This window comes from Nonomuraea sp. NPDC059007, assembly GCF_042740555.1.
In the GTDB taxonomy this organism is placed as follows: Bacteria; Actinomycetota; Actinomycetes; order Streptosporangiales; family Streptosporangiaceae; genus Nonomuraea.
The window spans coordinates 226386-282301 of the sequence record NZ_JBHYJD010000002.1; the positions used below are offsets into that span (position 1 = coordinate 226386).

The window sequence follows — 55916 nt, forward strand, 5'->3', positions numbered from 1 at the left end:
CGCGACGTCATCCGACATGGTCGGATAGCCCGGTAGGGCATGAACCACTTCTTCTCGCTGTTCGTCAGTCAGTCCCGCGGCGCTCACAGCTACGATTATGATGCGCCAGAGGGTGAGCGATGAGTTCATGAGATGGTTCTCCTGAATCTTTGTGACATTAAGGATGGAATGGGGTCGCGCGTCGTCTCGCGACCCCGGGGAAGCAGGACTAGCTATCCATCGCGGAGAGGTCCATACCGCCTCTGCGCAGGGTGTTGATCAAGTTCGACCACTCCCTCGGCGTCTCGGGCGTCCTCGGGAAGGTCATCGTCTGACCGTCCTTCCGGAAGTACCAGCCGCCTTTCAGGCTTTGCCACGCATCGAACTCCTGCTCCTTTGCCACCCGGAGGAGGCGATCCATCCGATCCATCACGTATGTCGCTTCCTGTGCAGACTACCCGTTAGTCCTTGACACTGACAAGGGAGAAGCGTAATCCTTTACACAGACAAGGTCAACTTAGGGGCGTGCCTGCCCCTCGACAGCTTCCGTGGCCAGCTTCGGCCAGGCGAAGGCCATGGGGGATTTCGGAGACTGGGCCACCTTGCTATCCGGACCCGCTCACCCACCGAGCGGCAGGGTGGACCGGTGTCGACCGGCGCGGGACATATGCGGGATGATCTTAAAGGCGGAGCGGGCTACAGTAGCCGTCCGTTCAGCTCACACCCTGCAAACCGGCCCTGTGACTGTCGCTCTCCTAAAGCGGGTGCTCCTTGACTCCCGCGGGCTGGGTTAGGTTGCCGGGCGATCAGCTGCCGCGTGGCTTCCGTTGCTCGCGCCTTGGCTGCCCTGCGGTACGGGACCGCTTGCCATGGAGACATGCAGGGCTCTCGCCCTCTGCCGTACGGCACGCACGTACGGCAACGCCCCAGCCAGTGGCTCATCACCACGAACCGGCGCGGCCACGCCTTAGCCACCCGCCGCTGACTTGTAACAGCGCCTTGGGCGATGCTTGTCGATCGTTCTGATCGGCACGTTGCAGTCTTCGAGTGCAACGGGTATCGAGGTGTCTATCCGCTGGTGCTTCCTCGCCTCAGTATTGGCGCGCGGGCTTACAGCGCCTACTGAAACGTCAACCGTACCAATCACGTCGGCTTTGCCGTCGACGGAGAAAAGGTTTTGTCCTTAACGCTATGTACGCCGAAGAGGCGATGGGCCTGCCGGGCTGGGAACGGCAGCCGCAGGTGCGAGAGGTCCTTCCCTATTTCGATTGGCGGAAGGGGGAGAGTTGCTGGGCTGCCGCTCTTCCGGCTGCAGAGCTGGCTACCGACGTGAGGCTGAGCGAGGAATGGATTGCCGGAGCCTCATCCTTCATCACGGGGGCGGCCGAAGATCTGCATTGCTATCCGCTCTGCGCGCCCGTGCCGCTGTACCGCGGGACCTGTTCCGGAGGGGGCCTCGGGTGAAGTGTGGAACGGCGTGCATTCCGACCGCTGCCCGGGGGTGACGTAGGGGGTCGGCTTCGCTCCAGGAACCGATTTGGGTGGGGTACGTGACGTGGAATCGGTCGTCGTCGCCGGCCGTACGGCTGAGTGGGGACGAGGGTGTGCTTTGGGTTGGGTCTGGTTGGGGGTGGGGTGTGCGCGTACGGTGGCGGCACGCCTGGGGAGTCCTTTTGGTCCGCTGTCGGCGGTTTGGGCTTCTCGTGGTGATGGGGACCCCGGTGGCTTCGGCCCGCGGGCGTGGAAGGGCCCACCCGCGCTTCGGTGATTGGGCGGGTGAGCCCGGCTGTGGTCGGCGTTGCGGATGGTGCGCAGGGGAAATGCCAAGGAAGATGTACGGCGGGCAGACCTTGCACCGGCTCTGACGTGCGAAAATGGTCAAATGGGGGATAGGGAAGAAATCTATCTTCGGGTAGACCCAAACGATTCACTGCGTGACGCGTACGACGACCTTTTCGTCAGGACCCAGCCGGGGGCACTGGAGCATCGGGAGTACCTCGCGGGCCGCTATTGGATCATCTTTCGGGATACCGGGCAGACCCGAGACGGGACCGATGGCAACATCGTTCGCATCTTCGAACTCACGACGAAGGTCGTGCGCACCGCGCACTAGCCGAAAAGTGGCCGCGCCGCGTCTTTCTGGGCAGATGGCACATGTGGCGCATCTTGCCATTCACCTGCGGACTCGTGAGGCGGGTGGGAAAGATGATGGCATCCGCTGACCCGGTCAAGGGCGAAGCGGACACCCCCGGCTCAGGAGATCTTGCAGATTCATACCCTGGGCCGGGGGTGGCGGTGATCAGAGGTCAGTGGCGATGATGGTGTCGATGTTGCGTTCGGCCAGTGCGGTGATGGTGACGAACGGGTTCACGCTGGTGTTGCCTGGGATCAGCGCGCCGTCGATGACGTAGAGGCCGGGGTAGGCGGTCAGGCGGCCGTAGTTGTCGGTGGCTTTGTTGAGTACGGCGCCGCCGAGCGGGTGGTACGTGAGATGATCGCCCCAGATCTTGTAGACGCCGAACAGGTCGGTCCGGTAGATCGTGCCCTCTTTCGCGTTGATCTTGTCGAAGATCGTTTTGGCCATGTCGATGGACGGCTGTTTCCAGGATGTCTGCCAGTTCAAGTCCACCGAGCTCGTCGCGGAATTCCAGGTGAAGGTGGCCCTGTTCGGATTCTTGGTGATCGAGAGATAGAACGAGGCGAACGTTTCGATTCCCGTCGGCAGCGGGGCGACCTCGGCGAAGGCGCCACCGGCCGACCAGTTGTCTATGCCGGAACAGGGGATCGTCGACTGGAGTTTGCCGGTCGGGTCCCAGAGGTGGTTGGCGCGGCCGCACATGACATTGCCGTTGTCGCCCCAGCCCTTGCCGATCTCGTTGTTCAGATGGGGTAACGCGCCGGTTGCCTTCAGCTTCACCAGGAGCTTGCTGGTCCCGACGCTGCCCGCCGCGAAGAAGACGCGGTCGGCGGTGACGGTCTTGGTGGCGGTGGTGGCGCCGCTGGTGTTGAGCTGGTCGATGACGACGGTGTAGCCGCCGCCGGACGCGGGGGTGACAGAGGTGACCTTGTGGAGAGCGGAGATGGTGACCCTGCCGGTCGCCTTGGCGCGGGCCAGGTAGGTCTGTTGCAGGGATTTCTTGCCGTGGTTGTTGCCGTAAAGGATCTCTCCGGCCAGGGCTGACTTGGTGGCAGTTCCGGCGGCCTCCCGCTTCATGTAGTCCCAGTCGTAGACGTCGGGAACGAAGACGAACGGGAATCCTGAGCGCTGCGCGTGCTTACGGCCGACGCGCGAGTACTGGTAGCAGGCGGTGCTGTCGAACCATGCGGGGTCGATGAGGCCGACGCCCAGACCGGCGTTGGCACGGGGGTAATAGGTGGCGTACATCTCGTCGGCGTTCACCGAGGGAAGCACCGTGGCGAAGTTCTCGCGCTTGGGCGTCACTGCCATGCCGCCGTTCACCAGGGAGCCGCCGCCGACGCCGCGGCCCTGGTAGACGGTGATGCCGCTGAACTCCTCCGCGTCGAGGATGCCCGTGTAGCGAGGGATGTCGCGGTCGATGGGGAAGCCGAGGAAGTAGTTGAGGGGGGCCTTGGTACGTGTGCGCAGCCAGTAGGAGCGCTGGTCGGGGGAGAGCGTGTTGCAGAAGATCTTGCCATCGGGGCCTGGCGTGTCCCACGCCATCCCCATTTCCACCATGTGTACGGCCACGCCCGCCTCTGCCAGGCGAAGGGCGGCGACGGCTCCGCCGTACCCGGTGCCGATCACCAGGGCGGGCACGCGCTCGCCCGAGGTGATGACGGCGGCGCGGGCCGCGGGGGCGCGACCGGCCAGGACCGCGGCGCCCAGGAGAGAACCGGTTCCAGCGATGAAGCCACGACGGGAGACACCCGACATGTACCACTCCTCACTCTCGACGGATTCGCGCCTTGACATCACTTGGTGCGGGCGGGTTCGCCATGGGCCGGCTCTGTCGCGGTGGGCGAGGGCTCGCACGGGATTCATTGGGTGGTGGGCTCGGGTTCGTGCTTGGGCGGTTTGTGTGTCTTCGGCTGCGTGGTGGGCGTCGGGCCGGGTGAGGTCGCGGCTTCGGCGCTCATTTCCTGGCGGGCGAGGCTCCGCTGGGCAGCTTGCACACGGTGTCGAGGCCGAGCACCCGGTTGAGGCGGCCGAACGCCAGCCAGGAGCCGATGCTCATGCTCAGTTCGACGATTTCGAGCTGGGTGTAGTGGGCCGTCATCCGGTCCCAGAACTCGTCGTCGAGGGCGTGGTGGTCGAGGGCGTAGCGCTCGGCGTACTCGGCGGCCAGGCGGGTGCGCTCGTCGAAGGCGTCGGTGGTGGGCCAGTCGGTCACGGCGTCGGCGAAGGTGTCCTCGACCTTCTGCCCGTCGCGCTCGGTCCGCCAGTCGAGGCAGAAGACACAGCCGTTGATCTGCGCGATCCGCAGCCGGGCCGCCTCGAACTCGCGCAGCCCGAGCGTGGTGTGGGCGTACACCGACAGCGAGAAGTGCGAGGCGGCGGGGCCGATTCCGGGCACCATCTCGCCCCAGACGTACTCGATGGCGTCCTTGCCTTCGGGAATGTCGATCCTCATGTCAGCCTCTCCGGGCCCGCGAGCGTGGCGGCGACGCGGTGCCGGTCGTCATGTCAGCTTTCCGGGCCTCAGGGGTACGTCGAGGGCGTCGTAGAGGCCGGGTTCCGCGGCCAGGAGCCAGTCGATGGCGCCGATCAGCCTGCCGACGGCGGTGGCGTTGCCGCCCGCGGAGCGGTTGCCGTCCTCGTCGGTGGCCTCGACCGTGACCTCGATCCGCGGGCGGCCCTCGATGACCACCCGGTGCGCGCCGACGCCGTCCGGCGGTGTGGGCCAGTCGGGCGCGCAGGAGGCGTGGATGCGGGTGACGTGCTCGATGACGATGCGGGGCGCGCCGCCGATGACGCCCTGGACCTCGAAGCGGACCGCGCCCTGGGTGCCTGCGTCGAACTTGCCCATCGTCACCGTGCTCACCGTCGCGTCGAGCGCCCGCCGCTCGACGGTCTCGCGGATCTCGTCGAGGTCTACGCCGAGGGCGCGGGCCATGAGCCGTATCTGCCCGCCCCAGACCATGGACGGAATCGTGGGCGCGAGCATGGGCGGCTCGTAGTCCATCGGCTGGCCCATGCCGACCAGGTAGCGGACGGAGTCCTCCTGGTCGTAGGTGGAGTAGTCGAAGATCTCCTGGCAGCGGATGACGTCCACGACGGAGCCGAGGCCGCTGACCAGCAGCGGCAGCACGTCGTTGCCCCAGCCGGGGTCGACGCCGGAGACGAACAGCGAGCCGCCGCCCTCGGCGATGGCCGACAGCACGGGCTCACGGAGTTCGGGCGGGGCGTTGCGCTGGTCGTAGAGGGCGTAGAGAGAGGGGGTGACGACGACGGCGCCGGCCCGGATGGCCTTGACGATGTCGGCGAGCGCCTCGTCTGGGCGGATTTCGCCGGAGGCGGCGTACACGACGGCGTCCGGACGGGCCGACAACGCGGCTTCGGCGTCGGCGCTCGCGGTGACGCCGAGGTCGCGGCCGAGGCCGGCGAGTTCTCCGGCGTCGTGGCCGACCTTGTCGGGATTGTGGACGATCACTGCGGCGAGTTCGAGATCCGGGTTGGCCTCGACGGCGCGGATGGCCGCGCGGCCGACATTGCCGGTACCCCAGACCATCGTGGAGACCATGGGCGGAGCGTAGCAAGCGCTTGGTTCGGTGTACAGGGCCTACCATCGGGGTCGGAGGGGGATGGGGATGAAGATCGGCGAGCTGGCCAGACGGGCCGGTGTGAGCGAGCGGTCGCTGCGTTACTACGAGCAGCAGGGCCTGCTGGTGGCCGGCCGTACGCCCGGCGGGCACCGCGACTACCCCGAGAGCGCGGTCGACCGGGTCATCCGGATTCAGGAGCTGTTCGCCGCGGGGCTGCACAGCAGGAAGATCGCGCGGGTGCTGCCCTGCATGCGCGACTCCGACGGCGGTCCCTCCGCCATCGCCACTCCCGCGCTGGTGGACGAGCTCACGCTGGAACGCGACCGGATCGACCGGATGATCGCCGACCTGGTCCGCTCCCGCGAGGTCCTCAACGACGTGATCGCCACGGCCGCGGGCAACGACTGACGGACTCGCCGCGGCAAGATCCGGTGGGGTAGGCCCGGTGAGGTGCCCGGCAGGGGGGCCGGTCAGGTGAGCGGTGGGGTGTCCGGTCAGGTGGTCCGGGTGGGGTGTCGGGCCGGGTGGTCCGGTGAGGCGTGCGGCGGGGTGTCGGTGTGCGTGGTCCGGTGTGGTGGGTGTCCGGCAAGGTGGTCTGGGTGGGGTGTTTGGGGAGGCGGGTGCTGTGGGGGTTCGGTGAGGTGGCGGCTGGGTGCTGTGGGGGTTTGGTGAGGTGGGCGGTTGGGTGGGGGTGTGGCTGGGTGGGGGTGTGGCCCGGTGGGGAAAGGTGGCTTACCGGGTGGGCGCTTTGCCCTTACTGGGCGAACCCGACGGCCGGACGATCCGTGCCGGGAGTGTCCCGTAGTCGGATGGGAGGAACGTTCCCATGCGCAAGCACCTGGCAGTCGTCGGCCTCACGGCGGCTGCCGCCCTTCTGGGCAGCTCCATCCCGGCGGCCGCCACTACCTCAACGGCAGCCACCACCTCAACGGCCGCCACCTCAACGGCATCCGCCACAACGGCAGTCACCACCTCAACGGCGGCTGATCATCGGCCGAGTGTGGTCAGGCTCAGTGGCAAGCAGGAAGTCCCGGGTCCCGGTGACCGGAACGGCTCCGGCGCCTTCTTCTGGCGGGTCAAGGGGTGGCACCTGTGCTACGCCCTGTCCGTGAGGAAGATCCGCCCGGCCACCGCCGCCCACATCCACCGCGGCGCCAGAGGGGTGGCGGGTGACATCACCGTCACGCTCAGGACGCCGTCCGACGGGTTCTCGAAGGGCTGCGTCAGGGCGGTCAAGCGGCAGAACGCCGCCAACGCCGCCACCACGCTCACCTGGAGGGAACTGCGCGCCATCAAGAGGTGGCCGCACAACTACTACGTCAACGTCCACAACAAGAGGTTCCCGATGGGCGCGGTACGCGGCCAGCTCCGCTGATCCCCCTGCTCCAGCTCCCCGGGGCGGCCGGGGAGCTGGAGCCCGTTCACTCGGCGGCGAGTCGTTCTGCCTCTTCGTGCAGCACCACGATCAGCGTCAACTCCAGGTGCAGGTCGCTGAGCTCCGGTGCCGCGAGGCCGTCAAGCACGCGCATGCGGGCCTCCCTTTGCTGGGAGACGCCTCAGCAGTCACAGAGGTTTACGCGGAAGGCTCTTTGAATCTTTCCCAGGCGGACTGCTTGGTCATGCTGAGGGAGGCGCCGATACGTTCCCAACTGACGTTACGGCCGCGCAGGTGCGCGACCCAGTCACGCATGTTGTCGTTGATCTGGGCCTGGACGGCTGCGATCTTCGGCAGGTGGTCGAGGATCTGGTCGTCGCTCATCGTCTCCCACATCGGCAGCCGCGGCTCGGTGCTGTCGGCCAGCTTCTCCTCTTCGAGGATCTGGTCGCACAGGGCCACGCACGAGTCGCAGATGTGGACCCCGGGGCCGGCGATGAGCTTGGCCACCTCGGTGCTCTTCTTGTGGCAGAAGGAGCAGTGCAGCTTGTCTTTCCAGTCAGGCATGGCCTGACGCTAACCCGTCAGGCTACTCCTGACAAGCCATCGTCGAGGAGGGTTTTCCGCTCCTCGTGGATGCGGCAGCACAGGGTGACGTAGGCGTCGAGCACCTTGTCGTAGGCGGCGCGCGCCTGGTCGACCTGGGCGCTGAGCGCGACGATCCGCTCGGGGTCGCCCTGGCGCTCGGCGTCCGCGAGCATCATGCGCGCCTCCAGCACGATGTCCTCAGCCCTGGTCCTGGTACGGCGGAGCAGTTCCGAACACTCGTAAAGCTCCTTCAGCCGCGCTGAAGTGAGGATGTCCTCGGCCGCGTAAAGCACCTTGGCCTGGGCCACGAGCTGCTTGTAGAGACTGGTTCCCATAACCTGCCACCTCCCGGTCAAGGTTGCCTGAGTGTAGACGCGCGAACCTTGAGCGCGGATCACGGCCGCGGCCAGGGGGTAGGGCACTGTTCCCTTCGGGGTTGTTCTTATCCCCCGGGTGGAAGAAGAGCGTTCCTGAACGGAATTCGATGCTCCGCATAGCCGCTCATTAGGTGCTTTAGCCTGAAATTTCGCCAGGTGCGGCGGAGGAAAACGGCGCACCAAGAGGCCCGATCGCCCACGCGAGAGCCGTTCCTCGTCACATACTGAAACGAAGTGCAAGCAGATTGTGACGGCTGAGGGGCGCGGCTGTGGCTGATACGACGACGGGGTGCGACGAGGATGCGGCGGACGTCAGCGTCATCATCCCGGCCCACAACTGCCGGACCTACCTGGACCGATGTCTGACCTCCGCGCTCATCCAGCGTGTGAAGAAGGAGATCGTCGTCATCGACGACGGCTCCGACGACGGCAGCGCCGAGCTTCTCGACCTCTACGCGACCTACCACCGCAGCATCGTGAAGGTGGTCCACCAGCCCTGCTCGGGCGGCGCCGGCAAGCCGCGCAACGTCGGCCTGGAACACGCCACCGGCCGCTACGTCTTCTTCTGCGACGCCGACGACTACCTCGGCGCCGAGGCGCTGGAGCGCATGGTCGCGATGGCCGACCGCAACGGCTCCGACATCGTCCTGGGCCGCATCGTCGGCCATGGCAGGCGGGCGCCGGTGTCGATGTTCCAGCGCAGCGCCGACCGGGTGGAGCTCGGCGAGAGCGCTGTCTACAACAGCCTGAGCTGCTTCAAGCTGTTCCGCAGGGAGATGCTGGAGCGCCACACGATCCGCTTCGCCGAGGATCAGCTCATCGGCGAGGACATCCAGTTCTCCGTGCACGCCTACTGCCACGCCGAGACGATCTCCGTGGTCGCCGACTACGACTGCTACCACCTCACCGCCCGCCCCGACGGCAGCAGCATCATGCAGCAGCCGGGCAGCCGCGACCCGATTTCCTGGCTCACGATGATCCGGGCTCCGATCGAGCTCATGACCCGGCACATCGAGCCGGGCCCGCTGCGCGACCACCTGCTCAGGCGGCACTTCAGGCTCGACGCCTTCGCCCAGCTCGGCGCGCCGTTCCTGGAGGCCGACGACGTCCGGCGCAAGGACATCGCGGCCGAGGTGGCCGCGCTCTGCGACGAGTACCTGACCCCGGGCGTGGCCGAGCGGCTCAACAGCACCGACCGCCAGCGCCTGGCCGCCCTCGGCGACATCGAGCGCCTGCTGCGCCTGGCCGACATCGAGAGCGCGACCGTGCTGCGGCGGCTGACCGGGCTGCGGTGGGAGGCCGAGCGGCTGCTGGTCACCGGTACGGCCCGGCTCGAAGGCATGCGCGACAACGACGGCGTCTCGGTCGTCCTGCGTGCCAGGCACGACCCGGCCGGCGAGCAGGTGGTGCCGGCCGAGTGCGAGGGCGGCGAGTTCACCGTGCGCATCGACCCGGCCCAGCTCGCCTCGGGCGTGTGGGACGCCTACGTCGCGGTCGAACTGGAGGGCGTGACCCGGCTGGGCAGGCTGGGCGCCAACCGGGAGGGCGGTATGGGCAGGCCGTCGCCCCGGCTGATCGGCAACGTGGTGGCGCTGCCGTACTTCACGAGGGACAACGGGAACCTCAGCCTCGACGTCGGCGGGCACGTGCTGGCGGTGCCGGGCAGCGTCCGCATCACCAGGACGCGCTGGGGGCTGGGGCACCGGCTGCTGCTCGACGGCGAGATCACGGTCGGCGGGTCGGCGGTGGAGGCGGGAGCCGTACGCGGGCTGGTGTGGAAGGAGCGGCGCACGGGCAGCGAGCGGACCGAGCGCGTGACCGCGCTGCCCGGCGGGGCCTTCGCGGCGCGGCCCGCGGTGGGCCGATTCGCGCCCGGCACCTGGGACGCCTACCTGGAACTGGAGCTCGGCGGGCCGCCCGCCCGCTTCCGCATCGAGACCGGCGCGGTGGGGGTGCCCGCGGCGCGGCGCTGGTGGCGGGGCGCGGTGCTGCGGAGCGTGCGGCCGTACGCGACCTCGGGGCGTGGACGGCTGAGCACGGTCGTGCGGAAGCTGACGCCGAGGGCGATTATCCGGAGAATTCTTCGCTAAATGCCATCTATGTGCAGGTGCAAGGCGATGCCTTATCGTAAGGACGTTATCCCCCCAAAAATCCCCCCTTACTGAGAGGCAGGAGTCGTGCACGTTCCCGATGGCTTCTTCAACGCGGCGGTGTCCATCTCCGCCGGGGTCGTCGCGGCAGCGGGGGTCGCGGTCTGCCTGCGCGGCGCCCGGCGCGAGCTCGACGACCGGACGGCGCCCATGGCGGGCCTCGTGGCGGCGTTCATCTTCGCCGTCCAGATGCTCAACTTCCCGGTGGCCGCCGGCACCAGCGGCCACCTGCTCGGCGGCGCGCTGGCCGCGATACTCGTCGGGCCGTACACAGGTGTCCTGTGCGTGGCCGTGGTGCTGCTGGTCCAGGGCTTGTTCTTCGCCGACGGCGGGCTGACCGCGCTGGGCGTCAACATCACCATCATGGGCATCGTGACCGTCCTGGTCGGCTGGGGCGTGTTCCGGCTGATCACCCGTTTCGCCGCGGGCAAGGGCGCGATCACGGTCGCCGCGTTCCTGGCCGCGCTCGTCTCCGTGCCCGCCTCGGCACTGGCGTTCACGGCCCTGTTCGCGATCGGCGGCACCGCGCCGATCGAGGTCGGCGCGGTGGCCGCCGCGATGGGCGGCGTGCACGTTCTGATCGGCATCGGTGAGGGGCTGATCACCGCGGTGACCGTCGGCGCCGTCCTGGCGGTCCGCCCTGATCTCGTGTACGGCGCGGCCGGCCTGGCCAAGCCGCTCGTGCTCCGTGGCGCCGACGGTTCCGTCACCGAGGCTCCCGGAGAGCCGGAGACCATCCAGAAGGCCGGGGTGCGGCCGTTCGTGCTGGGCGGGCTCGGCGTGACGCTGATCCTGGCGGGCGTGGTCTCCTTCTTCGCCTCCTCCTCACCCGACGGCCTGGAGCGGGTGGCCGAGGACAAGGGGTTCATCGACCAGACCACCGACCATCTGTTCGGCACGTGGGCGCTGGCCGACTACGGCGACGTCGGCGGCATCCCGGTGGGCGTCGCCGGCATCATCGGCGTCGGCCTGACGCTGCTGGTGGCGGCCGGCATCGCGTACGCGGTGCGCAGCCGTAAGGTCAAGGCCGGGGCGTAAGCCATGGGCGCGGGCCACCACCACCAGCTCTACCGGCCGGGCGGCTCGCTCGTGCACCGGCTGCCGCCGCAGTGCAAGCTGCTCGCGGTCCTGGCCTTCGCCATCGTGGTGGTGGCCACGCCCCGCGAGGCGTTCTGGGCGTTCGGGTGCTACGCGGTGCTGCTCGTGGCGGTGGCGGCCGTGGCGAGGGTGCCGCTGACGTTCGTCGCGCGGCGCATGGTGATCGAGCTGCCGTTCGTCCTGTTCGCCTTCCTCATCCCGGTCATCGGGATGGGGGAGCGGACCACCGTGCTCGGGCTCTCGCTGAGCGTGCCCGGCCTCTGGGCGGCCTGGAACATCCTGGCCAAGGCCTCCCTCGGGGTGGTCGCCTCGATCCTGCTGGCCGCCACGACCGAGCCGCGGGCGGTCCTCATGGGCGCGCAGCGGCTGCGAGTGCCGTCGCTGCTCGTGCAGATCGCCATGTTCATGCTGCGCTACATGGACGTGATCGTGGACGAGATGCGCAGGATGAAGGTCGCCAGGGAGTCGCGCGGGTTCGAGGCGCGCAACATGCGGCACATCCCGGTCATCGCGCGCTCGGTCGGGGCCCTGTTCATCCGCTCCTACGAGCGGGGTGAGAGAGTGCACCTGGCGATGCTGAGCCGGGGGTACGACGGCCGGATGCCGGTCGTGCAGGAGATCTCGGCCGGTGTGCGGCAATGGGCGATCGCGCTGGCGCTGCCCGGCGGGGCGCTGGCCGTACTGGGGATGATGGCGTTGTGAACTACTCGCTGGAGGTCAAGGACCTCGCCTACGCCTACCCCGACGGGACGCAGGCGTTGTTCGGGGTGGACCTGGCCGTCGGGCGCGGCGAGCGGGTCGCGCTGCTGGGGCCCAACGGCGCCGGCAAGACGACGCTCGTCATGCATCTCAACGGCATCCTCACCGCGGGGCACGGTACTGTCACCGTCGCGGGCACCCCGGTGCGCAAGGACACGGTCAAGGAGATCCGCCAGCGCGTCGGCCTGGTGTTCCAGGACCCCGACGACCAGTTGTTCATGCCGACGGTCCGCGACGACGTCGCCTTCGGCCCCGCCAACGCGGGCCTGCGCGGCGAGGAGCTCGAACGCCGGGTCAAGGACGCGCTCGACCGGGTCGGCATGCTGGAGTTCGCCGACCGGCCGCCGCACCACCTGTCCTTCGGCCAGCGGCGGCGGGTGGCGGTCGCGACCGTGCTGGTCATGGAGCCGGAGATCCTCGTGCTGGACGAGCCGTCGTCCAACCTGGACCCGGCCGCGCGCAGGGAACTGGCCGAGATCCTGCGCTCGCTGGAGGTGACCGTGCTCATGGTGACGCACGACCTGCCGTACGCGCTGGAGCTGTGCGAGCGCTCGCTCATCCTGTCGGGCGGCGTGATCGCCGCCGACGGGCCCACGCGCGCGCTGCTCGCCGACCCCGACCTGCTCGCCGCGCACCGCCTTGAGCTGCCGTACGGCTTCGCTATACCCGCGGAACGTGGATGATGATCAGCCGGTCGCCGGCCTGCAGGGTCTGGGCCTGAGGGTCGGCGTAGGTCAGCAGGTCGCCGCCACGGGCCACGGCGACGACCATGCCGTCGCACTCGGCCGGCTCCTTGCCCACCTCGTCGGCGGTGACGGCGCGTTCGTACAGGTCCAGGCCCTTGCCGAAGACCAGGAAGTCCTCGATGAGCGCGCTGATCGCCGGGCTCTGCGTCGCCACGCCCAGCATCCGGCCGGCGGCCTCGGAGGAGGTGATGACCACGTCGGCGCCGCTCTGCCTGACCAGCGGGTCGTTCTCGGCCTCCCGTACCGCCGCGACGATGGTCGCCGACGGGTTGAGGCTGCGCGCCGTGAGCGTGACCAGGGCCGCGGTGTCGTCGCGCTGGACGGCGATGATGACCTGGGCGGCCGTCCTGATGCCGGCGCGGTTGAGCACCTCGCTGCGGGTGGCGTCGCCCTGCACTCCCACGAACCCGTCCGCGGTCGCCTCCTCGACCAGCGCGCGGACCGGGTCGATCACCACGATCGACTCCTTCGTGCGCTCGTTCTCCAGCAGCGTGCGGATCGCCGAGCGGCCCTTGGTGCCGTAGCCGATGATCAGCGTGTGATCGTGCAACCTGGACCTCCAGCGTCTGATCCGGAAAACGTCGCGGGTGCGTTTGGTGAGCACCTCAAGCGTGGTGCCGACCAGGATGATCAGGAAGGCCACGCGCAGCGGGGTCACCGCCACGATGTTGACGATCCGGGCGGTGTCGGTGACCGGGGTGATGTCGCCGTATCCGGTGGTGGAGAGCGAGACGGTCACGTAGTAGAGGGCATCGAGCAGCGAGACGGCGCCGTCGGCGTTGTCGTGGTAGCCGTCCAGATCGACCGCCACCAGCAGGAACATGGCGGCGAGCACGCCCAGGGCCATCGCCATGCGCCGCAGGACCGCGCGCAGAGGGCTCATCGGCGCGGAGGGCAGCTGAACGCCCGGCTCCGCCTCATCCTCCCGCATAGGGGCTGATCGTAGTTTGTGCATGCCCGCTTATCGGGGATGTCCAAGTACAGTGGCTCATCGAGGAGGGGCCGAACATGAAGCTGCGGCTTGCGCGACACTCGATGGGCGATGCCGTGGTGGTGGCCGTCGAGGGTGAACTCGATCTGTTCACCGCGCCCTTCCTGCGCGACGAGGTGCGCGATGCCATCAAGCAGGACAGTGCGCGGCTGGTGCTCGACCTGCAACAGTTGTCGTTCATGGACTCCAGCGGGCTGTCGGTGCTGATCGAGGCGTGGCGGCTGGCGACCGGCGAGGGCGGCGGCGTGTCCCTGGCCGCCCCGCAGGCGCCCGTGGCCCGCATCCTGCGTACCACCGGCCTTGACCGGCGGATCAAGGTCTACACCGACGTCGACAGCGCCGTCGGCGGCATGTGACCGCGAATTAACCCACCCCGAGTAGAACTTCATTCGGTTGTCGGGTTAGGGTCCGGGATATGGACGTCAACGGATCTGCAGCAATCATCTCCGGCGGTGCCAGCGGCCTCGGTGAGGCCACCGCCCGCGAGCTGGCCGCCCACGGCGCGACCGTGGTCATCGCCGACCTCAACGAGGAGCGCGGCAAGGCCATCGCCGACGAGCTCGGCGGAGTCTTCGTCAAGACCGACGTGTCGGACGAGGAGCAGGTGCAGGCGGCGGTGGACGCCGCCGTGGCGACCGGCAAGCCGGTCCGTGTGATCGTGAACAGCGCCGGCATCGGCTGGGCCGAGCGGACCGTCAACCGCGACGGCGCGCCGCACAGCCTCGGCAGCTACCGCAAGGTCATCGAGGTGAACCTGATCGGCACGTTCAACCTCATGCGCATCGGCGCGGCCGCCATCGCCAAGACCGAGCCCGCCTCCGAGGACGGTCACCGCGGTGTCGTCATCAACACCGCCTCCGTGGCGGCGCTGGAGGGCCAGACGGGTCAGCTCGCCTACTCCGCCTCCAAGGGCGGCATCGTGGGCATGACGGTCCCGGCCGCGCGCGACCTGGCGGCGATCGGCGTACGCGTGAACACGGTCTGCCCCGGCATCATCGACACCCCGATCTACGGCTTCTCGCCGAACTCGGAGGAGTTCAAGGCCAAGCTGGTGGCTCCGGTGGTCTTCCCGAAGCGCATGGGCCGTCCCGACGAGTTCGCCCACCTGGTCCGCTCGCTGATCGAGAACGACTACATGAACGCCGAAGTCGTCCGCTTCGACGGCGGCATCCGCTTCCAGCCCAAGTGAGGTCGCGTGTCTGACTCTGAGGTTCTCGTCGAGGAATCCGGCAACGTCGCCGTCATCACGATCAACCGGCCGCGGGCCCGCAACGCCGTCAACGGCGCGGTGGCCCGCGGCATCGCCGCGGCGCTGGACGAGCTCGACGCCCGCGCCGACATCTCGGCCTACGTCCTGACCGGGGCGGGCGGCACCTTCTGCGCGGGAATGGACCTCAAGGGCTTCCTGTCCGGCGACTTCCCGGTGGTCGAGGGCCGCGGCTTCGGCGGTCTGGCCGAGGCGCCGCCGAAGAAGCCGCTGGTCGCCGCCGTCGAGGGGTACGCGCTGGCCGGCGGGTTCGAGCTTGCGCTGTCCTGCGACGTGATCGTCGCCTCCGAGGAGGCCAAGTTCGGGCTGCCCGAGCCCAAGCGCGGCCTGGTGGCCGGCGCCGGCGGCGTCATGCGGCTGCCCCGCCGCATCCCCTACCACGTGGCCATGGAGATCGCCCTGACCGGCGACCACTACCCGGCCGCCCGCCTGTACGAGCTGGGCCTGGTCAACCGGATCACCCCGGCGGGCGGCGCCCTTGACACGGCGCTGGAGCTGGCCGGGAAGATCGCCGCGAACGCCCCGCTGGCGCTGGCGGCCACCAAGAAGGTGATCATCGAGTCGCAGGACTGGTCGCTGGAGGAGATGTTCACCAGGCAGGGCGCGATCGTCGGGCCGGTGTTCGGCTCGAAGGACGCGATGGAGGGCGCCGCGGCCTTCGCCGAGAAGCGCGCCCCCCACTGGAAGGGCGAGTAGCACAGAGGGCCCTCTCCGTTGAGAAGGGGGCCCTCTACGCATGCGTGGCGATTCCTGCGTACGGTAAAAGAGAAGTCAGTCGACCCCGCAGGAGCGCGCATGAACGGCCAGCCCGAAGGACGGTCCCGCTTCCGTGGCACGCTCGCCGAAGCCGCGGGTGCCGTGATCTTGCTTGTCGTGGCGGTCGCCGCCATGTGGGCCATCGAGGTCGCGGACTACGTCCTGCCGGCCAACCTCGACGACTACGGCATCGCCGGCTGGCAGCCCTCCGGTCTGGTCGGGATCCTGTTCGCGCCGTTCCTGCACGTGGGCTTCGGCCATCTGATGGCCAACTCGCTGCCGTTGCTCATCCTGGGCTTCCTGGCGGCGGTGCGCGGGCTGGGCCGGTTCGTGGCGGCCACCCTGCTGATCATCCTGATCGGCGGGCTCGGCACCTGGCTGACCACCCCGATCGGGACCGTCGCGGTGGGCGCCAGCGGCCTCATCTTCGGCTATTTCGGCTATGTGGTGGCCCGCGGGATCTTCGACCGCAGCATCCTCGACATCGTCATCGCGGTGGGCGTGGCGATCGCCTACTACTCGATGCTGCTCGGCGTGCTGCCGAACCAGCCCGGCATCTCCTGGCAGGGCCACCTGTTCGGCCTCATCGCCGGTGTGGTGTCGGCGTGGGTGCTGCGCCGGCGCCGCAACTCCCTCACCGCCTACTAGTGCACCAGGTCCTTGGTCCGCTCGGCGGGCGAGTGGGACAGCAGCCGGTCGATCCACGCCAGCCCGATCGCGGAGGCCACGAAGGCCAGGTGGATGAACGTCTGCCACATGATCTTGTTGTCGGGGATCCAGCGCGCCTGGATGAACGTCTGCAGCAGGTGCACCGACGAGATGCCGATGATCGCGGTGCCCAGCTTGACCTTGAGCACGTTGGCGTTGACGTGGGAGAGCCACTCGGGCTCGTCGGGGTGCCCGTTGAGGTTGATCCGTGAGACGAACGTCTCATAGCCGCCGACGATGACCATGATGAGCAGGTTGGAGATCATCACGACGTCGATCAGCGCGAGCACGGAGAGCATGACGATGACCTCCATGCTCGGCGGCTCGCCCTCGGTCAGCTTGGAGAAGCTCGCCGCGACCGGCGAATGGCCGGGATCGCCGGTGGCGACCGTCTGGATCAGGTGCCACAACTCGACCAGGAACTGCCACACGTAGACGCCCTGCGCCACGATCAGCCCCAGGTAGAGCGGCAACTGGAGCCAGCGGCTGGCGAACATCAGGTACCCCAGGCCCAACGGCCGTGTGGGATGGGACGTCACTCCGGTCAACCCCCGTCACGTGCGTGCGTTCTCGCACAACTTTACGGAATCTCGACATCACTGGTCGCCGCGGGGGTTTTCCGGCAAGAATGTTTCCTGTGGCAACCCTGGGATCCCTGGAACGCGCGATCATGGACGTGTTGTGGGACGCCCGTAAACCGCTGCTCGTCAGGGAAGTCCTGGCCAGGCTGAACAAGGACAGGGCGCTGGCCTACACCACCGTTCAGACCGTGGCCGAGCGGTTGCTGAAGAAAGGGTTGCTGGTGCGCACGCCGTACCGTAACGCCTTCAGGTACGCGGCCGTGCACAGCAGGGATGAGCACGTCACCAGGCTGATGCTCGAAGCCCTCTCGGCCAGCACCGACAGGCTGCCGGTGCTGGCGCGCTTCGCGCAGAGCGTCGAGGACGCCGACGCGCTCGCCCTGCTGGAGGAACTGGCCAGGCGGACGGGTCAGAGGCGCTCGACCACGTAGTCGACGCAGGTCGTCAGCGCCTCGATGTCGGCCGGGTCGATGGCGGGGAACATCGCCACGCGCAGCTGGTTGCGGCCGAGCTTGCGGTAGGGCTCGGTGTCGACGATGCCGTTGGCGCGCAGCGTCTTGGCGACCGCGGCGGCGTCGACGTCGTCGCTGAAGTCGATGGTGCCGACGACCTGCGAGCGGAACTCGGGCGCGGCGAACGGCGTCGCGAAGGAGGACTTCTCCGCCCACGTGTACAGGCGCTGGGACGAGTCGGCGGTGCGGGCGGTGGTCCAGGCCAGGCCGCCGTTGGCGTTCATCCACTCGATCTGGTCGGCCAGCAGGAACAGCGTGGCCACCGACGGGGTGTTGTAGGTCTGGTCCTTCGCCGAGTTGTCGATGGCGACCGGGAGGCTGAAGAACTCGGGCACGTAGCGGCCGGAGGCGGCGATCTCCTCGACGCGGGCCAGCGCGCGCGGCGACATGATCGCGATCCACAGGCCGCCGTCGGAGGCGAAGCTCTTCTGCGGGGCGAAGTAGTAGACGTCGGTCTCGGCGATGTCGACGGGCAGCCCGCCGGCGCCGGAGGTGGCGTCGACCAGCACCAGCGAGTCGTCGGAGCCGACCCGCCCGATCGGCATCGCGACACCGGTCGAGGTCTCGTTGTGCGTCAGGGCGTAGACGTCGACGCCCTCTTCGAGCACGGCCTCCGGGTGGGTGCCGACCTCGGACTTGATGATCGTCGGGTCGCCGAGCCAGGGCGCCTTGCTGACGACGGCGCCGAACTTGGAGGAGAACTCGCCGAACGACAGGTGCTGCGATCTCTCGCGCACCAGGCCGAAGGCGGCGATGTCCCAGAACGCGGTGGTGCCGCCGTTGCCCAGCACGACCTGATAGCCCTCGGGCAGCGAGAACAGGTCCGCGAGGCCGGAGCGCACGCGGCCGACCAGGCTCTTGACCGGCTTCTGGCGGTGGGAGGTCCCCATGACGCTCGCTCCGGCGGAGGCGAGCGCGGCCAGCTGCTCGGGACGAACCTTCGAGGGCCCGCAGCCGAAACGGCCGTCGGCGGGCTTGATGTCAGCGGGAATCACGATGTCAGCCACCTGCATAAGCGTACTGAGCCGTGACGGATGGCTTGGCCCGGGTCCGGGATTTGAGACGTTCCGAAGGCCTGACGTACGGCTGCCACGGCGGCAGCCGTACGAAGCAGGCTTCAGATGAGGCCGGCGACCTCGGAGGCTCCGGGCACGTCGCTCAGGGGGCGGGTGGCCGGGCCGGTGTAGTTCGCGCTGGGGCGGACGAGCCTGCCCGTGCGCTTCTGCTCCAGGATGTGCGCGGCCCAACCGGCCGTGCGGGCGCAGGTGAACATGGAGGTGAACATGTGCGAGGGCACCTCGGCGAAGTCGAGGACGACAGCGGCCCAGTACTCCACGTTGGTGGCCAGAACCCGGTCGGGCTTGCGGGCGTGCAGCTCTTCGAGCGCCGCCGTCTCCAGCGCCTGCGCGACCTCGTAGCGGGGCGCGTCGAGCTCCTTGGCGGTACGGCGCAGCACGCGCGCACGCGGGTCCTCGGCACGGTAGACGCGGTGACCGAAGCCCATGAGGCGGTTGCCCTTGTCCAGCTCGCTCTGGACGTACTTCTTGGCGTCGCCGAGCTGCTCGACGCCTTCGATCATGTGCAGCACGCGGGCGGGGGCGCCACCGTGCAGGGGACCGGACATGGCGCCCACGGCGCCGGAGAGAGCGGCGGCCACGTCGGCGCCCGTGGAGGCGATGACGCGGGCGGTGAACGTGGAGGCGTTCATGCCGTGCTCGGCGGCGGAGGTCCAGTAGGCGTCGATGGCCTTGACGTGCTTGGGATCAGGTTCGCCGCGCCAGCGGACCATGAACCGTTCGACGATGGTCTTCGCCTCGTCGACGCGGCTCTGCGGCACCATCGGCAGGCCGAGGCCACGCGCCGACTGCGCCACGAAGGAGAGGGCCATGACGGAGGCGCGGGCGAGGTCGTCGCGTGCCTGGTCGTCATCGATGTCGAGCAGCGCCTTGAAGCCATAGGCGGGAGCCAGCATGGCCAGGGCGCTCTGTACGTCTACGCGGATGTCACCGGAGTGAACGGGGATCGGGTACGGCTCCGCCGGGGGTAGACCCGGCTGGAACTTGTTGTCGACCAGCAGGCCCCAAACGTGCCCGAACGGGACACGGCCGACCAGCTCCTCGATGTCGACGCCCCGGTATCGAAGGGCGCCCCCCTCTTTGTCCGGTTCCGCGATCTCGGTCTCGAAAGCTACTACGCCTTCGAGGCCGGGTTTGAAGTCGGACATTCTCGGCCGCCTCCCTTTCTTGATGTCGAGATACCGGCGCGTCAATTTAACCCCCTGCCGTCCAGTGCTTCGTCTTCGGGCACGCCGAAACGCAATCACCGCTGGTGGGGGCGGTTGTGTGGGATCGCCACCAAGCGCGCAAGAATACCGTCTCGTGGATGCCACCTCGCTGTCAGGGCTGCGCCGCTCGTACGAAGGCGAGCCCCTGCTGGAAGCCAACGTCGCCGCCGACCCCATCGCCCAGTTCACCGTCTGGTTCCAGGAGGCGCTCGACGCCGGCCTGCCCGAGCCCAACGCCATGGTCGTCGCCACCGCCTCGGCGGGCGGGCGGCCAAGCGCCCGAACGGTCCTGCTCAAGGGCTACGACGAGGACGGTTTCGTCTTCTTCACCAACTACGAGTCCCGCAAGGGCCGCGACCTGGCCGAGAACCCGCGCGCGTCGCTGCTGTTCCCCTGGCACCCGATCCGCCGCCAGGTGCGCGTCGAGGGCTCCGTCGTACGGCTGTCGCACGAGCGCTCGGCCGAATACTTCAAGTCCCGCCCGTACGGCTCCCGCATAGGCGCCTGGGCCTCCAGGCAGTCGGCCGTGGTCCGATCCAGGGAGGACCTGGACCGGCGCTACGACGAACTGGCCGCCCGCTGGCCGGAGGATCCGCCGGTGCCCGACTTCTGGGGCGGTTATCTGGTGGTGCCCAGCGAGATGGAGTTCTGGCAGGGCCAGCTGGACCGTCTGCACGACCGGCTCCGCTACCGGCGCGCGCACCCCGGCTGGGAGCTGGAGAGACTTGCCCCTTAATGTGCCTTAGGTGGCATTCGGGGATTTGATCAAAAGGTACCTTGTCGACACCCGGCCACTGCAGGTCCCCGCCTACCGGCGGCTTTGGATCGGCCAGACCGTCTCCCACGTCGGTCTGGGCGTGACCGTGGTGGCCGCGAGCCAGCAGGTGTGGGTGCTCACCCACTCCTCCCTCTGGGTCGGCTTCCTCAGCCTCGCCAACCTCGTTCCCCTCGTCGTCTTCGGTCTGTGGGGCGGCGCCGTCGCCGACGCCATGGACCGGCGCAAGCTGCTGCTGATCGGCTCGCTCATCGCCTGGGCGAGCACCCTGCTCATCCTCCTGCAGGCCCTGCTGGACCTGCGCAACGTCTACCTGCTCCTGGGCCTGATGGCGGTCAACGCGACGGGCTTCGCCATCACCTCGCCCACCAGGGGCGCCATCATCCCGAGGATCCTGCCACCGGAGCGCGTACCGGCGGCCAACGCCCTGCAGTCGCTCGTCTTCAGCGTGGGCGCGGTCGCCGGACCGATGCTGGCCGGCGTGGTGATGGCCGCCTCCGGGTTCGCGGCCGCGTACGCGATCGACGCGGTGTTGTTCAGCGCCGGGCTCTACGCCGCGATCAAGCTGCCGCCGCTGCCGCCCGTCGGCGAGGTCACCCGGCCCGGCGCGCGGGCCGTCCTGGACGGGCTGCGCTACATCCTGGTCACGCCGGTGCTGCTCATGTCGTTCGTCGTGGACATCATCGCGATGGTGTTCGCGCTGCCCAGGGCGCTGTTCCCCGAGCTGGCCGCCACCCGGTTCGGCGGCTCGGAGCTGGCGCTCGGCTGGCTCAACGCGGCCATGGCGCTCGGGTCGTTCGCCGGCGCGCTGTTCTCCGGCTGGGTCGGCCGGGTCAGCAGGCAGGGGCTCGCGCTCGTCGTCGTCATCGCCCTCTGGGGCCTGTCGGTCGCGGCCGCCGGGCTGGCGCAGTCGCTCTGGCTGGTGGTGGTGTTCCTGGCGCTGGGCGGGGCGGCCGACGTGGTGTCGTCGGTGTGGCGGCAGTCGATCCTGCAGCTCTACGCGCCCGACGAGATGCGCGGCAGGCTGCAGGGCGTCTTCATGGTGGTGGTCGCCGGCGGGCCGCGGCTGGGTGACGTGCGCGCCGGGGCGACCGCGACGGTGTTCGGGCTGGCCGGGGCCTGGATCGGCGGCGGTCTCGCGTGCGCGGTGGCGGTGTTGCTGGTGGGGCTGGCGGTGCCCGGATTCAGGAACTACCGCTCGCGACGGCGGTGATCGGGAAGGAACCGGGCCGCACTATTGTTCCCGTCCTTTGCCATCGTCGGTCGATCTCCCAATAGGGTTCCCTTTGACCTCTGTGCCCGCCGCGGACGGGCTCAGTCCCCGCCGGACCGGCGTAGCATCAAGATGGGAGGAGCCTTGACCGCACACGGCCTGATCGACACCACGGAGATGTATCTCCGCACGATCTACGAACTCGAAGAGGAGGGCATCGTCCCTCTTCGCGCCCGCATCGCCGAGCGGCTCCAGCAGAGCGGCCCGACAGTGAGCCAGACCGTCGCCCGGATGGAACGTGACGGCCTGGTGAAAGTCGAAGGCGATCGCCACCTCGCCATGACCGACCTCGGCCGGACCCTGGCCACGCGCGTCATGCGCAAGCACCGTCTCGCCGAATGTCTGCTGACCCAGGTCATCGGGCTGCCGTGGGAGGAGGTGCACATCGAGGCCTGCCGCTGGGAACACGTCATGTCGGAGTCGGTGGAGAGCCGCCTGGTCACGCTGCTCGACAACCCCACGGTCTGCCCGCACGGCAACCCCATCCCCGGGCTGGCCGAGCTTGGCGCGCACGAAGCGGATGAAGCAGCAGATAAGCCCCTGGAGGCCATGGCCGATCTTGCCGGACCCCGCGATATGGCGGTTGTCGTGCGGCGAATTAGCGAACAAGTGCAAAGCGATCCCGCTGTGATGCTTAAACTCAAGCAAGTTGGGATACAACCCGGACGCGAGGTGACGCTCGCGGCGAGCGACGACGGTGTGCGGGTGACAGGTGACGGAGACGCGAACGGAACTCCCGCGGAACTCCCGCGTGAGGTTGCCGCGCACGTTTTCGTCTCCAGGCGCTGACGCGCGAGCTTCTGCTTGGTTGAATCCCTCAAGGGAGAACCCTCCACTCCCCCCGGCCATGACTGTTGCAGGAGCGCCCGTGGTTCGCTTTTCGCATAAGCCTCCCCGAGGAGTGGTCTCCGGATGAAGCGATGGGGGGATCTGTCACCAGACGCGGCTGATCATTTGGCAGCCGGGTCGGTGCTGGATCACGCGGAGATGGCCGTCGTCGTGACGGACAGGTTCAGCAACCTGCTCTACTGGAACCCCTTCGCGGAGAAGCTGTTCGGCCGCCCCGGCAAGTCGTCGAGCAGGGAGACGTCCGTCCTGTCCCTCGGGATCATGGAGAAGGACCACCCGCTCGCGATCGAGCTGGCCAAGCACGTGCTCAAGGGTGGCGTGTGGGAGGGCACCTTCGACGTACGGCGCGGCGACGGCACCATCGTCTACGTCCGGGCGCAGGCGGTGCCGCTGCGCCACCCGTCCGGGTCGGTGACCGGCATCGTCATCACCGCCCGCGAGGCCCTGCGCAGCAACGAGCGCGAGAAGGACCGCTTCGGCCTGCTGGAGCGCATCGGCGAACGGCTGGCCGGCTCCCTCTACGTCGAGGAGACGCTGAAGCGGGTCGCCGAGATGCTGGTCCCGCAGTTCGCCGACCACTGCTTCATCGAGCTGATGGAGGGCGAGCGCCTGGTGCGCCGCGTCTCCCAGCACGTGCAGGGCTGGACCCCGCCGCCGGGCACATGGAAGCCGGTGGGCGCGGAGATCCGCTACCCCTCCGGCCACTACGCCGACACCGCGATGCGCCGCCAGGAGACGATCCTGGTCGAGGACTTCGCCACCAGCAGCTTCCCCGCTCCCCACGAGGGCAGCGCCCAGCTGTGCGGCGAGGTCGGCATGACCTCCGCCATCGTCGCCCCGCTGTGCGTGCGCGGGGAGACGCTCGGCCTGATGTACCTGGGGCTGTCCAACCTCACCGACCGCCGCAGCCCCCACTACGACGCCTTCGACCGCGACTTCGTCGGGGCCATCGCCACCCGCGTCGCGCTCGCGATCGACAACGCGCTGCTGTTCGAGGAGGAGCGGCACACCGCCGAGTCCTTCCAGAAGCACCTGCTGCCGCGCGCGCTGCCGCAGCTCGACGGCCTGGAGATCGCCGTCCGCTACTACCCGGCGGCCCCGCTGGCCTCCCACGGCCAGGGCATCCAGACCCAGGTGGGCGGCGACTGGTACGACGTGATCCCGCTGTCGGCGGGCCGGGTCGGCATCGTCATCGGCGACGTCGAGGGCCGGGGCGCCAAGGCCGCGGCCATCATGGGCCAGCTGCGCGCCGCGCTGCGCGCCTTCGCCCAGGACGACAAGTCGCCCGCCGACATCCTGGCCAGGCTCGACGAGTGGACCCGCATCATCGCCACCCCCGAGCAGGACGACAACGGCACCGAGGTGAGCATCCCGCCGATCGTCACCTGCCAGTACCTCGTCTACGACGCGTGGTCGCGCCAGCTGTCCTTCGCCAACGCCGGCCACGCGCCGCCGCTGCTGCTGGTCGACGGCCAGTGCCTGGAGATGGACATCGAGGAGGTCGGCCAGCCGCTCGGAGTGCGGGCCAAGAACCTGCACGCCGACCTGGTCTACAAGGAGGAGACCCGCACGCTGCCGCCCGGCGCCGCGCTGCTGCTCTACACCGACGGGCTCGTCGATCGCCGCCCCACCCGCGACGGCCGCGTCCCGACCGACGAGGAGACGCTGGGAATCCTCTGCGAGAAGCTGGCCAAGGCCACCGGCGACGACGTCGAGCGGGTCGCCGACGCCGCCACGGTCGCGGTGCCCGGCGAGATCGACGACGACATGGCGATCCTGGTGCTGCGCTCCAGCGACATCGACCTGGACGTCGAGGAACGCACGTTCCCCGCGCAGCCGATCATGGTCGGCGAAGCGCGGCGGATGGCCGCCGAGGCCTTCACCGGCTGGAACGTGCCCGAAGAGCGCGCCGAGCTGGCCTGCCTGCTGGTCTCGGAAGTCGTCACGAACGTGGTGCTGCACGCGGCCACCGCGAGCGTCCCGCGCCGGGAACTGGTGGTCGAGGGGCCGCCGCTGCCGTTCGAGGAGTCCTGGGACGTACCGTTCGAGGACGAGGTCATGGGCGACAAGGAGTTCACGCTCCGGCTGCGCAGGGGCGAGGAGTCGGTCTGGGTCGAGGTGTTCGACCAGGACCTGCGCCTGCCGCGCATCCGCAGCGCGGGCGAAAACGACGAGGGCGGGCGCGGCCTCTACCTGGTCGACCAGCTCGCCAAGCGGTGGGGCTCACGCCCGACCAGGGAAGGCAAAGCGGTCTGGTTCGAGATTCCCACGCGCAGCCGCTGAGTGGTTGACTCGTCGGCATGGAGCTGGCCTTCGAACGCCGTGGCGCGGGCGCGCCGCTGATCCTCATCCACGGCATCGGGCACCACTGGCAGGCCTGGTTGCCGGTGCTCGACCGGCTCGCCGCCGCTCACGACGTGATCGCGATCGACCTGCCCGGCTTCGGGGTCTCGCCGGGGTTGCCGGACGGCACGCCGTACACCGCCGAGTCGCTCGCGGACGCCGTGGAGTCCTTCTGCGCGCTGATGGGGGTGTGCGAGCCGCACGTCGCGGGCAACTCGCTCGGGGGCTACATCGCGCTGGAGCTGGCTTCGCGCGGAGTCGTCCGTACGGCTGCCGCCCTCTCGCCGGCCGGCTTCTGGTCGCGCCCGGAGCTGGTGTGGTGCCAGACGGCGCTGCGCGCGCTGCGTTCGACGGCCCGGTCGCTGCCGTACGAGCAGGCGGCCAGGGCGGCGGAGAACCCGCTCGGCCGGGCGATGTCGGCGGGCCTGCTGGTCGCCCACCCGTCGCGGCTGACGCCGACCGCGCTGATGGCGGCCACGCAGGCGCTGGCCGGGGCGGCCGGGTTCGACGAGACGCTGGAGTCGTTCACCAACCTCATGCCGCCCGCTCCGCCGAAGACGCCGATCACGATCGCGTGGGGCGAGCACGACCGGCTGCTCCCGCGCTGGCAGGCGGTGCGCGCGGCCAAGTGGTCGGGGCAGCGGGTGAAGCTGCTCAAGGGCTGCGGGCACCTGCCGATGAGCGACGACCCCGGCCTGGTGGCCCGCGTCATCCTCGAGTCCTGCTGAAACAAGCGCGCATTCCTGACTCGGCTCGTAAACTGAGGGTGATCACTCGGGGACGCACGCCTGACGAGCCGGCAGGACGTGATGGCGCACTTCGTGGACGATTCCTGGCGACACCTGGTCATGGACGACTGCCTGCTGCGCGAAGGCGAGCAGGAGCTGCCGATCGTGGTGCTGCTCGGCCCGCCGGGCACGGGCAAGGGCGCGCTGGCCTCGGACCTCCGTGACAGCGTGGCGGTGGAGCCCGCGTCACCGGGTGTCCGGGTGAGTCTGCGCGATCAGGACGACGAGCATCTGCCGGTGTCGCGGATCGTCGCGCGTGTGGCCCACGGGCTGATGCGGAGTTCCCGCGTGAAGTTGCCCAGGGTCGTGTTCACCCTGCACGTGCTGGCGTTGCGGCCGGGTGAGCGCCCGGACCACGAGGTGGAGGCGGAGCTCGACCGGCTGGTCGACGGCACGGCGCCCAATCCGCCGGAGTTTCTGGGCCCGCTGCGCGAGCTGCTCGGGCTGGTTCCGCGGGTCGGGCCGTTTCTGGCGGTCGGCGTGTCGTTGCTCGGGCTGACGCTGGGGCGCGAGCGGATCGCGGTCAGGCAGCTCAACCGCAAGGGCAGGACGTGGCTGACCGCGCAGCTTCCCGAGGGCAACCTGGTGACCCTGGCCAGACAGCACCAGCGCGGGGGCGCCGACCTGGCGGGTGCGCCCGCGCTGGTCCTGTGCCAGGCGCTCCTCGCCGACCTGCGCGAGGAGTACGCCAGGCCGGGACGGCATCCGCGCAACTGCCTGCTGGTGCTGGAGGGCGCCGAGACCGTGGGCGGCCGGGCGTTCCTCAAGGCGCTCAGGCCGGCCAAGGGCGACGACCCGCTGGTGGTCGTGGCGACCGCGCGATCCTGGGTGCCGGTCGGCGGCGCGTGGGCGCGGCCCGGCCTGGGCACGGCCGGCAGGCCGCAACCGCCCACGCTGCCCGAGGCCGGCCACTCCGGCTGGCTCGCCCACCGGGCCGAAGGCGAGGACCGGTGGTGGTATCCGGTGCTGATGCCGCCGCTGCCCGCGCTGGAGAGCGGGCGGCGCTACGCCGGCGCGATCGACCGGCTCACCGGCGGGCACCGGCAGACCGCCCTGGAACTGCTCGACTGGGCCGGATCGGCGCCCGACGACGACGCGTTCCGCTCGATCCTTCACCAGAAGGAGGCGCTGCGCTGGCCCGGGTGGCTGCACCTGCCGGACCGCGACCACCTGTCCGGCTGGGCGGCGGCGCGGCACGTGGAGGACGCGGAGAACGCGCTCAGCGCCCGGCCGAACCTGCGCGACCGGCTGGCCGACGCCCTCTGGCTGACGCACGACCGCGAGCTGGGCACGGTCATCCACCCCTGGCTGAGGCGGCTGCTGCTGCACCGGCTCAGCCAGGAGCAGTGGGACCAGGCGCACGAACTGCTGGAGTCCTTCTGCCGCGACCGGGAGGCGGAAGGCTTCTACCACGCCCTGGCCCGCGTACGGCCCGGCGACGCCGGAGGGCACCTGGCCCGCGTGACCGCCTGGCTGGACGGGCGGTTCGACGAGCTCGACGGGCGGGGCAAGCTGCCGGAGTGGATCGCCGAGTTCAACCTGGTGACCACGGCTCCGAGCCGGCTGCCGCTTGAGCAGGACCTGGAGGACCTGTACGACTCGCTGGTGACCGGCTCGGCGAAGGGGCCCGGCGACTGGCGGGCGCGGATCAGGACCCTGGTCGTGGACCGCTGGTTCTGGAACGACCCCCTCCTCGACCCCTCGGGACGGCGGCGCGCGGACATCGCGTACGGCCTGATGGAGCTGCGCGATCGCTCGAAGGCGAGCAAGTCCGTGCTGAAGCGGGAGGCGGACCGGTATGTCACGTCCTGATCGGGTCCTGAAGTCCTTCACCCGGGCGCGGCGCCGGCGGCGGATCGTCCTGGTGGCCTCGATCGCGGCGCTGGCGCTGGTGGCGGGCGTGGTGGTGAGCATCGTGCTGCGGACCGCGCCGCTGACCGACGATCCCGGCGCGTTCGGCGAGGACCTGACCGAGGTGATGGAGCGCATCCGGCTGGAGAACGCCGAGGTCGAGAAGAGGCATCCGGCCGCGCACGTCACGATCGTCGCGCTGCTGCCGATGTCGGGGGAGGTGTCGGAGATCTCGATGTCGCGCCAGACCATCCGGCACGGGTTGCAGGGCATCCATCTGGCCCAGCTCTGGCGTAACCGGCTGGAGCAGTCGCCCCCGTACATCAAGGTGCTGGTGGGGAGCAACGGACCGGACGACTGGGCGGCGACCTTCGCCGACCTCGAACGGCGGGCGGCGGGCGAGCGCATCGTGGCCGTGACCGGGCTGGGCGCGAGTACGGAGAGCACGCGCAAGTCGGTCGCCGACCTGAGCGAGCGGTACTACGGGATGTCCGCGGCGGTGATCACCTCCGACGAGTTCGGGCCGTTCAAGGGGCTGGCCAGGGTCGCGCCGCTCAACCGCGACCAGGCTCAGGCGGTGCTGCGGCTGGCCAGGCACACCAACCCGGTTCTGAAGGCGATCGTGGTCAAGGACAGGAACCGGGGCGACAGCTACACCAAGACGCTCGGCGACCACTTCACCCGGGAACTGGAGGACAAGGAGCTGGAGGAGACGCTCACGTTCGACGCGGGGGCCGGCTCGCCGGGCACGGTGCTGGGGCTCAACGCGGAGCGCATCTGCACCTCGGCGGCCAACACGGTCCTGTACGCGGGCCGCGCGGACCACCTGCCGGCGCTGATGGCCGGGCTGAGCCGGCACGCGAAGTGCGCCGACCGCGGCATCACGGTGATCAGCGGCGACGACGTGGCCGAGCTGACCGGGCCGGTCAAGCAGCCGATGTGGGGCGATCAGGCGATCCGGCTCTTCTACACCGCGCTGGCGCACTCCCAGGGGGTCACGCAGCCGGCCGGGCCGGTCATCGACGACATGAAGAAGCGCTTCGGTGATGGGAGCCCGACCGCCTACCGCGCTCTCTATCCCAAGGAGTCGCTGGACGACGGCATGGCCATCGTGCACCACGACGCCATGTACCTGGCGATCAGGGCGGTGGAGAAGTTCGCCGGGGAACTGCCGACCGCGCGGGACATCGCCAGCGTGCTGACCAGCGGCACGCTGACACTGGCCGGCGCCAGCGGGCCGTTCACGATCGGCGACGGCGGCGACCCGGTGGGCAAGAACATCCCGATACTGCAGCTCGGGCCGGACGGCAGCGCGACGTTCTCCCGCTGGGCCGACCCGGCTAGCGCATCGTCTGTCCCCAGACCAGGAGCATGACGATGATGAAGACCAGCATGACGCCGACGTAGCCGACGGGGCCCAGCCGTAAGGAGCGCCGGACACGGTTGAGACCCCAGGCGAACAGCAACGCCAGGAAAACCAGGAGGATCAGGCCGCCGTCCATAGGGCCAGTATGGCCAATTTTCTGCTTAAAAGCCGAAAGAGCGGCCGATGATCTCCTTCATGATTTCGGTGGTCCCGCCGTAGATCGTCTGCACGCGGCTGTCCAGCCACGCCTTGGCCACCGGGTACTCCATCATGTAGCCGTAGCCGCCGTGCAACTGCAGGCAGCGGTCGATGACCTTGTTCTGCAGCTCGGTCGTCCACCACTTGGCCTTGGCCGCGTCGACGACCGAGAGCTCCTTCTTGTTGAGCGCCAGCACGCACTTGTCCACGTAGTGGCGGGCGATCTCGACCTCGGTGGCCAGCTCGGCCAGCACGAACCGGGTGTTCTGGAACTTGCCGATGTTGCGGCCGAACGCCTGGCGGTTCTTGCAGTACTCGATCGTCATCTCCAGTACGGCTTCCGCCGCCCCCACCGCCACCACCGCGATCGACAGGCGTTCCTGCGGCAGGTTGTTCATCAGCTGGAAGAAGCCCTCGCCCTCGTTCGGGCCGAGCCGGTTGGACACCGGCACCCGGACGTTGTCGAAGAACAACTCGGCGGTGTCCTGCGCCTTGAGCCCGACCTTCTCCAGGTTGCGGCCCCGGCTGAAGCCGTCCATGCCGCGTTCGACGACGAGCAGCGTGGTGCCGCGGGCGCCCTCGTCCGGATCGGTCTTGGCGACGATGACGACCAGGTCGGAGTTGATGCCGTTGGTGATGAACGTCTTCTGGCCGTTGACGACGTAGTGGTCGCCGTCGCGGATCGCGGTCGTGCGGATGCCCTGAAGGTCGCTGCCGGCTCCCGGCTCGGTCATGGCGATCGCGGTGATCAGCTCGCCGCTGACGAAGCCGGGCAGCCAGCGCTGCTTCTGCTCCTCGTCGGTCAGCTCCACCAGGTAGGGGGCCACGACGTCGTTGTGCAGGCCCCAGCCGAGGCCGGACGCGCCGGTCCTGATGATCTCCTCGGTGATGATCGCGTTGTAGCGGAAGTCGGTGATGCCGGCGCCGCCGTACTCCTCGGGGACGGCGAAGCCGAACATGCCGATCTCCCCGGCCTTCTTCCAGACCTCCCGGGGGACGATGCCGTCCTTCTCCCACTGGTCGTGGTGGGGGAGGACCTCGCGGGTCATGAACTCGCGGACGGTCTCCTGGAAGAGCAGGTGCTCGTCGTCGAAGAGGTCTCGCTGCATGTGTTCGCCTCCAACTTGGATGGATGGGCAACAGAATACGATTCTGTTACTCGGAGGTATACCCGCTTTCCCACCGTACGGGGCGGCAATGGGGCCCCGGTAGATTCATCCCCATGTTGCATGGCCGGGGGGATGAACAGACGGCCGTCGAGCGGCTGCTGGACTCGGCCCGCGACGGCGACAGCGGAGCCCTGGTGATCCGCGGTGAGCCAGGCGCCGGCAAGTCCGCGCTGCTGCGGCACGCCGCCGAGCGGGCCGGAGACCTGCGGACCCTGCGCGGGGCCGGTGTGGAGTCCGAGGCCGAGCTGCCGTTCGCCGCACTCCACCTGCTGTTGCGCGGCGAACTCGGCCGCCTGGACGCGCTGCCGCAGGCTCAGGCCGAGGCGCTGCGGGGCGCGCTGGGGCTGGGCGCGCTCGCTCCCGAGAACCGCTTCCTCGTCGGGCTGGCCGTGCTCAGCCTGCTCGCCGAGATCGCCGGGGACGGCTCGCTGCTCTGCGTCGTCGACGACGCGCAGTGGGTCGACCAGGCCTCACTCGACGCGCTCGTCTTCGCCGCCCGGCGGCTCGACGCCGAGGGCATCGCGCTGATCTTCGCCACCCGGGACGCCGCCGAGCCCGCCGGGCTGCCCGAACTCGTGCTGCGCGGCGTCGACCGCGCCGCCGCCACGGCGCTCCTGCCCGCCGACCTCGCGCCCGCCGTGCGCGAGCGCATTCTCGACGAGGCCGACGGCAACCCGCTGGCCCTGCTCGAACTGCCCGCCGTCCTCACCCCCGAGCAGCGGGCCGGCCGGCTGGCCCCCTACACCAAGATCCCGGTCACCAGCCGGGTCCGGCAGGCGTTCCTGGGGCAGATCACCGCGCTGCCCGAGGCCGCCCAGCTCGTGCTGGCCGTGCTCGCCGCCGACGACACCGGCTCGCTGGGCGTGGTGTTGCGCGCCTGTGAGGAGTTCGGGGCGGGGATCGAGGACCTGGAGAGCGCGCGGCGGGCCCGGCTCGTCGAGGTCGCCGGGCAGGAGGTGAGCTTCCGCCACCCGCTGATCCGGCCCACGGCCTATCAGAACGTGCCGCTGACGACGGCGCCGGCCGTACACCGGGCGCTGGCGGGTGCGCTCGACGGGCGCGAGCACGCCGACCGCCGGGCGTGGCACCTCGCGGCCGCGACGGCCGCGCCCGACGAGGACGTGGCCGCCGAGCTGGTGCGGGTCGCCGAGCGCGCGCAGACGCGCGCGGGCTATGCCGCCATGGCCGCCGCCTACGAGCGCGCCGCCGAGCTCACTCCCGACCCCGACCTCCGTTCGGTACGGCTGGCCGCCGCGGCAGTGGCCGCCAGCGACGGCGGCCGGTTCGAGCACGCCGACCGGCTGGCCGACCGGGCCAGCGGCATCGGCGACCCGCTCGCGCTCGCCCACCTGCTCCAGGTACGCGCGCACGTGCACGTGCAGCAGGGTGCCTATGCCGAGGCGGCCCGGGTGATCGTCGCGGGTGCCGGGCGGATCGCGCAGCTCGATCCCGAACGGGCCGCCTACCTGTATCTGGAGGCGATCCGCTGCGCGTGGTTCGGTACCGCGGCCGAGCCGGCGCTGCGGGCGGCGGCGCTGATGCCGCCGGTGGACGTGCCGCTGGTGGGCGGGGCGCTCGGAGTGGCGGCGATGATGGGCGGGGAGGTGCCGAAGGCGGTGGCGCTCATGGACCGCCTGCTGGTCGATCCCGATATTTCTGGACTGGGGATTCCGGGGCGGCTCTTCCTCGCGCAGGTGGCGCTGGCGGCCGGACGGCCCTCTCTGGCCGATGAGGTCGCCGCGCGGGCCGTCGCCGACTGCCGGGCGCGGGGGATGGACGGCTGGCTGATCGTCGGGCTGAACGCGCGGATGCAGGCCCTGGCCTGCCTCGGGCGCTACCAGGACATGATCGAGGCGCGGGAGGACGGCACGCCGCTGGTCGGCGACCCCGCGCTGCTGGACGGGCCGCTCGCGTTCGCCCACGCGGAGCTCGGGGACGAGGAACGCGGGCGGAGCGGGGGCGGAGCCGTGGGAGCGTGGGCTCTGGGGCGGCTGGAGCTGGCGCTCGGCCGGCCGGAGGCGGCGCTGAAGGCGATGGAGCCGGTGGCCGGTGCGGCTTATGCGCCGTTCTCCCTCTTCATGCTGCCGGACCGGGTCGAGGCCGCGCTGCGGGTCCGTGACACGGCGACGGCCGAGATGCTGGCGGGGCGGTACACGGAGTGGGCGCAGGCCGTGGGGCTGCCGTCCGCGCTGGCCGTCGCCGCCCGGTGCGCCGCGCTGGTCGCCGATGACGAGGAGCGGTTCGCGCTGGCCGTACAGCTGCATGAGGGGGGTGAGCAGCCGCAGGAGGAGGCGCGCACGCGGCTGCTCTACGGCGAGTGGCTGCGGCGGGCGCGCCGGCGGGCCGAGGCGCGCACGCAGCTGCGGGGGGCTTTGGCGGACTTCGACGGGCTGGGGATGAGCCTGTGGGCCGAGCGGGCGCGGGCCGAACTGCGGCTCACGGGCGACGTCCCCGCGGCGCCGCGCCGCGCCGACGATCCGCTGAGCGTCCTGACCGCCCAAGAGCGCCAGGTGGTACGGCTGGCCGCCACCGGCGCCTCGAACCGGGACATCGCCGCCCAGCTGTACCTGAGCCCCAGAACGGTCGGATACCACCTGTACAAGGCGTATCCGAAGCTGGGAATCGCCGCCAGGTCGGAGCTGGCGGCGCTGGTCGGCTAGGGCCTGAGCAGGCCGTAGAGGGTGTTGATCTTGGCCTGGTCGGCGATGATCGGGAGCTGGTCGAAGCTGAGCTGCCAGTTCGTCGTGACGCCCCACCGGTCGTCGAGCCGCTCGATGATGCCGAAGCTCATCTTCTGGCCGTGCTTGGGGGTGACCGTGCCGTACCACTCCACGTACGTGGAATTGCCCGCTCTTACTGCCTGGCCGGGCTTCAGCTGGAGTTCGCCGATCTGGGCGAAGAACGCGTTCAGGTAGGCCTGCTTGCCCTGGGTCGTCCTGAGCGCGCGGTCTTCCAGGCCCGTGCCCTTGAGCGGCGCGCCGGTGAGCGGGGCGAGGAGGGCGGCGGCGTCCTTGCGGTTCCACGCCTGGCCGCGGGCCACGAGCGCGTCCGGGCTGATGGCGGGCCTGCGGCCCGTCTCGGCGGGGCCGGTGTCGGTCACGCCGGCGAACAGGTTGCGGACGGTGGGGTCGAGCTTGGTGAACCACGTGTACCGGTCGTAGTAGCGGCGGCCCTGGACCACCTTGCCGTCGTCGGCCATCAGGACGCGGTAGACGGCCGGGTAGGAGATCGCGTGACCCTTGATCGTGACCTCGTTGGCCGCCTCGAACATCACCGCGGCGCCGTCCACGCCGATCCGCGTGCCGTGGAAACGGAAGTCGGGGGCGAGGGTGAGCGATCCGGTGATCGCCCTTTCGATCTCCGCCAGCCCCTTGGCCGGGGGAAGTTCGGCGGCGGCCGGCTCCCAGAGGGTGGCGTCCTTATCCCAGATGTCCAGATAAAGCGGGACTCGCGAGAGGGCGTCGGGTGCCTCCTTGCCGAACGCGACCTGCCGCTTGATGAAGCTGCAGGCGTTGGGGGAGACCCAGCCGATCGCGGTGTCGCACTCGTCGGGGGTGACCTGGGCTTGGGCCGGGGCGCTCAGCAGTCCCACCGCCAGCATCGCCCCGGCCAGCATCGCCGTCTTCCTCATCGCCGTCTCCTTCTGTTCCGCCTGGCCAATGCGGCCCTGGCGACGTCGAAATTACGGAGATCGGTGAACGCCTGAATCTGTCATCGTGACGGTAGTGACACGGCTTCATCACAAGTCACGGCCACTGCGACATATGGCCGCTTTCTCGGTCGTTCCAGCCCTAAGATCTACCCTTGGTCTACCTGGGTGATCGGAGTGACCCGTGAGTCGATGGCGCGTACCGGCGGTCGCCTCCTTCGCAGGCTTAGCAGCCATCGGGCTGTTCATCCTGCCCGCTGAGGCCGAGACCGCCAGCATCCCCGTGAACTACCTCTGCACGGGTGGAATCGCCGACCAGCGCGGGCCCGTCAACCTCAAGGTCGATGTCACGGCCCCCACGACGCTGCGGGTGGGCGGCCAGCTCCGGGTCAACTGGTCGCTCGCGTACGACGGGCAGACCGGCAGGTTCTCCTCGCCGGGCTACTTCGGGGCGGGCTCGACCCTTCACGTGAACTCGACGGCCACCCTCGGCGGCTCCTGGGCCGGCGCGCTCGAAGCCGCCGGATCCGAGGAGCAGAAGGAGCTCAAGCCGTGGGACCCGCTGGCGCTGCCCAAGGCCGCCTCCAGCGAGGCGCACCTGACCCAGCCGGGCACGCTCACGATCACCCCGTCGACGATGACCGTCGACTTCCTGCCCGCCGCCGCTGAAGCCGTGACGGTGAACGACGACGACACGCAGGTCAAGTACGCGCCCGCCGGCGCGTGGGCGCACAAGAACTCGACCCCGGTCCGCTACAAGGACCACGACCGGGACGTCCACCGCACCACCGACGCCGACGCGTCCGCGAGCTTCACCTTCACCGGCACCGGCGTCGAGTACTACGGCCGCCGCCACTGGAACAGCGCCAAGGTCAAGGTCTACCTCGACCCCTCCGGACCGGAGCCGGAGAAGCAGGTGGCGACCGTGGACCCGACCCTTGACGACGACGGCACGCCGACCAACCGCATCGAGGGCAACACCCTCCTGTGGGAGAGCGAGAAGCTCCCGTACGGCCAGCACACCGTCCGCATCGCGCACGCCGGGAACACGGCCGCGGCGCCCGAGCTCGAAGGTGAGCCGGAGGATGGCGTGGACGCGAAGGCCGAAGCCCAGGCCGCGGTCAAGCCGATCTTCGTGGACGCCTTCAAGGCCCTCCTGGACCCGGAGGAGATTCCGGCGGGCTTCCACCGCGCCACCTGCCGGGTGACCAATCGGCCGGCGCCGTCGCTGAAGGTCGTGGTCCAGGGCGGCACCACCACCTCACCGACGCCGACACCTACGCCGACGCCGACCGGCACCAACAGGCCCACCAACACCCCGACGACCACGCCGCCGAACAACAACGGCGACAACAACCAGGACCCGTGGCACGTCGGTGTGGTGCCCGGCGCCGTCAAGACCCCGACGACCCGTGCCTCCGCCTCGCCGACCACGACCCGCTTCATCAAGGCCCAGGTGGTCAAGACGCCCAAGGGCGGGGTGGACACGGGTGAGGCGCCCGTGGAGGCGACGGGCGGGCCGTACGGGCTGATCGCGGGTGGTTCGGCCCTGCTGCTGGTCAGCGCGACGGGCGGCTTGCTGGTACGGCGGCGCCGCGCCGCGCACGCCGGAGGAGCGAAGTGATGAGTGAGCGGAAGAAAGCCATGAACCGGGCTCTGCCCGGACTGCTGGTCGCCGGCTCGCTGGCCGGAGTGGTTGCGGTGACCGTGGGCGTGCTGCAGCTGGCCCCGAGGGTGGAAGGCGGCCCTGGCGGCGTCCTGGCCGGAGCCGCCGGCCCCCGTGAGGCTGGGACCGGCGAGCAGCCGACCCCGATCGAGATCCAGAACGCCGGCGCCTTCATGCTGTCCCCGACCGTGGGCCCGGGCGGTAAGGACACCCCGCTGACCCCGGCCAGGCTGGAGGCCCCGCCGCCGCTGGCCGCCGTTCCGACCGTGGCTCCCATCCCGCCGGCGAAAAAGGCGGCGAAGAAGGCCCGGCCGACGCGGATCAAGATCCCCAAGATCAAGGTGAACGCCCCGATCGGCGCCGTGGCCCTCGACTCCAAGGGCGCCCTGGGCGTCCCGTCCCTGGCGAAGCCGAACCTGACCGGCTGGTACCGCGACAGCCCCGTCCCCGGCGGCATCGGCCCGTCGATCATCAACGGCCACGTGAACACCCGCAAGGGCCCCGCGGTCTTCAACCGCCTCGCGGAGCTGACCAAGGGCGACCCCATCTACGTGTACCGCTCCGACGGCAAGGTGACCCGCTTCACGGTGAGTGGCATCGAGCAGGTCAGCAAGTCCACGTTCCCGACGAACCGCGTGTACGGCAACACCTCCGACGCCCAGCTCCGCCTGGTGACGTGCGGCGGCGTCTACAACAAGTCGGCCCACAGCTACGCCGACAACGTCATCGTGTATGCGACCCTGTCCAAGAAGAAGGGTTGACCGGTTCTTGGTTCCGGGTTTCAGGTTTACAGGAGATTTACAGGGTCAGTTCGTACGATCTCAACCTAACCGTGACCAATCGCTGGAATCCTGGTACGCCTGTTGAACCTGCGCTGAAACGGAGATAGACAGTGCTGACGTCCAAGGCGCGGCGCCGCCTCGCCCAGAAGACTTCCGCCTTGGGGCTGGCAAGCACCCTCCTCTTCGTCGCCGGTTCCACCTTCTTCCACTCGGCCGCAGCGGCGCAGTCGAACATGACCTCGACCTGCACGGCCGCGACGACCACTGACGCCTCGCTCAAGGTCCCGATCGGCACGGGCACCGGCGACAAGGGTCCCAAGTCAGTCTCCTTCACCTGCACCGCCGGAACGATCACTAACCAGTCGATCCAGGTCAGTATGAGTACGGTCGCGAGCTCGGTGACGGCCGGCGGCAGCTTCGACGTCACCTTGGAGATCCCGGCGCTCACGCTGGCGACCGCGCCCACGACCGCCTCCACGGTGAACGTCGGCTGGACGCCCACCGTCACCGGGGGCACCGCCGAGACCGGGACCAAGCCGGGCGGGGCCACCACCGCGCAGTCCACCGCGGTCCCGGCCAAGAGCGTGGCCTTCAAGATCACGGCAGCGACGACGGGCACGATGGTGGAGATCAAGCCGGGGTCGCTGAGTTTCACCATCGGCACCGGCACCGGGACGGGCACCGACATCCTCCAGTACGTCTGCGATGCGTCCGGTGACACCGGCTACGCGGGCGATGTGGACATCAAGGTCACCCTCACTCCGCCGACCACCGCCACCGCGAACACCGACGCCTCCATCACCTGGACCAGCGTCGTCCAGACCACGGGCGACCCGCTGAAGGTTCCCGTCGGAGGGTTCACGACCGGCACCAAGGCGTTCGGGACCATCAAGGCGACCGGTGCGGGCGTGCCCGCCAGCGCCACCGGCGAAGGCGCGATCTCCAGCACCACCGCCGGAAGCGACTTCACCATCCAGACGATCACGGTGAAGATCAAGCCGACGACGACCGGTGACGTCACGCTCACGCCCGGCGACCTGGTCTTCGACACCACGGCGACCGGGACGAAGCTGAAGTGCTCGGCGCCGACCGACGGCCTGAAGACCTACAAGTTCACCGTCTCGGCGGGTAACGGCACCACGCCGACCCCTACGCCGACGCCGACGCCGACCCCCACGACCACCACCCCCAAGCCCACCAAGACCACGACGAAGTTCGTCACCGAGACGCCCAAGGACAACAATGGGAAGGTCACCAAGACTCCCAAGGCCGGGGCGGACACCGGTGGTGGTGGGGACATGGGGCCTGATGGGCGGATGTTCATTCTCACCGGCTCTCTGCTCATCCTGGCCGCCGGCGCCGGTGGGCTGATGGTCCGGCGGCGCGGGCTCAACCGGGGCTGAGGGTGACCGGGCAGGGGTCTCAGGGTGGCGGCGGGCTGCGGATCACGCTGATTCTCGCGGCCATCGCCGGAGTGGTGACGGTCGTGGCGGGGCTGCTGATCGTCGCGGGGTCGCCGCAGGAGTATGGGCTGGCTCGGGACAGTCTTGATCTTGGGGCGCAGCCGGACGGCAAGGACACCGGAGCGCCGCAGCAGGCGTTGTTCAAGGCGGAGGCCACGGTGCCGCCGCCCCTTCCGCCGATCAATCCGGCGCCCGCCATGCTGCCGTCCACTCCCAAGAGGATCGTGATCAAGCGGCTCGGGATCAACGCGCCCATCTCCTCGATCGGGCTGGACAAGCGGGGCGCCATCCAGGTCCCGTCGATCGACAATCCGAACCTGGTCGGCTGGTACCGGCACGGGCCGACCGCGGGTGAGGCGGGGCCGTCGGTGATGCTGGGGCACAAGGACACGCGGCGGGGCACCGCGGTGTTCAGCCGCCTGTACGAGATCCGCAACGGCGACACCATCGAGGTCAAGCGGCAGGACGGCGTGACGGCGGTGTTCACCGTGGGCGGCGTGGAGCAGGCGGCGAAGACGACCTTCCCCACCCAGCGCGTCTACGGCGACCAGGGCGACAACGCCCAGCTCCACCTGATCACCTGTGGCGGCTACTACAACCGCAACATCGGTCACTACACCGACAACATCATCGTCTACGCGACAATGACGAGCTCCTACAGAAGCTGAGGACACGCGCATGGGCTGGATGGCGAAGCGGCGACTGCGTACTGGCCCCACGGCGGCGGTGTCCGCCAAGCCGGATCCGGCCGAACTGCTGCGGATCGTGCAACTGGCCGACCCGGACGCCCGCGCGGACGGCGGCGACATCCTGGCCGCCGACACCAGGATCCACGCGGCCGTCGAGGCGGAGCCCGAACTCGTGGGCGGCGAGCTCGAAACGGTCTGGGCCCTTCGGGTGGCGGCCGAGGGGCCGCTGCCTTTCGACTACTTCGACCGTTATCTGGCCGAGGGCATCGCGTTCCGGCTGGGCGGGCTGGCGGTGTGCCGCGGTGAGGTGAGCGATCCGTCCGATGAGGACGTGCAGCGCGGCGCCGCGGTGATCCTCCCGGTACGGCCGGCCGACGACGAACTGGCCGACCTGCTCGAAGCCGAGCCCGGTGAGGACGACGCCTTCGAGGGCACCGGGTTCCGCGCGGTGGTGGTGCCCCTGAAGACGCGGCCGCCGGCCGTACGGGATCTGCTGCCTTTCGCGACGGAGCTGACGGCGGTGGAGCTGCGCGGCGACGACCTGGAGAAGGTCGGCGCGCTGGCGCTGTCGCTGGCGGACGGGCTGCAGGGCATCGCGGTGGACCGGTGGTGCTTCCGTATCGACGCTCCCGGGGACCTCCTGTAGAGCATCGTTCTGTTGTAGTCTGCCCAGTAACCGAATATTGCTCGGTTTCATGGAGGGCACTGTGGCAGAGGCGTACATCGTCGGGGCGGTCCGGACCCCGGTCGGCAAGAAGAAGGGCGGCCTTTCCACCGTCCACCCCACTGACCTGGCCGCGCAGACGCTGAAGGCGCTCATCGACCGCACCGGCGTCGACCCCGTCGCGGTCGAGGACGTCATCATGGGCTGTGTCATGCAGTTCGGCCCGCAGAGCATGGACATCGCGCGCAACGCCTGGCTCAGCGCCGGCCTGCCGGAGACCACGGCCGGTGTCACGATCGACCGGCAGTGCGGCTCCTCGCAGCAGTCGATCCACTTCGCCGCGCAGGGCGTCCTGTCCGGCACACAGGACCTCGTGGTCGCCGCCGGAGTGGAGTCGATGAGCGTCGTGCCGATGGGCTCGTCGATCACGGCGGCCTTGGAGAAGGGCATGCCGTTCCCCTTCGGCGAGATGTGGGTCGAGCGGTACGGCAAGCAGGAGATCTCCCAGTTCCGCGGCGCTGAGCTGATGTGCCAGAAGTGGGGTTTCACCCGCGAGCAGTTGGAGCGGTTCGCCTACGAGTCGCACCAGCGCGCGGCCAAGGCCATCGCGAACGGCCACTTCAAGGACCAGATCGTCCCGGTCAACGGCGTACACGACGACGAGGGCCCCCGCCCGGACTCGACGCTGGAGAAGATGGCGGGCCTGAAGACGCTGAAGGAGGACGGCGTGATCACCGCCGCCACCTCCTCGCAGATCTCCGACGGCTCCGGCGCGCTTCTCATCGCCTCTGAGCAGGCGGTCAAGGACCACGGGCTGACCCCGCGCGCCCGTATCCACCAGCTCGCGCTGACCGGCGACGACCCGGTGTACATGCTGACCGCGCCGATCCCGGCCACCCAGAAGGCGTTGAAGAAGGCGGGCATGTCGATCGACCAGATCGACGTCACCGAGATCAACGAGGCGTTCGCGCCGGTCCCGCTGGCCTGGATCAAGGAGCTGGGCGCCGACCCGGCCACGGTCAACCCGAACGGCGGCGCCATCGCCCTGGGCCACCCGCTGGGCGGCACCGGCGCGATCCTGATGACCAAGCTGCTGCACGAGCTGGAGCGCACCGGCGGCCGGTACGGCCTGCAGACGATGTGCGAAGGCGGCGGCCAGGCCAACGTCACGATCATCGAACGCCTGTAGGACACGGCGGGGCGCCGCCCCGGGGCACAGACCCCGGGGCGGCGAACTCCTGGAATGATCTTGCGCATACTCAGCCCAGTTCTAGAGGGATCTCCGGGTAGCAAGATCGCGAAGGAGGTGCCTCATGTTCGGTGCCAGCAGGCGGCAGGTATTGATGGCGATGGGGGCGGTGCCGTTCCTGGCCGGCCCGCCGCCCATCGACGGGTGTGTCGAGCTCACCCACAAGGGCCGCAAGATCAAGATTTGCCCGCCGGGGCACGAGATGCACGGCCTGCTCAACAGGTCGGTGTTCGTCGACGGCGTCGCGCTGGAGATCATGGAGCAGAACGGCAGGTTCATCAGCGAGCTGAACCTGTACTCCGGCCACCGCACGCTCAAGGGCGTGGCGATCGAGGCGGTCGAGCTGCTGCGCGGAGCCAGGCTGGTCGAGCGGCCACCGGCGCCGAAGGTGAAGCTGGAGCAGCCCGACTCCGGCGGCCGGCGCAGGGCGGGCCGCCTGCGCAAGAACGCCGCCGCGCTGAGCTCCGCCGAGAAGTCCGCGCTGGTGGACGCCTTCCTGCGGCTCAAGCGCAGCGGCGCGTACGACTACTTCGTCGACCTGCACCGCAGGGCCTTCTCCCAGCACGGGTGGAACGCCCACATGCACGCCGGCTTCCTGCCCTGGCACCGGGCGATGCTGGTGCACTTCGAGACGCAGCTCGGGGTGGCGCTGCCGTACTGGGACTGGACGGTGCAGCAGAGCGGCGGCGCGACGCCGTTCACCCCGGACTTCCTCGGCGGCAACGGGCGCCAGGGGGACCAGCAGGTGATGGAGGGGCCGTTCGCCTTCCGCCACGGGCAGTGGCCGCTCAACGTCCGCGAGGACAACAGGGAGTTCCTGCGCAGGGAGTTCGGCGTTGGGGCGGATCGGCCGTCCGGGGCGGGGCTGGTGAGTCAGGCGATGGCCACCTCGCTCTACGACCAGGCGCCGTACGACTCCTCGGCGAGCGCCGGCTTCCGCAACCTCGTCGAGGGCTGGCCGGGCGGCCCGGTCATGCACAACCGGGCCCACGTGTGGATGGGCGGCAGCATGCTGCCCGCCTCGGCGCCGAACGACCCGGCGTTCTTCCTCAACCACTGCTTCGTGGACAAGCTCTGGGCCGACTGGCAGGCCAGGCACGGCTCGGTCGCCCACTTCCTGCCCGGCGAGCTGATCGACGTGCCGGTGGAACCGTTCGGGAGCGAGGTCGGCTGGACGGTCACGCCGCGCCAGCTCCTCGACCACGGTCAGTGGTACACCTACGGCGACGCCCCGGCCCTGTGACAAGCAGGGCCGGGGCGCCGGCGGTGTTCGCGCCCATGGCGTGGAGGCGCTTCAACTACCCATCCAGGTAGTGGCTCTTGGTGCTCCGACAGTAGGGGAGCGATCATTGAGGGCGCAACGGGTTATCGGCCGACGCCTTGAGTCTCTCTCCCAGCGTGCGGATGTGCGCGACGAGCTCGGGCGGCTCGTGCGTCTCGAAGCGGAAGCCGAGCAGCCCCACCCACAGCGCCAGCTCGTCCAGGGAGTCGGAGCCGGTGCTGACCACGCACGTGTGCTCGTCGATCGGCTCGATCGTGCCGGACGTCGCGGTCATGCGCTCGCTCACGGCGGCGGCGGGCCCGTGGACGGTGAAGCGGCCCTGGTAGCGGTAGGGCGCGCTGGCGATCCGCCGCGAGGTGTAGCCGGCCAGGTCGTCGGCGGGCAGCGGGCGGGGTGAGAAGCGCGGGCCGTTCGGGGTGCGCAGGGTGAGCCGGTCGACGCGGTAGGTGCGCCAGTCGCGCCGCTCGACGTCCCATCCGACCAGGTACCAGCGCCGTCCTGAGTGCACCAGCCGGTACGGCTCCGCCGTACGCCGGCTCGGTGTGCCGTCGTGCGCGCGGTAGTCGAACCGCAGGCACTCCCGCGCCCACGCGGCGGCCGCGATCGTGGACAGCACGCCGGGATCCACCGCGGGACCGCCCAGCGGCATCGGCACGGTCACCGCCTTGAGCGCGTCGACCCGATGCCGCAGGCGGGAGGGCAGCACCTGCTCCAGCTTGGCCAGCGCCCGCACGCAGACCTCCTCCAGCCCGGCCACGGTTCCCCCGGCGCCGGTGCGCAGCCCGATGGCCACCGCGACCGCCTCGTCGTCGTCCAGCAGCAGGGGCGGCAGCCGCGACCCCGCGCCCAGCCGGTACCCGGGCGCGCCCGCGGTGGCGTCGACCGGGTAACCGAGCTCGCGCAGCCGGTCCACGTCGCGCCGGACGGTACGCATGGACACGCCGAGCCGTTCGGCCAGCTCGGCCCCCGACCAGTCGCGGTGGGTCTGCAGGAGACCCAGCAGAGAAAGCAGCCTCACAACCTAGGACGTTACCTGACCTAGGCGCTTTCTAGAGTTGCCCCCATGAAGCCCTTCCACATCGACATTCCGGACGCCGACCTCACCGACCTGCGCGAACGCCTGGCCCGCACCCGCTGGCCCGACGAACTACCCGGCGTCGGCTGGTCCTACGGCGTCCCGCTCTCCTACGCCCGCGACCTCGCCGGCTACTGGGCCGACGGCTTCGACTGGCGGGCCCAGGAAGCCGCGCTGAACGCCCTCCCGCAGTTCACCACCGAGATCGACGGGCAGAACATCCACTTCGTCCACGTACGCTGCGCCAAGCCGGACGCCCTGCCGCTGATCATCACCCACGGCTGGCCCGGCTCGTTCGTGGAGTTCATGAAGGTCATCGAACCGCTGGCCCAGGACTTCCACGTCGTCGCGCCGTCGATCCCGGGCTTCGGATTCTCCGGCCCGACCCGCGAGAAGGGCTGGGACCTCAAGCGGGTGGCCAGGGCGTGGGCGGTGCTCATGGAACGCCTCGGCTACGAGCGCTACGGCGCCCACGGCACCGACACCGGCTCGGTCATCGCGCCGGAACTGGGCCGCGTGGCGCCGGACAGGGTGGTCGGCGTGCACGTCAACGGCGGCCTCGGCTTCCCGTCGGGAGACCCGGCCGAGCTGGAGGGCCTGACGGAGGCCGAAAGCGCACGCATGGCGATATATCCGGACACGGAGGCTCTCGGCTACGCCATGATCCAGTCGACCCGGCCCCAGACCCTCGCCTACGGCCTGCACGACTCCCCGGCGGGCCAGCTCACCTGGATCGCCGAGAAGTTCCACGAGTGGGCCGGCGTGGAAGTGGACCGCGACCAGCTTCTCACCAACATCAGCGTCTACTGGTTCACGGGTACGGCAGGCTCGGCGGCCCGCATCTACAAGGAGGGCGCCGCGGCCTGGGGCGGGCAGAGCCCGTACTCCGGAGTGCCCCACGGCGTCGCCGTCTTCCCCGGCGACACCGGCGTGCGGCGCGTCGCCGAACGCGAGCACAAGGTCGTGCACTGGGCGGAGTACGACCGGGGCGGCCACTTCCCCGCCATGGAGGTGCCGGAGGTGCTCGTCGCCGACCTGCGCACGTTCTTTCTCCGAGGAAAGGAAACACTTCGGCCGCCACGGATCGCGCGGCGGCCGAAGGGCGGGCGGGAGGAGGTCGCCCGCTGGGAGTGGCCTACTTGATCGAGCCGGCGGTGAGACCGCCGACCACCTTCCGCTCGATGAGCGCGAACAGGATGATCACCGGGATCGTGGCGATCACCGATCCGGCGAACAGTCCCTGCCAGTCCACGGAGTACTGGCCCATGTAGGAGTGCAGCGCCACGGGCAGCGGCTGGTTCTCCGGGCTCGTGGTCAGGGTCAGCGCGACGACGAACTCGTTCCACGCGGCGATGAACGTGAAGATCAGCGCCGTGATCACGCCGGGCATGGCCAGGGGGAGCGTGATGCGGAACAGCGCGCCCATCCGCCCGTTGCCGTCGATGAAGGCCGCCTCCTCCAGCTCACGGGGGATGCTGGAGAAGTACGCGTTGAGGATCCACACCGCGAACGCCAGGTTGAAACCGCCGTTGACCAGAATCAGCGACCACACCGAGTCCACCAGCCCGAACTGGAAGAACTCCCGGTAGATGCCCACGACCATCGAGGTCGGCTGGAACATCTGCGTGACCAGCACCAGGATCAGGAAGAACGTGCGCCCTCTGAAGTTGTGCCGCGCGGTGTAGTACGCCGCCGGCAGCGCCACGATCAGCACCAGCAACGTCGAGCCGATCGCGACCTGCAACGAGACCAGCAGGTTGTCGGCCAGCCCGCCCCGCCAGAACCCGCCGATCGCCGACAGGTCCCAGGTGTCGGGGAACCACTGCGCCGTGCGCAGCTCGTTCTGCGGCCGCAGCGCGATCAACACCATGACCAGGTACGGGAAGAGGAAGACGAACCCGATCAGGTACGCGAGCCCGGCGATGAGCGTCGTCTTGACCCGCGGCATCGTGTGCGAGCGGCGCGGGCGCTGGTGGTGGTGCCGCCGCCTGTTCAGCGGGGCGGGAGCGGTCTGCGTGCTCACCTACGCCACCTCCTTGTTCCAGCGGGAGACCCGCAAGAAGATGATGGTCAGCACGATGACCATGCCGAAGTTCACCACCGACATCGCCGCGGACGCCCCGATGTCGGAGCCCTTCAGGATGTACATGAAGATCGTGGACGTCGCGGTGTCGTAACCCGGCTGGCCCTTCGTCATCGCCCAGATGATCGGGAAGCTGTTGAAGACGTTCATGACGTTGATCAGCGCCGCGACGGTCAGCGCGGGGCGCAGCAGCGGCAGAGTGATCGACCAGTAAGTGCGGAACTTCGAGGCGCCGTCCATCCTGGCCGCCTCGTAGATGTCGGCCGGGATCGTGGCCAGGCCGGCCAGCAGCGCGTACGTCGTGAACGGCACCGACACGAACACCGCCACGAAGATCAGCCACGGCATCGCGGTGGAGGCCTGGCCGAGCTGGTCGGCCGAGCTGCCGCCCATCGCGCCGAGCAACCCCAGCGAGCTCGGCTCGATGCCGAAGGTGTCTTTCAGAAAGACGCCCAGGTCACGCCGGATCAGGTTGATGACACCGACCTCGGGGTCGAGCATCCACTTGAACACGATCGCGGTCATCAGCACCGACGCCGCCCACGGCGCGATCAGTGCCCAGCGGGCCAGCTTGCGCCCCGGGAACTTCTGGTTGAACAACTGCGCCAGCAGCAGGGAGATCAGCACGGTGAGCGCGACGACCGCGACCACCCAGATCACGCTGCGGACCATGATGTCCGCGAAGTCCTTCGAGTTGAAGACCTTCGTGTAGTTGTCGGGGAAGTTGCCCTCCCGGACCACGCCGAACCGGCTGATCTGCAGGAACGACGACCGGATCATCTCGATCACCGGCCAGATGACCACCGCGGCGATCAGCAAGACCGCGGGCCCGACCCAGGCGAGCGGCTCCAGCTTCTTCATGCGAACCCTTTCTGGAGGTACGGCAGGCGCCCGGCACCGAGCCGCCTGCCGTACACACCTCGACCGATCAGCCGGTCTCGGCGACCTTCTGGAGCTCACCGAGCGTCTTGGCCGGGTCCTTCACGGCGCCGCCCATGGTCTGCTTGATCTGGGTGTTCAGCTCAGACCACTTGGGGTCCTGGAACGGGTAGAAGCTGGCGTTGGGCAGGCCGTCGAGGAACGGCTTGAGCTTCTCGTCGCCCGAGAGCTTCTGGATGCCGCCGTTGGTGACGGGCAGCAGCTTGTAGAGGTCCACGATCTTCTCGGCGGCCGGGCCGGTGTAGAAGAAGTCGAAGAACTTCTTGATCTCCTCGGGGTGCTTGTTCTGGTTGAACGCCATGATCCAGTCCATGACGCCCAGGGTCGTGTCGAGCGGGCCGGACTTGCCGGGGATCGCCACGACGCCGTACTTGTCCTTCACGGCGCCCTTGTCGAAGATCGGGATGGACATGGGGCCGCCGTTGGCCATGCCGACCTTTCCGGCGGCGAAGTCCTCCCAGACCGTCTTGCGGTCCTTGGTGCCGGGGTTCGGGCTGGTCAGGCCGGCGTCGACGAGGCCCTTGACGTAGGTGAACGTCTCGACGTTGGCGGGGGAGTTGATCGCCCACTTGCCGGCGGAGTCCTTGTAGCCGCCGCCGTTGCCCAGCATCCACAGGAACGCCTCGGCCTGCGCCTCCTCCTGGCCCAGCGGGAGGCCGAAGGGCTGGCTGACGCCGGACTTCTTCAGCTTCTCGGCCGCGGCCTTGAGCTCGTCCCAGGTCTTCGGCGGCTCGGCGATGCCGGCCTTGGTGAACAGTTCCTTGTTGTAGAACAGGGCGCGGGCGGAGGAGACGAACGGCAGGCCGTACGCGGCGCCGTCGACCTTGCCGAACTCGGCGAACTTGGCCAGCAGGTCCTGCTGGACGTTCGGGGAGACGATCTCCTCGACCTTGTGCAGCAGGCCGTCCTTGACGAAGCCGGAGTAGTCGCCGGTCTGCAGGATGTCGGGCGCCTGGCCGTTCTGGACCATGGTCGCGACCTGCTTGTCGATGTCATTCCAGTTGATGACGGTGACTTCGACCTTGATGTTCGGGTTGGCCTTGTTGAACTCGGCGACGACCTCCTTCCAGAAGTTGTCGCCGGAGTTCGCCGCGCCGGGGCCGTCGCCGTAGTCGGCCGCGACCATCTTCAGCGTGACCGCGCCACCGGCGGAGGCCGTGTTGCCACCCTCGGCCGGCGTGCCCGAGCCGCCGCCACAGCTGGACAGGACCAGCATGGTGGCCAGGCCGAGAGCGGCGCCGCCCACAAGCTTGATGTTCACCGTAGATACCGCCTTCTCGTCGGACGGGTCACGCTGGTCCGTACCAGCCCCGGACCCAGCCCACAGGGTTTGGGGGTGCGTGAGCCACAGCTCACCGCGTTTGCGTCAGAGTAAGCCTCTGTTCAGCAGCCGGTCTATACCGGTGGGTATCGGTTTGAAAACATCCAAACGCACAAACCGGCATAACCGGTCTAGACCGGGTGTGTCAGGGGATCTTTCTCCGCACGTTCTCCCCGCCCTCGGGCGCGCCGATCCACGGGCCCTCGACCGAGGGGTCGAGGATGCCCTCTTCGAGGAAGGTGTAGCGGCCTTCCAGGACGTAGCCCGCCAGCCGTACCTCCTGGGCGTCGTTGTTGTCCCAGAGTGTCGAGAAGAGCGTCTGGATGCGGCGGCTGGCCTGCAGGCAGAACGTGTCGGCCAGTTCCTGCGGGCGCCGGCCCAGGTCGGCGGCGTCCTCCCTGGCCTTCACGCAGGCGGCCGTCATCGCGAACAGCTCGGCGCCGATGTCCACGATCCGGCCGAGGAAGGCCTGCTTGTGCTCCAGCCGTCCCTGCCAGCGCGACATGCCGTAGAAGAGCGAGCGCGCCAGCTTCCTGCTGGTCCGCTCCACGTAGCGCAGGTGACGGGCGAGCGGGCCGAAGTCGGGGTACGACGCGGGCAGCGAACCGGAGCCCGCCACCAGCGTGGGCAGCCACCTGGCGTAGAAGGCGGTCGCCCGCCGGAGCGCCTGGGCCCGCTCGTGGCGGGAGGCATCCGGGTTGATCAGCTCACCGGCGGCGCTCAGATGGGCGTCGACCGCCTCGCGGGTGATCAGCAGCTTCATGATCTCCGAGGAGCCCTCGAAGATCCGGTTGATCCGGGAGTCGCGCAGCATCTGCTCGGCTGGTACGCCCCGCTCGCCCCTGGCCACCAGGGACTCGGCGGTCTCGTAGCCGCGTCCGCCCCTGATCTGGACCAGTTCGTCGAGGGCGGTGTAGGACAACTCGGTGGCGTACAGCTTGGCCAGCGCCGCCTCGATGCGGATGTCGGTGGCGGCCGAGTCGGCCATGCGCGCGGTCAGGTCGCAGACGGCCTCCAGCGCGTAGGCGGTGGCCGCGATGAACGCGATCTTCGTGGCCACGGCCTCGTGCTCGCCGACGCTGCGTCCCCACTGCACCCGCGCCGAGCTCCACTCGCGGGCGATCTTCACCGCCCACTTGGCGTTGCCCGCGCAGGTGGCGGGCAGGGAGAGCCGCCCGGTGTTGAGCGTGGTCAGCGCGATCTTCAGCCCTTCGCCCTCGCGCCCGATCAGGTTGGCCGCAGGCACCCGCACGCCGGCGAACGTCGTGACCCCGTTCTCGATCCCGCGCAGCCCCATGAAGGTGTTGCGCCGCTGCACCGTGATCCCCGGCGAGTCGCCCTCGACCACGAAGGCGCTGATCTTCTTCCCGGTACGCGCCATCACGACGAGCAGATCGGCGACCACTCCGTTCGTGGTCCAGAGCTTCGTCCCGTCGAGGACGTAGTCGTCCCCGTCCTTGACGGCGGTGGTGGCCAGCCGTGCGGGGTCCGACCCCACATCCGGCTCAGTCAGCAGAAACGCCGATATTTCACCCTTTGCGCAGCGTGGGAGGAATTTCCGCTTCTGCTCCTCGGTGCCGAACAGCTTCAGCGGCTGCGGCACCCCGATCGACTGATGCGCCGACAGCAGCGTGGCCAGCGCCGGGCAGTACGACCCGACCAGCATGAGCGCCCGGCAGTAGTAGAGGTACGGCAGGCCCAGCCCGCCGTACTCCTCGGCGATCGTGATCCCGAAGGCCCCGAGCTCTCTGAACCCGTTGACCACCTCGTCGGGAACGACCCCCGTCCGCTCGATGACCGCCGGATCGACCCGCGTATCCAGGAATCTCCGGACGGCCCGGACGAAGTCCTCCCCCCGCTTGGCCGCGTCGTCGGGGACCGCCTGAACCGGATAGACCAGATCCAGCCGGAAATCCCCGAGGAACAGCTGCTTCGCGAAGCTTGGCCGGTTCCACTCCGTCTCACGGGCCTGCTCGCCGAGCTCTCGTGCCTTGGCATAGTCGCTCATCTGCGCCCTCCCGCCGACGTTACGCCCCTGTCGCGGAAGTCGGAAGGCGCGGCCTAGTACGTGGAGACCTCGATGAGGTTGCCGTCCGGGTCACGGAAGTAGACCGACGTCATCTCGCCCAGCGCGCCCGTACGCGGCGCCGGCCCCACCTCGATCGCGACCCCCGAGGCGCCCAGATGCGCGATGACCTCCTCGATCGGCACCGCGCTCACCAGGCACAGGTCCGCCGACCCGGGTGTGGGCCTGGCGGCCTTGGGATCGATCTCGTTCCCCGCGGCATGCAGGTTGATCTTGTGCGGGCCGAAGCGCAGCGCCCTGCGGCCGGCGCCGAACACGACCGGCTCCATGCCCAGGACCTCGTTGTAGAACGCGATGGTCCGGTCGATGTCGGCGACGGTCAGGACCAGGTGATCGAGACGCTCGATGCGGATCATCCGGCCACTCTATTTTGTCGGGAGTACCGGCTACTGTGTTGGCTTCACCACGGACCCAGGGGGCTTCATGACCACTCTCGCCGACCGGCCCAACACCGCGCTGCTGGTCATCGACGTGCAGAACGGTGTCGTCGCCGGCGCTCACGAGCGCGACACGGTCGTCGCCAACATCGGCGACCTCGTGGACAAGGCCAGGCGCGAGCAGGTGCCCGTCGTGTGGGTGCAGCACTCCGACGAGGAACTGGCCCTGCGCAGCGACGGCTGGCAGATCGTGCCAGAACTGGTTCCCGACCAGGCGGAGCCGCTCGTGCACAAGGTCTACCTCGACTCCTTCGAGGACACCGACCTGGAGAGCGTGCTGTCCGGCCTCGGCGTCGGCCACCTCGTCGTGGTGGGCGCGCAGACCGACGCCTGCATCCGCTCCACGCTCCACGGAGCCATCGTCCGCGGCTACGACGCGACGCTGGTCAGCGACGCGCACACCACCGAAGACCAGTCCGCCTGGGGCGCGCCCGCGCCGGAGCAGGTCATCGCCCACACCAACCTCTACTGGCGCTTCCAGACCGCGCCGGGGCGCAAGGGCGGCACCGTGGAGACCAAGGACGTGGCCTTCGGCTGATCAGGACTGGGGAACCCGGGCCACGCAGAAGACCGTCTGGCCGAACGGGGGCCGGATGAACCGCTCGATGAAGCGGGTCGTCGGCACCACCGTGCGGTCGTAGATCTTGACCAGCCGGGGGTCCGGGTACCCCACGCCGCCTCGGCGGACCGCGGCCCACCAGGCGATGCCGCCCAGGAAGTTGATCGGCTTGCACACGTCGATGTCCAGCCCGGCGCGCATGACCGTCTGGGTCAGTGTCTTGGGCGTGTAGCGCTGGACGTGGCCGACCTTGCGGTCGAAGTCTCCGTAGAGCTGCATGTAGCCGGGCACCCAGATGATGATCCGCCCGCCGGGCGCCGTGACCTTGGCCAGCGAGCGCAGGGCCTCGGAGTCCTCCTCGATGTGCTCCAGGACGTTCATGAGGACGACCGTGTCGACCTGGCCCTCCATCGGGACCGCGTCGGGGAGCGCGAAGTGCAGGACCTCGATGTCGGAGTTGTCGGCGAAGCGCTTGTTGAGCTGGTCGCAGCAGTAGGGGTCGAAGTCGCTGACCACCAGCCGGTCCAGCCGCGGCAGGAACTGCTCGGCGAAGTGCCCCAGCCCGGAGCCGATCTCCAGCATCGAGCGGCCGACGTGCGGTGCGACCATGTCGAACTCGTACTGCCGGTAGTTCTTGGCCTCGTCGCCACCTAGGTGGTTCTCCAGGGCCTCGTCACCGGCCGCCGGTTGTACTACACGGTCATACCCAGAAGACATGAGTCCTTGTTTCCTTCAAGGGGCTACGGATCTGCCAGAGTCTAGTGCCCGCTTAACGATGAGGCTCACCTCTTCCGCTGCGGGGCCGCGATGCGGTGGAATCTGTCTCGTCCATGGACGACGACGAGGCGATCACCCGCGCGCTGTCCGGCGACCTGTCCGCCTACGAGGCGCTGGTCGCCCGCTACAGCGCGCTCGCGCACCGCACCGCGGCCATGCTGGGCGCCGGTGACGAGGCCGAGGACGTCGTGCAGGAGGCGTTCGTCAAGGCCTACCGCCATCTCGCCTCCTTCCGCCGCGACGCGCCCTTCCGGCCGTGGCTGCTGCGGATCGTCGCCAACGAGACGCACAACCTCACCCGCTCGCGCGGCCGCCGCACCGAGCTGACGTTGCGGGCGAGCATGAGCGCCGACGCGGCCGCTCCAGACGACCCAGAGGGTACGGCTGTCGCCGCCGACCGCAGGGCCCGGCTCCTGGAAGCGGTACGGCGGCTGCCTGATCGGGAACGTCAGGCCGTGGTCTGCCGGTACTTCTTACAGCTGTCGGAAGCGGAGACCGCCCAGGTGCTCGACTGGCCGCTGGGCACCGTCAAGTCCAGCACCCATCGCGGGCTGGCCAGGCTGAGGGAGGAGGTGGGCCGTGACCTCGCATGAGCCGTTCGACGACCTGGAAGCCGAACTTCTCGCGCTCGGCGACGCCGTCGACGTGCCCGCGCCGCCTCCCTCCGACGTGGCGGCAGCCGTACGCGCCCGGCTGGAGACCGAGGACGGTGCCGGCCTCGCGGACGGCGAGGACACCACCGCCCCCGAGCAGGCCCCGCCACCCGACGAACCCATCACGCCCATCACGCCCGAGGGTGACGCCGGGTCGGGTTCGCCTGCGACGGACGGGCGGGGTGTTCGGCGGGCCGGTGGGCTCTTCCGGCGGCCGCGTGGGCGGGAGGACGTGTCGCGGCGGCCCGCCAGGCGGCGGTGGGTGGTCACGGCGGTCGTGGTCGCGGTCGTGGTGGCGATCACGGCGGCTACACCGCAGGGCAGGGCGGCGGTCGCGCACATCCTGCGGCTGGCCGGCATCGAGCTGCGCATCAGCGACGCCCCGCCGGTGGCCGTGACGCCGACGCCGCTGCCGGGCGAGCGCACGGTCACGCCGGACCAGCTCTCCGATCTGGTGAAATTTCCGGTCAACCGCCCCAGCGTCCTGGGCGAGCCCGGCGAGGTGAGGATCAGCGACAAGGGCCGCGTGGTGTCGATGTTCTGGGACGGCATCAGGCTGGACCAGTTCGACGGCGGCTTCAGCCCGGTCTTCCTCAAGGAGATGGGCGAGCCCTGGCCCGACAACGTCCCGCTCCGCTACGGCGAGGCGTGGTGGATCACCGGCACCCATCGGCTCAGCTACCTCAAGCGCGGCGACAACACCCCGCTCCCGCTGCGGCTGGCCGAGGAGACCCTGCTGTGGGAGCGCCACGGCGTCGGCTTCCGCCTCGAAGGCGTCAAGGACAAGGACCGGGCAGCGGAGATCGCGAACTCACTCCGCTGACGGCGCCGCCAGCCAGTCGTCCACGCCCTTGAGCATCTCCTTGCCCACCGACTCGGGGGCGGCCGACGACCTGATCGACTGCCTGGCCACCTCGGCGATCTCGGCGTCGCGGAAGCCGTACACCTCGCGAAGAAGCTCGTACTGGCGCAGCAGGCGCGCGCCGAACAGCAGCGGGTCGTCGGCGCCCAGCGCGATCGGCACCCCCGCCTCGAACAACCGCCGCACCGGCACGTCGGCCGCCCGCTCGGCCACCCCGAGGCCGACGTTGGAGGTCGGGCAGACCTCGCAGCAGATCTGCCGGTCGGCCAGCCGTTCCATGAGCCGCTCCGACTCCGCCGCGCGCACGCCGTGGCCGACGCGGTCGGCGTGGAGGTCGTAGACACACTGCTCGATGCTGCGGGGGCCGAGCAGTTCGCCGCCGTGGGGCAGGGACAGCAGGCCCGCGCGCTTGGCGATGCGGAAGGCGCGCTCGAACTCCCTGGCCTCGCCGCGCCGCTCGTCGTTGGACAGGCCGAAGCCGACGACCCCGCGGCCGGCGTACTGCACGGCGAGCCTGGCCAGCGTGTTCGCGTCGAGCGGGTGGCGTGTCCTGTTGGCCGCGACGATCACCGCGACACCGATCCCGGCATGCGCGGCGGCGCGCGCGGCCGCGTCGAGCATCAGCTCCAGCGTCGCGGTCAGCCCGCCGAAGCGCTGCTGGAAGCCCGACGGGTCGACCTGGATCTCCAGCCAGCGCGAACCCTCGGCGGCCTCGTCCTCGGCGGCCTCGCGCAGCAGCCGGTAGACGTGCTCGGGCGTGGACAGCACGGACCTGGCGATGTCGTAGAGCCGCTGGAAGCGGAACCAGCCCCGCTCGTCGGTCGCGCGCAGCCGCGGCGGCCAGTCCTCCTCCAGCGCGTCCGGCAGGTGCAGGCCCTGCGACCTGGCCAGCTCGATCAGTGTCGAGTGGCGCATCGAGCCGGTGAAGTGCAGGTGCAGGTGGGCCTTGGGGAGCATGTGGAGCGGGCGGTGCATCTCCTTATTCTTCCACTCAACTTCCCGGCGGGTTCGCGTGTTGTGGAAGGCGAAAGGGGACCCCGCTGATGACGGATGAAGACGAGGCGGCCTTCGACGAGTTCGTCGCCGCCAGAAGCACCTCGCTGCTGCGGACCGCGGTACTGGTCTGCGGCGCGTCGGCGCACGACGCCGAAGACCTGGTCCAGGGCGCACTGGAGAAGGTCTACCGGCACTGGTCGAGGATCCGCCGCGACAACCCCGAGGCGTACGCGCGCAAGGTCGTCGTGAACGCGGCCATCAACAAGGCCAGGCGCCGCCGGGTGCTGCAGGAGATCACCTTCGCCCGGCCGCCCGAGACCGTGGCCGGCTCGCCCGACGTGGACCTGCGCGACAGCCTCATCGGGGAACTGCGCAGGCTGCCGCCCAGGATGCGGGCCGTCCTGGTCCTCCGCTACTGGGAGGACCAGTCGGAGAGCGCCACCGCGGCGCTGCTGGGCTGCTCGCTCGGCACCGTGAAGAGCCAGGCGGCCAGAGGACTGGCCAAGATGCGCGAGAGCGTCAAGGAAGGAGTGTTTCGATGAACGTCGAGGAAGAGCTCAGGGAGGCGATGGCCAGGCACGTCGCCGACGTCCACGCGCCGCCGACGCTGGGGCGCTCCGTGCGCCGCGCCCGCCGCCGCCACACCATCAGATTTCGTACGGCGGGCGCCGCCCTGGTCACCGCGGCGGTGGCGGTGACGGTGCCCGCGGTCCTCACCTCCAACGAACCCCAGCAGGTCAGGGGCAACGAGACCGCTTCGGCCGTGGTCACGACCAAGGTGACGGTGCCCGACGTGAACGGCCTCAAGCTGGATCAGGCGGTGAAGACGCTGAGAGCCGCCGGGCTACAGGTCGACGACGTTTCCGAGATCCCCGAGTTCGTCACCGAGCAGAAGCCCGCCGCGGGCGAGCAGGTCGAACCCGGCACCAAGGTGACGCTCTTCTCCGCGCTGCAGGACCTCGGCGACCTGGGCGACGGCCGGGAGTTCGGCGGGATCCGGGTGGGATACGTCCCCGAGGGCCTGTCCTGGGGCAACTGGTCGGGCAAGAACGGCTTCGGGAAGACCTCCTACACCACCACCTTCGACGAGCCCAACAAGGACCGCTTCTACTCCATCCAGATCGTCGTCTACGAGGGCGACGCGGCGTCGTTCGTCGAGAACCGGCTGGCGGAGTTCCCCGGCCAGGGCGCCGAAACGGTCGAGATCAAGGGGAAGAAGGCCTACCTGGCCAACGTGTCGGAGGGCGGCGAGGTGGCCAAGGTGGGCGCGTACACCGAGCCGGAGGGCGGCACCCACACCATCGGCTGGAAGCTGCGTGACGGCCTCGCGGTCGAGGTCATGATGAGCCAGTTCCGCGTCAAGAACATCGGCAAGGACAAGATCAAGGACGAGCTCGTCAAAATCGCGGAAGGAATTCATCCGATCTCCGAGTAAAGTCCGCCCGAAACTGGGGATCTACCGGGTATGCATTCGGGGCAATGGTGGCGTGCCGCGTTCTCGGTCCTGGCCCTGGTGTCGTCGGTGGTGGCGCTCTCTCTGGTGTTCTCCGCAGATTTCGGACAACAACCCCGGCCCGCGCCGCCGCCTCCCGCCCCCGCGATGATCAAGCCCACCACGATCGCCGTCGTCTCCGACAACTTCTGGCTCACCTATCTCCCCGCGGGCCTGGAACGGACCGGCGGCGGGGTGATCGCCCAGGACAAGGGCGCCGACGGCGGCTGGGCCCGCTTCGGAACCGGCGAACGCACGGTCGAGGCGCAGGTCGAACACGGTACTGTCGCTGCTGACTGGGAGACCTACCGCAAGCGGGCCGACCTTGAGCGCGCCCGCGAGACCACCGTGCGCGGCAAGCCCGCCGTGGTCGGCGCCCATCCGGAAGGCGGCAAGATGATCGTCTGGCTGGAACGCGTCGGCACCGGCGCGTGGATCCGCGTCAGCGAGCCGCTGGCCAAGGAGCTGCTCGCCATCGCGGCCTCGGTGAAGGCCCCGGTGGGAGACTAGGGACCTCTTCCGGAAGGCGGACGATGCGGCGGTTGGCAACGTTGGCGCTCGTGTTCGCTCTGGGCGGGTGCGGCACCGCCGTACCGGAGAGCCGGGTCGTCCCCAGCCCCAGCCCGGAGCCCGTGCGGGCGACGGTGCTGGGGTGCGGCGAGCAGCGGATCACCTACACCGTTCC

Annotated in this window: 56 protein-coding genes (2 of these 56 cut by a window edge); 34 read left to right on the top strand and 22 right to left on the bottom strand. The window is 69.5% G+C overall.

What is annotated here, in order from left to right; translation table 11 throughout:
• The 5 genes from ACFWY5_RS03830 to ACFWY5_RS03850 form a co-directional block, all read right to left on the bottom strand.
• Positions 1–129, bottom strand: partial view of a hypothetical protein gene (locus ACFWY5_RS03830; RefSeq protein ID WP_379630479.1) — the 5' end (the start) only. The gene continues 381 nt to the left of window position 1, outside the view; only the first 129 of its 510 coding nucleotides appear in the window; its start codon is at positions 127–129; the stop codon falls past the left edge of the window.
• A gap of 79 nt (positions 130–208) precedes the next feature.
• Positions 209–400 carry a hypothetical protein gene (locus ACFWY5_RS03835; protein ID WP_379614699.1) on the bottom strand — a complete coding sequence of 64 codons (192 nt, stop codon included), beginning with the start codon at positions 398–400 and terminating at the stop codon, positions 209–211.
• A gap of 1878 nt (positions 401–2278) precedes the next feature.
• Positions 2279–3874 carry a GMC oxidoreductase gene (locus ACFWY5_RS03840; RefSeq protein WP_379630480.1) on the bottom strand — a complete coding sequence of 532 codons (1596 nt, stop codon included), beginning with the start codon at positions 3872–3874 and terminating at the stop codon, positions 2279–2281.
• A 199-nt stretch (positions 3875–4073) separates the two neighbouring features.
• The gene (locus ACFWY5_RS03845; RefSeq protein WP_379630481.1) at positions 4074–4571 is read right to left on the bottom strand and encodes a carboxymuconolactone decarboxylase family protein; all 498 of its coding nucleotides are present in this window, start codon (positions 4569–4571) and stop codon (positions 4074–4076) included.
• 48 nt (positions 4572–4619) lie between these two features.
• Positions 4620–5681 (bottom strand): dihydrodipicolinate reductase, encoded by a 1062-nt coding sequence (locus tag ACFWY5_RS03850; RefSeq protein ID WP_379630482.1) that lies wholly within the window; start codon positions 5679–5681, stop codon positions 4620–4622.
• 67 nt (positions 5682–5748) lie between these two features.
• On the opposite strand from ACFWY5_RS03850, the gene ACFWY5_RS03855 reads away from it, so the two are divergent.
• The gene (locus tag ACFWY5_RS03855) at positions 5749–6111 is read left to right on the top strand and encodes a MerR family transcriptional regulator (protein ID WP_379630483.1); all 363 of its coding nucleotides are present in this window, start codon (positions 5749–5751) and stop codon (positions 6109–6111) included.
• A gap of 592 nt (positions 6112–6703) precedes the next feature.
• The gene (locus ACFWY5_RS03860) at positions 6704–7078 is read left to right on the top strand and encodes a CHRD domain-containing protein (protein WP_379630484.1); all 375 of its coding nucleotides are present in this window, start codon (positions 6704–6706) and stop codon (positions 7076–7078) included.
• Positions 7079–7276: 198 nt separating this feature from the next.
• Here ACFWY5_RS03860 and ACFWY5_RS03865 read toward each other — a convergent pair whose 3' ends face one another.
• Entirely contained in the window at positions 7277–7645 is a 369-nt protein-coding gene (locus tag ACFWY5_RS03865; RefSeq protein WP_379630485.1) for a ClpX C4-type zinc finger protein, read from the bottom strand.
• Positions 7646–7662: 17 nt separating this feature from the next.
• Entirely contained in the window at positions 7663–8001 is a 339-nt protein-coding gene (locus ACFWY5_RS03870) for a hypothetical protein (RefSeq protein ID WP_379614685.1), read from the bottom strand.
• A 311-nt stretch (positions 8002–8312) separates the two neighbouring features.
• On the opposite strand from ACFWY5_RS03870, the gene ACFWY5_RS03875 reads away from it, so the two are divergent.
• From ACFWY5_RS03875 to ACFWY5_RS03890, 4 genes are all read left to right on the top strand, one after another.
• Positions 8313–10133 carry a glycosyltransferase family 2 protein gene (locus ACFWY5_RS03875; protein ID WP_379630486.1) on the top strand — a complete coding sequence of 607 codons (1821 nt, stop codon included), beginning with the start codon at positions 8313–8315 and terminating at the stop codon, positions 10131–10133.
• Positions 10134–10220: 87 nt separating this feature from the next.
• Positions 10221–11231, top strand: a complete 1011-nt coding sequence (locus ACFWY5_RS03880; protein ID WP_379630487.1) for an energy-coupling factor ABC transporter permease — start codon at positions 10221–10223, stop codon at positions 11229–11231.
• A gap of 3 nt (positions 11232–11234) precedes the next feature.
• Positions 11235–11993, top strand: coding sequence for a cobalt ECF transporter T component CbiQ (cbiQ, locus tag ACFWY5_RS03885; RefSeq protein ID WP_379630488.1), 759 nt, complete (start codon positions 11235–11237; stop codon positions 11991–11993).
• Entirely contained in the window at positions 11990–12733 is a 744-nt protein-coding gene (locus tag ACFWY5_RS03890) for an energy-coupling factor ABC transporter ATP-binding protein (RefSeq protein WP_379614677.1), read from the top strand. The genes cbiQ and ACFWY5_RS03890 overlap by 4 nt, the downstream gene beginning before the upstream one ends.
• Here the strand turns inward: ACFWY5_RS03890 and ACFWY5_RS03895 are convergent.
• On the bottom strand, positions 12711–13727 hold the full coding sequence (locus ACFWY5_RS03895; protein ID WP_379614675.1) for a potassium channel family protein: 1017 nt from the start codon (positions 13725–13727) through the stop codon (positions 12711–12713). The genes ACFWY5_RS03890 and ACFWY5_RS03895 overlap by 23 nt on opposite strands.
• A 77-nt stretch (positions 13728–13804) precedes the next feature.
• Here ACFWY5_RS03895 and ACFWY5_RS03900 point away from each other — a divergent pair, with 77 nt between their 5' ends.
• The 4 genes from ACFWY5_RS03900 (at position 13805) to ACFWY5_RS03915 (ending at position 16458) form a co-directional block, all read left to right on the top strand.
• On the top strand, positions 13805–14143 hold the full coding sequence (locus ACFWY5_RS03900; RefSeq protein ID WP_379614673.1) for an STAS domain-containing protein: 339 nt from the start codon (positions 13805–13807) through the stop codon (positions 14141–14143).
• Positions 14144–14202: 59 nt separating this feature from the next.
• A complete protein-coding gene (locus tag ACFWY5_RS03905) occupies positions 14203–14976 on the top strand; it encodes an SDR family NAD(P)-dependent oxidoreductase (protein ID WP_379614671.1) in 774 nt (257 codons plus the stop codon).
• Positions 14977–14982: 6 nt separating this feature from the next.
• Entirely contained in the window at positions 14983–15750 is a 768-nt protein-coding gene (locus tag ACFWY5_RS03910) for a crotonase/enoyl-CoA hydratase family protein (RefSeq protein WP_379614669.1), read from the top strand.
• Positions 15751–15849: 99 nt separating this feature from the next.
• Positions 15850–16458: a rhomboid family intramembrane serine protease gene (locus ACFWY5_RS03915; protein ID WP_379614667.1), complete on the top strand. Its 609-nt coding sequence runs from the start codon at positions 15850–15852 to the stop codon at positions 16456–16458.
• Here the strand turns inward: ACFWY5_RS03915 and ACFWY5_RS03920 are convergent.
• Positions 16455–17015 (bottom strand): TIGR00645 family protein, encoded by a 561-nt coding sequence (locus ACFWY5_RS03920; RefSeq protein WP_379614665.1) that lies wholly within the window; start codon positions 17013–17015, stop codon positions 16455–16457. The genes ACFWY5_RS03915 and ACFWY5_RS03920 overlap by 4 nt on opposite strands.
• Positions 17016–17155: 140 nt before the next feature.
• Between ACFWY5_RS03920 and ACFWY5_RS03925 the strand changes: the two genes are divergently transcribed.
• The gene (locus tag ACFWY5_RS03925; RefSeq protein ID WP_379614663.1) at positions 17156–17530 is read left to right on the top strand and encodes a BlaI/MecI/CopY family transcriptional regulator; all 375 of its coding nucleotides are present in this window, start codon (positions 17156–17158) and stop codon (positions 17528–17530) included.
• Here ACFWY5_RS03925 and serC read toward each other — a convergent pair.
• Positions 17509–18624, bottom strand: coding sequence for a phosphoserine transaminase (gene serC / locus ACFWY5_RS03930; protein WP_379614661.1), 1116 nt, complete (start codon positions 18622–18624; stop codon positions 17509–17511). The two genes, ACFWY5_RS03925 and serC, sit on opposite strands and share 22 nt — an antisense overlap.
• Positions 18625–18728: 104 nt before the next feature.
• Complete coding sequence (locus tag ACFWY5_RS03935) at positions 18729–19835, bottom strand: citrate synthase 2 (protein WP_379614659.1); 1107 nt, start codon at positions 19833–19835, stop codon at positions 18729–18731.
• Positions 19836–19989: 154 nt separating this feature from the next.
• Here ACFWY5_RS03935 and pdxH point away from each other — a divergent pair, with 154 nt between their 5' ends.
• The 7 genes from pdxH to ACFWY5_RS03970 all read left to right on the top strand — a co-directional run bounded on the left by pdxH (position 19990) and on the right by ACFWY5_RS03970 (position 29149).
• On the top strand, positions 19990–20631 hold the full coding sequence (gene pdxH / locus ACFWY5_RS03940) for a pyridoxamine 5'-phosphate oxidase (RefSeq protein ID WP_379614657.1): 642 nt from the start codon (positions 19990–19992) through the stop codon (positions 20629–20631).
• Positions 20632–20641: 10 nt separating this feature from the next.
• Positions 20642–21883 carry an MFS transporter gene (locus ACFWY5_RS03945; RefSeq protein WP_379630489.1) on the top strand — a complete coding sequence of 414 codons (1242 nt, stop codon included), beginning with the start codon at positions 20642–20644 and terminating at the stop codon, positions 21881–21883.
• 144 nt (positions 21884–22027) lie between these two features.
• On the top strand, positions 22028–22732 hold the full coding sequence (locus ACFWY5_RS03950; protein WP_184958140.1) for a metal-dependent transcriptional regulator: 705 nt from the start codon (positions 22028–22030) through the stop codon (positions 22730–22732).
• Positions 22733–22855: 123 nt separating this feature from the next.
• Positions 22856–25075, top strand: a complete 2220-nt coding sequence (locus ACFWY5_RS03955; protein WP_379614654.1) for a SpoIIE family protein phosphatase — start codon at positions 22856–22858, stop codon at positions 25073–25075.
• Positions 25076–25092: 17 nt separating this feature from the next.
• Entirely contained in the window at positions 25093–25863 is a 771-nt protein-coding gene (locus tag ACFWY5_RS03960) for an alpha/beta fold hydrolase (protein ID WP_379630490.1), read from the top strand.
• A 93-nt stretch (positions 25864–25956) separates the two neighbouring features.
• Positions 25957–27735, top strand: coding sequence for a hypothetical protein (locus ACFWY5_RS03965; RefSeq protein ID WP_379630491.1), 1779 nt, complete (start codon positions 25957–25959; stop codon positions 27733–27735).
• The gene (locus tag ACFWY5_RS03970; protein WP_379630492.1) at positions 27722–29149 is read left to right on the top strand and encodes a hypothetical protein; all 1428 of its coding nucleotides are present in this window, start codon (positions 27722–27724) and stop codon (positions 29147–29149) included. Before ACFWY5_RS03965 ends, ACFWY5_RS03970 begins: the two co-directional genes overlap by 14 nt.
• On the opposite strand, the gene ACFWY5_RS03975 is transcribed toward ACFWY5_RS03970, so the two are convergent.
• Together ACFWY5_RS03975 and ACFWY5_RS03980 are read right to left on the bottom strand one after the other, a co-directional pair.
• Positions 29115–29276 (bottom strand): hypothetical protein, encoded by a 162-nt coding sequence (locus ACFWY5_RS03975; RefSeq protein ID WP_379614647.1) that lies wholly within the window; start codon positions 29274–29276, stop codon positions 29115–29117. The genes ACFWY5_RS03970 and ACFWY5_RS03975 overlap by 35 nt on opposite strands.
• Before the next feature lie 25 nt (positions 29277–29301).
• Positions 29302–30447 (bottom strand): acyl-CoA dehydrogenase family protein, encoded by a 1146-nt coding sequence (locus tag ACFWY5_RS03980; protein WP_379614645.1) that lies wholly within the window; start codon positions 30445–30447, stop codon positions 29302–29304.
• Positions 30448–30560: 113 nt separating this feature from the next.
• Here ACFWY5_RS03980 and ACFWY5_RS03985 point away from each other — a divergent pair, with 113 nt between their 5' ends.
• On the top strand, positions 30561–33167 hold the full coding sequence (locus tag ACFWY5_RS03985) for an AAA family ATPase (RefSeq protein ID WP_379630493.1): 2607 nt from the start codon (positions 30561–30563) through the stop codon (positions 33165–33167).
• Here ACFWY5_RS03985 and ACFWY5_RS03990 read toward each other — a convergent pair.
• Positions 33164–34138 carry a nuclear transport factor 2 family protein gene (locus ACFWY5_RS03990; RefSeq protein ID WP_379630494.1) on the bottom strand — a complete coding sequence of 325 codons (975 nt, stop codon included), beginning with the start codon at positions 34136–34138 and terminating at the stop codon, positions 33164–33166. The genes ACFWY5_RS03985 and ACFWY5_RS03990 overlap by 4 nt on opposite strands.
• Before the next feature lie 202 nt (positions 34139–34340).
• Between ACFWY5_RS03990 and ACFWY5_RS03995 the strand changes: the two genes are divergently transcribed.
• The 7 genes from ACFWY5_RS03995 to ACFWY5_RS04025 all read left to right on the top strand — a co-directional run bounded on the left by ACFWY5_RS03995 (position 34341) and on the right by ACFWY5_RS04025 (position 41912).
• On the top strand, positions 34341–35780 hold the full coding sequence (locus ACFWY5_RS03995) for a hypothetical protein (RefSeq protein ID WP_379630495.1): 1440 nt from the start codon (positions 34341–34343) through the stop codon (positions 35778–35780).
• The gene (locus ACFWY5_RS04000; RefSeq protein ID WP_379614635.1) at positions 35780–36583 is read left to right on the top strand and encodes a class F sortase; all 804 of its coding nucleotides are present in this window, start codon (positions 35780–35782) and stop codon (positions 36581–36583) included. Before ACFWY5_RS03995 ends, ACFWY5_RS04000 begins: the two co-directional genes overlap by 1 nt.
• 131 nt (positions 36584–36714) lie before the next feature.
• On the top strand, positions 36715–38007 hold the full coding sequence (locus ACFWY5_RS04005; protein ID WP_379630496.1) for a hypothetical protein: 1293 nt from the start codon (positions 36715–36717) through the stop codon (positions 38005–38007).
• A gap of 2 nt (positions 38008–38009) precedes the next feature.
• Positions 38010–38735: a class F sortase gene (locus ACFWY5_RS04010; protein WP_379614631.1), complete on the top strand. Its 726-nt coding sequence runs from the start codon at positions 38010–38012 to the stop codon at positions 38733–38735.
• A gap of 10 nt (positions 38736–38745) precedes the next feature.
• The gene (locus ACFWY5_RS04015; RefSeq protein ID WP_379614629.1) at positions 38746–39402 is read left to right on the top strand and encodes a hypothetical protein; all 657 of its coding nucleotides are present in this window, start codon (positions 38746–38748) and stop codon (positions 39400–39402) included.
• 61 nt (positions 39403–39463) lie between these two features.
• Positions 39464–40609, top strand: a complete 1146-nt coding sequence (locus ACFWY5_RS04020) for an acetyl-CoA C-acetyltransferase (protein ID WP_379630497.1) — start codon at positions 39464–39466, stop codon at positions 40607–40609.
• Between the two features lie 124 nt (positions 40610–40733).
• Positions 40734–41912 (top strand): tyrosinase family protein, encoded by a 1179-nt coding sequence (locus ACFWY5_RS04025; RefSeq protein WP_379614625.1) that lies wholly within the window; start codon positions 40734–40736, stop codon positions 41910–41912.
• 103 nt (positions 41913–42015) lie between these two features.
• Here ACFWY5_RS04025 and ACFWY5_RS04030 read toward each other — a convergent pair whose 3' ends face one another.
• Positions 42016–42969: a helix-turn-helix transcriptional regulator gene (locus ACFWY5_RS04030; RefSeq protein WP_379630498.1), complete on the bottom strand. Its 954-nt coding sequence runs from the start codon at positions 42967–42969 to the stop codon at positions 42016–42018.
• 45 nt (positions 42970–43014) lie between these two features.
• Here ACFWY5_RS04030 and ACFWY5_RS04035 point away from each other — a divergent pair, with 45 nt between their 5' ends.
• Entirely contained in the window at positions 43015–44169 is a 1155-nt protein-coding gene (locus ACFWY5_RS04035; RefSeq protein WP_379630499.1) for an epoxide hydrolase family protein, read from the top strand.
• On the opposite strand, the gene ACFWY5_RS04040 is transcribed toward ACFWY5_RS04035, so the two are convergent.
• From ACFWY5_RS04040 to ACFWY5_RS04060, 5 genes are all read right to left on the bottom strand, one after another.
• Positions 44162–45049, bottom strand: coding sequence for a carbohydrate ABC transporter permease (locus ACFWY5_RS04040; protein ID WP_379614619.1), 888 nt, complete (start codon positions 45047–45049; stop codon positions 44162–44164). The two genes, ACFWY5_RS04035 and ACFWY5_RS04040, sit on opposite strands and share 8 nt — an antisense overlap.
• On the bottom strand, positions 45050–45970 hold the full coding sequence (locus tag ACFWY5_RS04045; RefSeq protein WP_379614617.1) for a carbohydrate ABC transporter permease: 921 nt from the start codon (positions 45968–45970) through the stop codon (positions 45050–45052).
• A 67-nt stretch (positions 45971–46037) separates the two neighbouring features.
• Positions 46038–47309, bottom strand: coding sequence for an extracellular solute-binding protein (locus tag ACFWY5_RS04050; protein ID WP_379630500.1), 1272 nt, complete (start codon positions 47307–47309; stop codon positions 46038–46040).
• A gap of 205 nt (positions 47310–47514) precedes the next feature.
• Positions 47515–49377, bottom strand: a complete 1863-nt coding sequence (locus ACFWY5_RS04055) for an acyl-CoA dehydrogenase family protein (RefSeq protein ID WP_379630501.1) — start codon at positions 49375–49377, stop codon at positions 47515–47517.
• Between the two features lie 53 nt (positions 49378–49430).
• Positions 49431–49811, bottom strand: a complete 381-nt coding sequence (locus ACFWY5_RS04060; protein WP_379630502.1) for a VOC family protein — start codon at positions 49809–49811, stop codon at positions 49431–49433.
• 67 nt (positions 49812–49878) lie between these two features.
• Here ACFWY5_RS04060 and ACFWY5_RS04065 point away from each other — a divergent pair, with 67 nt between their 5' ends.
• A complete protein-coding gene (locus tag ACFWY5_RS04065; RefSeq protein ID WP_379630503.1) occupies positions 49879–50430 on the top strand; it encodes an isochorismatase family protein in 552 nt (183 codons plus the stop codon).
• Here the strand turns inward: ACFWY5_RS04065 and ACFWY5_RS04070 are convergent, their stop codons facing one another.
• A complete protein-coding gene (locus tag ACFWY5_RS04070) occupies positions 50431–51168 on the bottom strand; it encodes a class I SAM-dependent methyltransferase (RefSeq protein WP_379614607.1) in 738 nt (245 codons plus the stop codon).
• Between the two features lie 113 nt (positions 51169–51281).
• On the opposite strand from ACFWY5_RS04070, the gene ACFWY5_RS04075 reads away from it, so the two are divergent.
• Complete coding sequence (locus ACFWY5_RS04075) at positions 51282–51821, top strand: RNA polymerase sigma factor (RefSeq protein WP_379614605.1); 540 nt, start codon at positions 51282–51284, stop codon at positions 51819–51821.
• Positions 51808–52704: a hypothetical protein gene (locus ACFWY5_RS04080; RefSeq protein WP_379630504.1), complete on the top strand. Its 897-nt coding sequence runs from the start codon at positions 51808–51810 to the stop codon at positions 52702–52704. Before ACFWY5_RS04075 ends, ACFWY5_RS04080 begins: the two co-directional genes overlap by 14 nt.
• On the opposite strand, the gene ACFWY5_RS04085 is transcribed toward ACFWY5_RS04080, so the two are convergent.
• On the bottom strand, positions 52693–53718 hold the full coding sequence (locus ACFWY5_RS04085; RefSeq protein WP_379630505.1) for an adenosine deaminase: 1026 nt from the start codon (positions 53716–53718) through the stop codon (positions 52693–52695). The two genes, ACFWY5_RS04080 and ACFWY5_RS04085, sit on opposite strands and share 12 nt — an antisense overlap.
• Before the next feature lie 68 nt (positions 53719–53786).
• Here ACFWY5_RS04085 and ACFWY5_RS04090 point away from each other — a divergent pair, with 68 nt between their 5' ends.
• The 4 genes in view from ACFWY5_RS04090 to ACFWY5_RS04105 are tightly spaced (at most 32 nt apart) and all read left to right on the top strand, a layout consistent with a single transcriptional unit that may run on beyond the window.
• Positions 53787–54281 carry a SigE family RNA polymerase sigma factor gene (locus ACFWY5_RS04090; RefSeq protein ID WP_379614599.1) on the top strand — a complete coding sequence of 165 codons (495 nt, stop codon included), beginning with the start codon at positions 53787–53789 and terminating at the stop codon, positions 54279–54281.
• Complete coding sequence (locus ACFWY5_RS04095) at positions 54278–55174, top strand: PASTA domain-containing protein (RefSeq protein WP_379630506.1); 897 nt, start codon at positions 54278–54280, stop codon at positions 55172–55174. The genes ACFWY5_RS04090 and ACFWY5_RS04095 overlap by 4 nt, the downstream gene beginning before the upstream one ends.
• A 30-nt stretch (positions 55175–55204) precedes the next feature.
• Entirely contained in the window at positions 55205–55741 is a 537-nt protein-coding gene (locus ACFWY5_RS04100; protein ID WP_379614595.1) for a hypothetical protein, read from the top strand.
• 32 nt (positions 55742–55773) lie between these two features.
• Positions 55774–55916, top strand: the 5' portion of a protein-coding gene (locus ACFWY5_RS04105; RefSeq protein WP_379630507.1) for a hypothetical protein. 328 nt of this gene lie beyond the right edge of the window; only the first 143 of its 471 coding nucleotides appear in the window; the start codon lies at positions 55774–55776; its stop codon lies beyond the right edge, outside the window.

Bases quoted from the DNA above. Each gene is read 5' to 3' on its own strand.
- ACFWY5_RS03835 (WP_379614699.1), bottom strand. From the start codon at position 400: ATGGATCGCCTCCTCCGGGTGGCAAAGGAGCAGGAGTTCGATGCGTGG.
- ACFWY5_RS03840 (WP_379630480.1), bottom strand. From the start codon at position 3,874: ATGTCGGGTGTCTCCCGTCGTGGCTTCATCGCTGGAACCGGTTCTCTC.
- ACFWY5_RS03845 (WP_379630481.1), bottom strand. From the start codon at position 4,571: ATGAGGATCGACATTCCCGAAGGCAAGGACGCCATCGAGTACGTCTGG.
- ACFWY5_RS03850 (WP_379630482.1), bottom strand. From the start codon at position 5,681: ATGGTCTCCACGATGGTCTGGGGTACCGGCAATGTCGGCCGCGCGGCC.
- ACFWY5_RS03855 (WP_379630483.1), top strand. From the start codon at position 5,749: ATGAAGATCGGCGAGCTGGCCAGACGGGCCGGTGTGAGCGAGCGGTCG.
- ACFWY5_RS03865 (WP_379630485.1), bottom strand. From the start codon at position 7,645: ATGCCTGACTGGAAAGACAAGCTGCACTGCTCCTTCTGCCACAAGAAG.
- ACFWY5_RS03870 (WP_379614685.1), bottom strand. From the start codon at position 8,001: ATGGGAACCAGTCTCTACAAGCAGCTCGTGGCCCAGGCCAAGGTGCTT.
- cbiQ (WP_379630488.1), top strand. From the start codon at position 11,235: ATGGGCGCGGGCCACCACCACCAGCTCTACCGGCCGGGCGGCTCGCTC.
- ACFWY5_RS03895 (WP_379614675.1), bottom strand. From the start codon at position 13,727: ATGCGGGAGGATGAGGCGGAGCCGGGCGTTCAGCTGCCCTCCGCGCCG.
- ACFWY5_RS03900 (WP_379614673.1), top strand. From the start codon at position 13,805: ATGAAGCTGCGGCTTGCGCGACACTCGATGGGCGATGCCGTGGTGGTG.
- ACFWY5_RS03905 (WP_379614671.1), top strand. From the start codon at position 14,203: ATGGACGTCAACGGATCTGCAGCAATCATCTCCGGCGGTGCCAGCGGC.
- ACFWY5_RS03915 (WP_379614667.1), top strand. From the start codon at position 15,850: ATGAACGGCCAGCCCGAAGGACGGTCCCGCTTCCGTGGCACGCTCGCC.
- ACFWY5_RS03920 (WP_379614665.1), bottom strand. From the start codon at position 17,015: ATGTTCGCCAGCCGCTGGCTCCAGTTGCCGCTCTACCTGGGGCTGATC.
- serC (WP_379614661.1), bottom strand. From the start codon at position 18,624: ATGCAGGTGGCTGACATCGTGATTCCCGCTGACATCAAGCCCGCCGAC.
- ACFWY5_RS03935 (WP_379614659.1), bottom strand. From the start codon at position 19,835: ATGTCCGACTTCAAACCCGGCCTCGAAGGCGTAGTAGCTTTCGAGACC.
- ACFWY5_RS03955 (WP_379614654.1), top strand. From the start codon at position 22,856: ATGAAGCGATGGGGGGATCTGTCACCAGACGCGGCTGATCATTTGGCA.
- ACFWY5_RS03960 (WP_379630490.1), top strand. From the start codon at position 25,093: ATGGAGCTGGCCTTCGAACGCCGTGGCGCGGGCGCGCCGCTGATCCTC.
- ACFWY5_RS03970 (WP_379630492.1), top strand. From the start codon at position 27,722: ATGTCACGTCCTGATCGGGTCCTGAAGTCCTTCACCCGGGCGCGGCGC.
- ACFWY5_RS03975 (WP_379614647.1), bottom strand. From the start codon at position 29,276: ATGGACGGCGGCCTGATCCTCCTGGTTTTCCTGGCGTTGCTGTTCGCC.
- ACFWY5_RS03980 (WP_379614645.1), bottom strand. From the start codon at position 30,447: ATGCAGCGAGACCTCTTCGACGACGAGCACCTGCTCTTCCAGGAGACC.
- ACFWY5_RS03985 (WP_379630493.1), top strand. From the start codon at position 30,561: ATGTTGCATGGCCGGGGGGATGAACAGACGGCCGTCGAGCGGCTGCTG.
- ACFWY5_RS03990 (WP_379630494.1), bottom strand. From the start codon at position 34,138: ATGAGGAAGACGGCGATGCTGGCCGGGGCGATGCTGGCGGTGGGACTG.
- ACFWY5_RS04000 (WP_379614635.1), top strand. From the start codon at position 35,780: ATGAGTGAGCGGAAGAAAGCCATGAACCGGGCTCTGCCCGGACTGCTG.
- ACFWY5_RS04015 (WP_379614629.1), top strand. From the start codon at position 38,746: ATGGGCTGGATGGCGAAGCGGCGACTGCGTACTGGCCCCACGGCGGCG.
- ACFWY5_RS04025 (WP_379614625.1), top strand. From the start codon at position 40,734: ATGTTCGGTGCCAGCAGGCGGCAGGTATTGATGGCGATGGGGGCGGTG.
- ACFWY5_RS04035 (WP_379630499.1), top strand. From the start codon at position 43,015: ATGAAGCCCTTCCACATCGACATTCCGGACGCCGACCTCACCGACCTG.
- ACFWY5_RS04045 (WP_379614617.1), bottom strand. From the start codon at position 45,970: ATGAAGAAGCTGGAGCCGCTCGCCTGGGTCGGGCCCGCGGTCTTGCTG.
- ACFWY5_RS04055 (WP_379630501.1), bottom strand. From the start codon at position 49,377: ATGAGCGACTATGCCAAGGCACGAGAGCTCGGCGAGCAGGCCCGTGAG.
- ACFWY5_RS04060 (WP_379630502.1), bottom strand. From the start codon at position 49,811: ATGATCCGCATCGAGCGTCTCGATCACCTGGTCCTGACCGTCGCCGAC.
- ACFWY5_RS04065 (WP_379630503.1), top strand. From the start codon at position 49,879: ATGACCACTCTCGCCGACCGGCCCAACACCGCGCTGCTGGTCATCGAC.
- ACFWY5_RS04070 (WP_379614607.1), bottom strand. From the start codon at position 51,168: ATGTCTTCTGGGTATGACCGTGTAGTACAACCGGCGGCCGGTGACGAG.
- ACFWY5_RS04075 (WP_379614605.1), top strand. From the start codon at position 51,282: ATGGACGACGACGAGGCGATCACCCGCGCGCTGTCCGGCGACCTGTCC.
- ACFWY5_RS04085 (WP_379630505.1), bottom strand. From the start codon at position 53,718: ATGCACCGCCCGCTCCACATGCTCCCCAAGGCCCACCTGCACCTGCAC.
- ACFWY5_RS04090 (WP_379614599.1), top strand. From the start codon at position 53,787: ATGACGGATGAAGACGAGGCGGCCTTCGACGAGTTCGTCGCCGCCAGA.
- ACFWY5_RS04095 (WP_379630506.1), top strand. From the start codon at position 54,278: ATGAACGTCGAGGAAGAGCTCAGGGAGGCGATGGCCAGGCACGTCGCC.
- ACFWY5_RS04100 (WP_379614595.1), top strand. From the start codon at position 55,205: ATGCATTCGGGGCAATGGTGGCGTGCCGCGTTCTCGGTCCTGGCCCTG.